This window comes from Rhodovulum marinum (assembly GCF_004343075.1).
Taxonomy (GTDB): domain Bacteria; phylum Pseudomonadota; class Alphaproteobacteria; order Rhodobacterales; family Rhodobacteraceae; genus Rhodovulum; species Rhodovulum marinum.
Map to the genome: position 1 here is coordinate 111,432 of NZ_SLXP01000006.1, position 55,148 is coordinate 166,579.

59 protein-coding genes and 1 pseudogene (2 of these 60 cut by a window edge) are annotated in these 55,148 nt (G+C 64.3%); 45 read left to right on the forward strand and 15 right to left on the reverse strand.

The window, feature by feature from the left end; genetic code table 11:
- The 6 genes in view from EV662_RS10770 to EV662_RS10795 are tightly spaced (at most 3 nt apart) and all read left to right on the forward strand, a layout consistent with a single transcriptional unit that may run on beyond the window.
- Positions 1–262 carry the end of a LysE family translocator gene (locus EV662_RS10770; RefSeq protein ID WP_132462170.1) on the forward strand. The gene continues 344 nt to the left of window position 1, outside the view, so the window shows 262 of its 606 coding nt (coding positions 345–606); its start codon lies off the left edge, out of view; it ends in the stop codon at positions 260–262.
- Positions 259–801, forward strand: coding sequence for a GNAT family N-acetyltransferase (locus EV662_RS10775; protein ID WP_132462171.1), 543 nt, complete (start codon positions 259–261; stop codon positions 799–801). The genes EV662_RS10770 and EV662_RS10775 overlap by 4 nt, the downstream gene beginning before the upstream one ends.
- A 3-nt stretch (positions 802–804) precedes the next feature.
- Complete coding sequence (locus EV662_RS10780; RefSeq protein ID WP_132462172.1) at positions 805–1,356, forward strand: GNAT family N-acetyltransferase; 552 nt, start codon at positions 805–807, stop codon at positions 1,354–1,356.
- Positions 1,343–2,380 carry a GTPase ObgE gene (obgE, locus tag EV662_RS10785; protein WP_132462173.1) on the forward strand — a complete coding sequence of 346 codons (1,038 nt, stop codon included), beginning with the start codon at positions 1,343–1,345 and terminating at the stop codon, positions 2,378–2,380. The genes EV662_RS10780 and obgE overlap by 14 nt, the downstream gene beginning before the upstream one ends.
- Positions 2,368–3,474 (forward strand): glutamate 5-kinase, encoded by a 1,107-nt coding sequence (gene proB, locus EV662_RS10790; RefSeq protein ID WP_132462174.1) that lies wholly within the window; start codon positions 2,368–2,370, stop codon positions 3,472–3,474. Before obgE ends, proB begins: the two co-directional genes overlap by 13 nt.
- Positions 3,471–4,736 carry a glutamate-5-semialdehyde dehydrogenase gene (locus EV662_RS10795; protein ID WP_132462175.1) on the forward strand — a complete coding sequence of 422 codons (1,266 nt, stop codon included), beginning with the start codon at positions 3,471–3,473 and terminating at the stop codon, positions 4,734–4,736. The genes proB and EV662_RS10795 overlap by 4 nt, the downstream gene beginning before the upstream one ends.
- A gap of 141 nt (positions 4,737–4,877) precedes the next feature.
- On the opposite strand, the gene EV662_RS10800 is transcribed toward EV662_RS10795, so the two are convergent.
- Complete coding sequence (locus EV662_RS10800; protein ID WP_132462176.1) at positions 4,878–5,471, reverse strand: histidine phosphotransferase family protein; 594 nt, start codon at positions 5,469–5,471, stop codon at positions 4,878–4,880.
- Positions 5,472–5,512: 41 nt separating this feature from the next.
- On the opposite strand from EV662_RS10800, the gene EV662_RS10805 reads away from it, so the two are divergent.
- The 3 genes from EV662_RS10805 (at position 5,513) to olsA (ending at position 7,451) form a co-directional block, all read left to right on the forward strand.
- Positions 5,513–5,695 carry a DUF3553 domain-containing protein gene (locus EV662_RS10805; protein ID WP_132462177.1) on the forward strand — a complete coding sequence of 61 codons (183 nt, stop codon included), beginning with the start codon at positions 5,513–5,515 and terminating at the stop codon, positions 5,693–5,695.
- A 149-nt stretch (positions 5,696–5,844) separates the two neighbouring features.
- Positions 5,845–6,621, forward strand: coding sequence for an L-ornithine N(alpha)-acyltransferase (gene olsB, locus EV662_RS10810; protein ID WP_132462320.1), 777 nt, complete (start codon positions 5,845–5,847; stop codon positions 6,619–6,621).
- A complete protein-coding gene (gene olsA, locus EV662_RS10815) occupies positions 6,618–7,451 on the forward strand; it encodes a lyso-ornithine lipid O-acyltransferase (RefSeq protein ID WP_132462178.1) in 834 nt (277 codons plus the stop codon). The genes olsB and olsA overlap by 4 nt, the downstream gene beginning before the upstream one ends.
- 41 nt (positions 7,452–7,492) lie before the next feature.
- Here the strand turns inward: olsA and EV662_RS10820 are convergent, their stop codons facing one another.
- Positions 7,493–8,113, reverse strand: a complete 621-nt coding sequence (locus EV662_RS10820) for a thiamine phosphate synthase (RefSeq protein WP_132462179.1) — start codon at positions 8,111–8,113, stop codon at positions 7,493–7,495.
- Between the two features lie 154 nt (positions 8,114–8,267).
- Here EV662_RS10820 and EV662_RS10825 point away from each other — a divergent pair, with 154 nt between their 5' ends.
- The 5 genes from EV662_RS10825 to EV662_RS19540 all read left to right on the forward strand — a co-directional run bounded on the left by EV662_RS10825 (position 8,268) and on the right by EV662_RS19540 (position 12,426).
- Positions 8,268–9,011 (forward strand): RNA methyltransferase, encoded by a 744-nt coding sequence (locus EV662_RS10825; RefSeq protein WP_132462180.1) that lies wholly within the window; start codon positions 8,268–8,270, stop codon positions 9,009–9,011.
- Positions 9,012–9,095: 84 nt separating this feature from the next.
- Complete coding sequence (locus tag EV662_RS10830; protein WP_132462181.1) at positions 9,096–10,244, forward strand: COX15/CtaA family protein; 1,149 nt, start codon at positions 9,096–9,098, stop codon at positions 10,242–10,244.
- Positions 10,245–10,248: 4 nt separating this feature from the next.
- A complete protein-coding gene (locus EV662_RS10835) occupies positions 10,249–11,727 on the forward strand; it encodes a carboxypeptidase M32 (protein WP_132462182.1) in 1,479 nt (492 codons plus the stop codon).
- Between the two features lie 51 nt (positions 11,728–11,778).
- Positions 11,779–12,036, forward strand: a complete 258-nt coding sequence (locus tag EV662_RS10840; protein ID WP_132462183.1) for a hypothetical protein — start codon at positions 11,779–11,781, stop codon at positions 12,034–12,036.
- Between the two features lie 225 nt (positions 12,037–12,261).
- Positions 12,262–12,426, forward strand: a complete 165-nt coding sequence (locus EV662_RS19540; RefSeq protein ID WP_165915580.1) for a hypothetical protein — start codon at positions 12,262–12,264, stop codon at positions 12,424–12,426.
- 54 nt (positions 12,427–12,480) lie between these two features.
- On the opposite strand, the gene EV662_RS10845 is transcribed toward EV662_RS19540, so the two are convergent.
- Positions 12,481–13,269: an enoyl-CoA hydratase gene (locus EV662_RS10845; RefSeq protein WP_132462184.1), complete on the reverse strand. Its 789-nt coding sequence runs from the start codon at positions 13,267–13,269 to the stop codon at positions 12,481–12,483.
- A 59-nt stretch (positions 13,270–13,328) separates the two neighbouring features.
- Here EV662_RS10845 and EV662_RS10850 point away from each other — a divergent pair, with 59 nt between their 5' ends.
- Together EV662_RS10850 and EV662_RS10855 are read left to right on the forward strand one after the other, a co-directional pair.
- Positions 13,329–13,748: a PaaI family thioesterase gene (locus tag EV662_RS10850; protein ID WP_132462185.1), complete on the forward strand. Its 420-nt coding sequence runs from the start codon at positions 13,329–13,331 to the stop codon at positions 13,746–13,748.
- A gap of 102 nt (positions 13,749–13,850) precedes the next feature.
- Entirely contained in the window at positions 13,851–14,330 is a 480-nt protein-coding gene (locus tag EV662_RS10855; RefSeq protein ID WP_132462186.1) for a tetratricopeptide repeat protein, read from the forward strand.
- A gap of 34 nt (positions 14,331–14,364) precedes the next feature.
- Here the strand turns inward: EV662_RS10855 and speE are convergent, their stop codons facing one another.
- Together speE and speD are read right to left on the reverse strand one after the other, a co-directional pair.
- Entirely contained in the window at positions 14,365–15,210 is an 846-nt protein-coding gene (gene speE / locus EV662_RS10860) for a polyamine aminopropyltransferase (protein ID WP_132462187.1), read from the reverse strand.
- Complete coding sequence (gene speD, locus EV662_RS10865) at positions 15,207–15,713, reverse strand: adenosylmethionine decarboxylase (protein ID WP_132462188.1); 507 nt, start codon at positions 15,711–15,713, stop codon at positions 15,207–15,209. The genes speE and speD overlap by 4 nt, the downstream gene beginning before the upstream one ends.
- Before the next feature lie 380 nt (positions 15,714–16,093).
- Between speD and rplM the strand changes: the two genes are divergently transcribed.
- Together rplM and rpsI are read left to right on the forward strand one after the other, a co-directional pair.
- On the forward strand, positions 16,094–16,558 hold the full coding sequence (gene rplM / locus EV662_RS10870; protein WP_132462189.1) for a 50S ribosomal protein L13: 465 nt from the start codon (positions 16,094–16,096) through the stop codon (positions 16,556–16,558).
- Positions 16,558–17,049 carry a 30S ribosomal protein S9 gene (gene rpsI / locus EV662_RS10875; protein WP_132462190.1) on the forward strand — a complete coding sequence of 164 codons (492 nt, stop codon included), beginning with the start codon at positions 16,558–16,560 and terminating at the stop codon, positions 17,047–17,049. The genes rplM and rpsI overlap by 1 nt, the downstream gene beginning before the upstream one ends.
- Positions 17,050–17,122: 73 nt before the next feature.
- Here rpsI and EV662_RS10880 read toward each other — a convergent pair whose 3' ends face one another.
- Complete coding sequence (locus tag EV662_RS10880) at positions 17,123–17,734, reverse strand: DUF7002 family protein (RefSeq protein ID WP_132462191.1); 612 nt, start codon at positions 17,732–17,734, stop codon at positions 17,123–17,125.
- Between the two features lie 16 nt (positions 17,735–17,750).
- Positions 17,751–18,290 carry a hypoxanthine phosphoribosyltransferase gene (gene hpt / locus EV662_RS10885; protein ID WP_132462192.1) on the reverse strand — a complete coding sequence of 180 codons (540 nt, stop codon included), beginning with the start codon at positions 18,288–18,290 and terminating at the stop codon, positions 17,751–17,753.
- A 69-nt stretch (positions 18,291–18,359) separates the two neighbouring features.
- Between hpt and EV662_RS10890 the strand changes: the two genes are divergently transcribed.
- Complete coding sequence (locus EV662_RS10890; protein ID WP_132462193.1) at positions 18,360–18,818, forward strand: type II toxin-antitoxin system RatA family toxin; 459 nt, start codon at positions 18,360–18,362, stop codon at positions 18,816–18,818.
- Between the two features lie 60 nt (positions 18,819–18,878).
- Positions 18,879–20,180, forward strand: coding sequence for an MmgE/PrpD family protein (locus EV662_RS10895; protein WP_132462194.1), 1,302 nt, complete (start codon positions 18,879–18,881; stop codon positions 20,178–20,180).
- Here EV662_RS10895 and EV662_RS10900 read toward each other — a convergent pair.
- The 4 genes from EV662_RS10900 to EV662_RS10915 form a co-directional block, all read right to left on the reverse strand.
- On the reverse strand, positions 20,162–21,340 hold the full coding sequence (locus EV662_RS10900; protein ID WP_132462195.1) for an ammonium transporter: 1,179 nt from the start codon (positions 21,338–21,340) through the stop codon (positions 20,162–20,164). The genes EV662_RS10895 and EV662_RS10900 overlap by 19 nt on opposite strands.
- Before the next feature lie 160 nt (positions 21,341–21,500).
- Positions 21,501–21,983 (reverse strand): CinA family protein, encoded by a 483-nt coding sequence (locus tag EV662_RS10905; RefSeq protein WP_132462196.1) that lies wholly within the window; start codon positions 21,981–21,983, stop codon positions 21,501–21,503.
- Positions 21,980–22,474 (reverse strand): phosphatidylglycerophosphatase A family protein, encoded by a 495-nt coding sequence (locus EV662_RS10910; RefSeq protein ID WP_132462197.1) that lies wholly within the window; start codon positions 22,472–22,474, stop codon positions 21,980–21,982. The genes EV662_RS10905 and EV662_RS10910 overlap by 4 nt, the downstream gene beginning before the upstream one ends.
- Positions 22,471–23,616 carry a bifunctional 2-C-methyl-D-erythritol 4-phosphate cytidylyltransferase/2-C-methyl-D-erythritol 2,4-cyclodiphosphate synthase gene (locus EV662_RS10915; RefSeq protein ID WP_132462198.1) on the reverse strand — a complete coding sequence of 382 codons (1,146 nt, stop codon included), beginning with the start codon at positions 23,614–23,616 and terminating at the stop codon, positions 22,471–22,473. The genes EV662_RS10910 and EV662_RS10915 overlap by 4 nt, the downstream gene beginning before the upstream one ends.
- Before the next feature lie 241 nt (positions 23,617–23,857).
- Here EV662_RS10915 and dusB point away from each other — a divergent pair, with 241 nt between their 5' ends.
- The 9 genes from dusB to hflX all read left to right on the forward strand — a co-directional run bounded on the left by dusB (position 23,858) and on the right by hflX (position 35,698).
- Positions 23,858–24,790 (forward strand): tRNA dihydrouridine synthase DusB, encoded by a 933-nt coding sequence (gene dusB, locus EV662_RS10920; protein WP_425057008.1) that lies wholly within the window; start codon positions 23,858–23,860, stop codon positions 24,788–24,790.
- Complete coding sequence (locus tag EV662_RS10925) at positions 24,787–25,866, forward strand: two-component system sensor histidine kinase NtrB (protein WP_132462200.1); 1,080 nt, start codon at positions 24,787–24,789, stop codon at positions 25,864–25,866. Before dusB ends, EV662_RS10925 begins: the two co-directional genes overlap by 4 nt.
- Complete coding sequence (locus EV662_RS10930) at positions 25,866–27,236, forward strand: response regulator (RefSeq protein WP_132462201.1); 1,371 nt, start codon at positions 25,866–25,868, stop codon at positions 27,234–27,236. Before EV662_RS10925 ends, EV662_RS10930 begins: the two co-directional genes overlap by 1 nt.
- 116 nt (positions 27,237–27,352) lie before the next feature.
- Positions 27,353–29,653 carry a sensor histidine kinase NtrY-like gene (locus EV662_RS10935; RefSeq protein ID WP_132462322.1) on the forward strand — a complete coding sequence of 767 codons (2,301 nt, stop codon included), beginning with the start codon at positions 27,353–27,355 and terminating at the stop codon, positions 29,651–29,653.
- Between the two features lie 3 nt (positions 29,654–29,656).
- On the forward strand, positions 29,657–31,078 hold the full coding sequence (ntrX, locus tag EV662_RS10940) for a nitrogen assimilation response regulator NtrX (RefSeq protein ID WP_132462202.1): 1,422 nt from the start codon (positions 29,657–29,659) through the stop codon (positions 31,076–31,078).
- Positions 31,079–31,136: 58 nt separating this feature from the next.
- Positions 31,137–32,513 (forward strand): Trk system potassium transporter TrkA, encoded by a 1,377-nt coding sequence (gene trkA / locus EV662_RS10945; protein WP_132462203.1) that lies wholly within the window; start codon positions 31,137–31,139, stop codon positions 32,511–32,513.
- A 4-nt stretch (positions 32,514–32,517) separates the two neighbouring features.
- Positions 32,518–34,035, forward strand: a complete 1,518-nt coding sequence (locus EV662_RS10950) for a TrkH family potassium uptake protein (RefSeq protein ID WP_132462204.1) — start codon at positions 32,518–32,520, stop codon at positions 34,033–34,035.
- A gap of 134 nt (positions 34,036–34,169) precedes the next feature.
- Positions 34,170–34,403 carry an RNA chaperone Hfq gene (gene hfq / locus EV662_RS10955; protein WP_081535796.1) on the forward strand — a complete coding sequence of 78 codons (234 nt, stop codon included), beginning with the start codon at positions 34,170–34,172 and terminating at the stop codon, positions 34,401–34,403.
- On the forward strand, positions 34,400–35,698 hold the full coding sequence (gene hflX, locus EV662_RS10960) for a GTPase HflX (RefSeq protein ID WP_243695825.1): 1,299 nt from the start codon (positions 34,400–34,402) through the stop codon (positions 35,696–35,698). Before hfq ends, hflX begins: the two co-directional genes overlap by 4 nt.
- Positions 35,699–35,879: 181 nt before the next feature.
- Here hflX and EV662_RS10965 read toward each other — a convergent pair.
- From EV662_RS10965 to miaA, 3 genes and pseudogenes are all read right to left on the reverse strand, one after another.
- A pseudogene (locus tag EV662_RS10965) lies at positions 35,880–36,385 on the reverse strand (IS5 family transposase); the annotation flags it as partial.
- Positions 36,386–36,472: 87 nt separating this feature from the next.
- Complete coding sequence (locus tag EV662_RS10970; protein ID WP_132462205.1) at positions 36,473–37,261, reverse strand: AraC family transcriptional regulator; 789 nt, start codon at positions 37,259–37,261, stop codon at positions 36,473–36,475.
- Between the two features lie 154 nt (positions 37,262–37,415).
- On the reverse strand, positions 37,416–38,288 hold the full coding sequence (gene miaA, locus EV662_RS10975; protein ID WP_132462326.1) for a tRNA (adenosine(37)-N6)-dimethylallyltransferase MiaA: 873 nt from the start codon (positions 38,286–38,288) through the stop codon (positions 37,416–37,418).
- A gap of 89 nt (positions 38,289–38,377) precedes the next feature.
- On the opposite strand from miaA, the gene pyrH reads away from it, so the two are divergent.
- The 13 genes from pyrH to lpxB all read left to right on the forward strand — a co-directional run bounded on the left by pyrH (position 38,378) and on the right by lpxB (position 50,531).
- A complete protein-coding gene (gene pyrH, locus EV662_RS10980) occupies positions 38,378–39,115 on the forward strand; it encodes a UMP kinase (protein ID WP_132462206.1) in 738 nt (245 codons plus the stop codon).
- Between the two features lie 55 nt (positions 39,116–39,170).
- The gene (gene frr, locus EV662_RS10985) at positions 39,171–39,737 is read left to right on the forward strand and encodes a ribosome recycling factor (protein WP_132462207.1); all 567 of its coding nucleotides are present in this window, start codon (positions 39,171–39,173) and stop codon (positions 39,735–39,737) included.
- A gap of 77 nt (positions 39,738–39,814) precedes the next feature.
- Positions 39,815–40,489, forward strand: a complete 675-nt coding sequence (uppS, locus tag EV662_RS10990; RefSeq protein ID WP_132462328.1) for a polyprenyl diphosphate synthase — start codon at positions 39,815–39,817, stop codon at positions 40,487–40,489.
- Positions 40,489–41,280 carry a phosphatidate cytidylyltransferase gene (locus EV662_RS10995; protein ID WP_132462208.1) on the forward strand — a complete coding sequence of 264 codons (792 nt, stop codon included), beginning with the start codon at positions 40,489–40,491 and terminating at the stop codon, positions 41,278–41,280. The genes uppS and EV662_RS10995 overlap by 1 nt, the downstream gene beginning before the upstream one ends.
- Positions 41,281–41,287: 7 nt before the next feature.
- Positions 41,288–42,472, forward strand: a complete 1,185-nt coding sequence (dxr, locus tag EV662_RS11000) for a 1-deoxy-D-xylulose-5-phosphate reductoisomerase (RefSeq protein WP_132462209.1) — start codon at positions 41,288–41,290, stop codon at positions 42,470–42,472.
- A 28-nt stretch (positions 42,473–42,500) separates the two neighbouring features.
- Positions 42,501–43,847, forward strand: coding sequence for an RIP metalloprotease RseP (rseP, locus tag EV662_RS11005; protein ID WP_132462210.1), 1,347 nt, complete (start codon positions 42,501–42,503; stop codon positions 43,845–43,847).
- A gap of 100 nt (positions 43,848–43,947) precedes the next feature.
- Positions 43,948–44,085, forward strand: a complete 138-nt coding sequence (locus tag EV662_RS19545; RefSeq protein ID WP_165915581.1) for a hypothetical protein — start codon at positions 43,948–43,950, stop codon at positions 44,083–44,085.
- Between the two features lie 165 nt (positions 44,086–44,250).
- Positions 44,251–46,572, forward strand: coding sequence for an outer membrane protein assembly factor BamA (gene bamA / locus EV662_RS11010; protein WP_132462211.1), 2,322 nt, complete (start codon positions 44,251–44,253; stop codon positions 46,570–46,572).
- A gap of 4 nt (positions 46,573–46,576) precedes the next feature.
- Complete coding sequence (locus EV662_RS11015) at positions 46,577–47,188, forward strand: OmpH/Skp family outer membrane protein (RefSeq protein WP_243695826.1); 612 nt, start codon at positions 46,577–46,579, stop codon at positions 47,186–47,188.
- Positions 47,189–47,277: 89 nt separating this feature from the next.
- Positions 47,278–47,739: a 3-hydroxyacyl-ACP dehydratase FabZ gene (fabZ, locus tag EV662_RS11020; protein ID WP_132462212.1), complete on the forward strand. Its 462-nt coding sequence runs from the start codon at positions 47,278–47,280 to the stop codon at positions 47,737–47,739.
- A gap of 4 nt (positions 47,740–47,743) precedes the next feature.
- On the forward strand, positions 47,744–48,541 hold the full coding sequence (lpxA, locus tag EV662_RS11025; RefSeq protein ID WP_132462213.1) for an acyl-ACP--UDP-N-acetylglucosamine O-acyltransferase: 798 nt from the start codon (positions 47,744–47,746) through the stop codon (positions 48,539–48,541).
- Complete coding sequence (locus tag EV662_RS11030) at positions 48,538–49,386, forward strand: LpxI family protein (protein ID WP_425057009.1); 849 nt, start codon at positions 48,538–48,540, stop codon at positions 49,384–49,386. The genes lpxA and EV662_RS11030 overlap by 4 nt, the downstream gene beginning before the upstream one ends.
- Positions 49,371–50,531 (forward strand): lipid-A-disaccharide synthase, encoded by a 1,161-nt coding sequence (gene lpxB, locus EV662_RS11035; protein ID WP_132462215.1) that lies wholly within the window; start codon positions 49,371–49,373, stop codon positions 50,529–50,531. The genes EV662_RS11030 and lpxB overlap by 16 nt, the downstream gene beginning before the upstream one ends.
- 67 nt (positions 50,532–50,598) lie before the next feature.
- Here lpxB and mnmA read toward each other — a convergent pair whose 3' ends face one another.
- Complete coding sequence (mnmA, locus tag EV662_RS11040) at positions 50,599–51,747, reverse strand: tRNA 2-thiouridine(34) synthase MnmA (RefSeq protein WP_132462216.1); 1,149 nt, start codon at positions 51,745–51,747, stop codon at positions 50,599–50,601.
- A 128-nt stretch (positions 51,748–51,875) separates the two neighbouring features.
- Here mnmA and sciP point away from each other — a divergent pair, with 128 nt between their 5' ends.
- The 3 genes from sciP to ligA form a co-directional block, all read left to right on the forward strand.
- Entirely contained in the window at positions 51,876–52,154 is a 279-nt protein-coding gene (sciP, locus tag EV662_RS11045) for a CtrA inhibitor SciP (protein WP_132462217.1), read from the forward strand.
- Between the two features lie 122 nt (positions 52,155–52,276).
- Positions 52,277–52,993: a response regulator transcription factor CtrA gene (gene ctrA, locus EV662_RS11050; RefSeq protein ID WP_132462218.1), complete on the forward strand. Its 717-nt coding sequence runs from the start codon at positions 52,277–52,279 to the stop codon at positions 52,991–52,993.
- Between the two features lie 80 nt (positions 52,994–53,073).
- On the forward strand, positions 53,074–55,148 hold the 5' portion of the coding sequence (gene ligA, locus EV662_RS11055; protein WP_132462219.1) for an NAD-dependent DNA ligase LigA. It continues 478 nt past the right edge of the window; only the first 2,075 of its 2,553 coding nucleotides appear in the window; its start codon is at positions 53,074–53,076; its stop codon lies beyond the right edge, outside the window.

Consider the following 55,148-nt stretch of genomic DNA (forward strand, 5'->3'; position numbering starts at 1 on the left):
GAACCCCAAGGCATGGGCTTTGATCGCGGCGGGTTTTGCGGGTTTCGTCGCGCCCGGCACCCCGGCCTTTCAGGCCACCGCCACGATCGCGATCTGCCTGCTTGTTTGCCAGGCCCTGCTGCACCCGGCTTGGACCTACGGGGGCGAACGGATTGCCCGGACGGTTGCGGGCCGTCCTGCCGAGAAATACCTGATGTGGGGCCTCGCAGGCATGACGGTTGCGAGCGTTGCCTACGCGCTTTTCGGAGGAGGACAGGCATGACCCTTGAGATGATCTCGCACCCGCAACCCATCATCCAGGCGACGCGCTTTGTTCTGCGTCCGGTGCGTGGTTCGGATGCGGGGCTCTTGCGGCTTTTCGCGGGTGACGAAAGGGTTGCGCGGTTCACCCGGTCGATTCCGCACCCGTTGCCGCCCGGCGCGACCGAAGCCTTCATCAAGCGCGCACAGGACCCCCAGCGAAGCGAAGATGTCTGGGTGATGGACGGGGCGGCCGACGGTCTGTCCGAGGTTCTGGGCGTTATTGCCCTGGACCGGATGGAGCGCGCTCAGTCCGAGGTCGGATATTGGGTTGCGCCGGCCTTCTGGAACACCGGCATTGCATCCGAAGCGGTGGCGGCATTGATCGAGGCGAACCCCCAGCGTTGCAAGACCATCTTCGCCGAGGTGTTCCAGGACAATCCCGGTTCGGCCCGGGTGCTGACCAACGCGGGCTTCGAATATCTCGGCGATGCCGAGGCTTACTCAGTGGCGCGCGGTGGCAAGGTCGCTACTTGGACCTACCTCAGAAAACTGGGCTAAATCATGGGGGCAGCGTCTGAGTTCCGGGTCGAGACGCCGCGCCTGGCACTTGGGCCGCTGAAGGCCGAGGATGGTCCCGCGCTGGGTCGGATCGCCACCGATCCTCGTGTGGCCCCGATGATGGGAACGATCCCGGTGCCGTGGCCCGATGCAGCGCGCGCGCTTTGGATCGCGAGGTCGCGTTTCCGTGGTGATGTCGGGTTTCGGCTTGGCATTGCAGGGCGGCATGACGGCCGGGTTATCGGGGTTTGCGGGCTGGGTGGTGCGCCCGCTGCGTTGGCCTATTTCCTGGATCCAGATGAATGGGGCAAGGGCTATGCGACCGAAGCCATGCATGCATTTGTTTCCGCCTGTTTTGCACGGTTCCGCTGGCTAGACGTGATTGCCGCGGACCATTTCGCAGACAACCCCGGGTCGGCCCGGGTGCTGGCCAAACTTGGCTTTGAACCGACCGGCCGGGGCATGGGCCGGTCGCTGGCGCGACTTGAGCCCGCGCCCAATATCCACTATCGCCTGTTCCGCGTTGCATTCGAGGCCAGCCATGAAATTCCTTGACCTCGCAAAGGTCCACATTCGTTCGGGTGCGGGAGGCAACGGCTGCATCAGTTTCCGGCGGGAAAAGTTCATCGAGTATGGCGGGCCTGACGGCGGCGATGGCGGGCGAGGCGGTGATGTCTGGGCCGAGGCCGTCGACGGGCTGAACACCCTGATCGATTTCCGCTACCAGCAGCATTTTTTTGCCAAGAACGGCAAGGCCGGGCAGGGCAGCCAGAAGACCGGCGCGTCGGGCGACGACATCGTGCTGCGCGTGCCGGTCGGCACCGAAATTCTGGAAGATGACGAAGAAACGCTGATCGCCGACATGACCGAGCTTGGTCAGCGGGTCTTGCTGGCCAAGGGCGGCAATGGCGGCTTCGGCAACCTGCATTTCAAGACTTCGACCAACCAGGCGCCACGCCACGCCAACCCCGGGCAGGATGGCGTCGAGCGGACCATTTGGCTGCGGCTCAAGTTGATCGCGGATGCCGGCCTTTTGGGCCTGCCGAACGCGGGCAAGTCCACGTTCCTGGCCGCAACCTCGAACGCGCGGCCCAAGATCGCCGATTACCCGTTCACCACTCTGCACCCGAACCTGGGCGTTGTCGGTGTCGACGGGGTGGAATTCGTGATCGCCGACATTCCGGGTCTGATCGCCGGGGCGCATGAGGGCAGGGGGATCGGTGACCGTTTCTTGGGCCATGTAGAACGCTGCGCGGTGCTGCTTCACCTGGTCGATGCGACATCGGACGATGTGGCCGAGGATTACGCCACGATCATTCATGAACTCGAGGCCTATGGTGGGCATCTCGCCGACAAGCCGCGGGTCACCGCCCTGAACAAGGTCGACGCGCTGGACAACGAGGAGCGGGCCGAAAAGAAGGCCGCACTGGAGCGGCTCGTGGGCAGTCCGGTGCTGATGATGTCGGGCGTGTCGCGCGAGGGCGTCACCGAGGTTCTGCGCGCCTTGCGCGCCGAGATCGACGAGGACCGGCTGCGCCACAAGGCGGCGGGTGAGGAGCGCGAACCTTGGCGTCCCTGACATCCGCGCGACGCATCGTCGTCAAGATCGGCTCGGCGCTGCTGGTCGATCGGGCAAGCGGCGATTTGCGCGCCGACTGGCTGCACGCGCTGGCCGAAGACGTGGCAATGCTGAAGGCGCGCGGCGCGGACGTGATCCTGGTCTCGTCCGGGTCGATTGCACTGGGGCGCGGCGCGCTGGGGCTGGGGCAGGGTACGCTGGCGCTGGAACAGTCCCAGGCGGCGGCCGCGGTCGGCCAGATCCGTCTGGCGCGCGCCTACGAGGATTGCCTTGCACCCCATGGGATCACCACCGGCCAGGTTCTGGTGACGCTGGAGGACTCGGCCGACCGGCGGCGCTATCTGAATTCCCGCGCGACGATGGAAACGCTTCTTTCCTTTGGCGTGGTGCCCATCGTGAACGAGAACGACACCATCGCGACCGATGAAATTCGCTATGGCGACAACGATCGCCTGGCGGCGCAGGTCGCCGTTACGGTCGGGGCGGATGTCGCGATCCTGTTGTCCGATGTCGACGGCTTCTATACGGCAAACCCCTCCAACGACTCGTCTGCACGCCGGTTCGACCTGATCGAGGAGATCTCTCCCGAGATCGAGGCGATGGCGGGTGATGCCGGATCCGGTCTGTCCAAGGGTGGCATGAAGACCAAGCTGATGGCTGCCAAGACCGCCACCGGGGCGGGCTGTGCGCTTGCGATCACCCAGGGTGCGGTGTTGCGGCCGATCAAGGCGCTTGAAGATGGGGCTGCTGCGACCTGGTTTCGGCCCAAGGGGGACCCGCAGGCCGCACGCAAGCGCTGGATCGCGGCGATGAAGCCGCGCGGAACGATTTCGGTCGATGCGGGCGCTGCCGCGGCGCTTGGCAAGGGCAAGTCGCTTTTGCCCGCTGGGGTGACGGCGGTGACGGGCGATTTCGGGCGCGGCGATCCGGTGGTGATTCTTGGCCCCAAGGGGCAGGGGCTGGGTACGGGTCTTGCGCGCTATACCGCGGCCGAGGCGCGGTTGATCCGGGGCTGCCGCTCGGGTGACATAGAGGCGATCCTGGGCTACCCCGGGCGGGCGGCGCTGATCCACAGGGACGACATGGCGACATGAAAGACGAGACCGACATTCCCGCGATGATGTCCGATCTGGGCACGCGTGCAAAGGCCGCGGCGGCGGAGCTTGCCTTTGCCGATCCGGTCGCCAAGACGCGCGCACTGGAGGCCGCCGCCGAAGCGGTGGCCGCGCGAGAGGCGGAAATTCTCGAGGCCAATGAGAAGGATATGGAGTTCGGCCGCGACAAGGGGCTGAGCCCGGCGATGCTGGACCGGCTGAAACTCGATCCGGCGCGGATTGGGGGCATCGTCGCTGGGTTGCGCACCGTCGCCGCACAGCCCGACCCGGTGGGTAAGGTGATGGTGGAGTGGGACACGCCGAGCGGCCTGCATATTCGCAGGGTGCGCACACCGTTGGGCGTGATCGGAGTGATCTACGAAAGCCGTCCGAACGTGACGGCCGATGCCGGCGCCCTGTGCCTGAAAGCCGGGAATGCCGTGATCCTGCGCGGTGGCTCCGAGACTTTCCATTCCTCGGGGGCTTTGCATGCCTGCCTGGTCGAAGGACTTCGCGTCGCGGGCTTGCCCGAGGACGCGATCCTGCGTGTACCCACCCGCGACCGTTCGGCGGTGGGCGAAATGTTGCGGATGACTGGCACCATCGACGTGATCGTACCGCGTGGAGGAAAGGGTCTGGTGGGGCTTGTCCAGCGCGAGGCCCGGGTGCCTGTCTTTGCCCATCTCGAAGGGATCGTGCATATCTATGTCGACAAGCACGCCGACCCGAAAAAGGCGCTCGACGTGGTGCTGAACGCCAAAACCCGGCGAACGGGGATCTGCGGCGCGGCGGAATGCCTGCTGGTGCACCGGGACGTGGTGAACACACTGGGCACCGATCTTGTGGCTGCGCTGGTGAGCGCGGGGGTTCGTGTGCATGCCGACGCGAGTCTGTCGCGGCTGCCGGGGACCATGTCCGCGACCGACGCAGACTGGGGCCATGAATATCTGGACATGGATATCGCCGCCCGGGTGGTGGACGACATCGATGCTGCGATTGCCCATATCCACCGTTTCGGGTCGGGGCATACCGACGCGATCCTGACCGAGGATGACTCGGCGGCGGCTCGATTCTTCGAGCGACTGGACAGCGCGATCCTCATGCGCAACGCGTCCACGCAATTCGCCGATGGGGGAGAATTCGGGATGGGTGCCGAGATCGGTATTGCCACGGGCAAGCTGCATGCACGTGGTCCGGTCGGGGCAGAACAGTTGACGAGCTTCAAGTACCTTGTCGACGGCAAGGGTACCGTTCGACCCTGAACGCACGGGGGCGCTCCAGCCCCCGGCCTGTGCACGGCTTTGCCGCGCTGGTCCGGCGTTGGGCGTGGCGCGGACGCTGACGCGTCCTCGGGCCGCCAATGGAAGTGGGAAGTTGCGGGGCCAGGAAAATCTAGGAAGGTCTCAGAGGGCGAGATCGAAGCGGGTTTCACCACGGGACAGGCTTAGGGTCCGGCCTGCCTGGTGCGCGGCGGCGGGCAGCAAGGCGAACTGGACCTCGGCTGGGCTGAGCCCGTCATCGGGCGCGCGCCCTTCGGCGATCGGGTCCCAGAGGCGTGGATCGAGCTGAAGTCGCGGCCCTTCTCCGGTCAGCGCGATCTCACCGGCCTGCCAGCTGAGTGCGATACGACCGCCCCGGACAAGCGCGGTTTCTGCACAAAGCACCGCAAGGAGTGCCACCTTGGCCAAGCCGCGCGGCATCGCGGCCGGCGGATCGGCGGCGATCTCGATCCGGCTGCCGCCATAGTAATCCTTCAGAATGCCGATCAGTTCGCCGCCCGCGACATCGACGCCTTCGCCCGCCGCGCCGAACGCGAGGCGGAAAAGCCGGATCCGGCCATTGGCACGTGCCACGCTGTCCGAAATCAAGGCGAGTTCATCGCGTCCGGCCACACCGGGGGACATCGCAAGGAGTTCCATCCCGTTGCCGATCGCGCCAATCGGGCTAATAAGATCGTGGCAGATACGCGAGCCAACGAGCGCGGTGAGGTCAGCCATGGGGCGTCCTCCCGTTTGGGCGGCAGATAAGGAGTGCGCCGATGAAGCCCCTGAACTCCGTTCTCGAGCCGGGAATGCTGGTGCGGCATCCGGGCCGGCCCGATTGGGGTACGGGCCAGGTGCAATCGGTGATCGGCGATCGGATCACGGTGAATTTCCGTGAAGCTGGCAAGCTGGTCATCGACGGGGAACGGGTCGAGCTCATGCCGGTTTACGAGTCCTGAACAGGCGTTTTCGGCAAGCTGCCGGAAGTTGGTTAACGCAGGCTTAACAGGACTGTCCTATACGCCCCATGCCGCCATTGTTGCGCTTCGTTCGCTGGGCCCCTAGAAGGCGCCGAGTGAACCGCGCCGGCATACGGGAGTTCCTGCCGATGCACCCGCCCGAGGACCATTTCGAACTGCGCCTTGCCGAGACAGAGGCGGACCTGCTTGCGGCGCAGCGGCTTCGCTATGCCGTCTTCGTCGAGGAGTTGGGCGGCGACGGGCCGCTCGTCGACCATGTGGCGCGCCTGGAACGCGATGCGTTCGATCCCCATTACGATCACCTGATCCTCGTGGATACCCGGCGCGATTGCGCCTCGCTGGACCACGTTGTCGGTGTGTACCGTCTGTTGACTTCGGAGCGGGCGGCGGCGTTGGGGCGGTTCTATTCCGAAGACGAATACGATCTGTCAGTGTTGAAGCAAAGCGGTCGGCGGCTGCTTGAACTGGGGCGGTCTTGTGTTCATCAAGACTATCGCGGGGGCACCGCCCTGTATCACCTGTGGAACGGGTTGGCCGGTTACGTGCTGGATCGCGGGATCGAGGTGCTGTTCGGCGTGGCGAGCTTTCACGGTACGGATGTCGATGCGCTGGCCGAACCGCTAGCCTATCTGCATCATCGGTTTCTGGCGCCGCCGCCGCTGCGGGTGCGGGCGGTCGAGGATCATTTCCAGCGCATGGACTTGGTACCGGCCGGGCAGATCGATCGCAAGGCCGCGATGCTGGCGATGCCCGCGCTGATCAAGGCGTATCTCAGGCTTGGCGGCTTTGTGGGTGAGGGGGCCTATGTCGATCGGGCGTTCAACACGGTGGATGTGTGTCTGGTGATGGACACCGCACAGATGAATGCCAAAAGCACCGCGCGCTATACGCGCGGCCGTGGATGAGTACTTGGCGCGGGGCCGCCCCGCCACCCTCGCCGCCGATCGGGCCCGGTGGATGGTGGCGGGTGGCCTGGCGGGGTTTGACGCTGGGTGGCGTGACCTTTGGCTGCTTGGGGGTGTTGCTCTTAGCACGGCTGGTGGAACGTCCTCTCTTCGGCTGGCATCGTCCGCTCACGCCCTTCATCACGCAATTCGTCTGCCGTATGGCATTCGTTATTCTGGGAATGCGCTACACGGTGCGCGGCCGGCAGATGCGCCAGCGCGGCGCGGTGGTGGCAAATCACGCGTCGTGGCTGGACATTTTTGCACTGAACGCGCGCAAGCGGATCTACTTCGTCTCAAAGGCCGAGGTGGCAGGCTGGCCGGGGATCGGCTGGCTGGCGCGGGCGACGGGCACGGTGTTCATCAATCGTGACCGTCGTGAGGCCCGCACACATAACGATCTTTTCGAGGAAAGGCTGAAAGCCGGTCACAAGCTCTTGTTCTTCCCCGAGGGCACCTCGACCGACGGGCGTCGGGTGCTGCCGTTCAAGACCACGCTTTTCGCGGCGTTCTTCACCGAGGGCCTGCATGACATCCTGCATGTGCAGCCCGTCACGGTGATCTATACCGCACCCCCGGGTCAACACCCCGCCTTTTACGCCTGGTGGGGAGACATGGGTTTTGGCGAACACCTGCTGAAGGTACTGGCGGCTCGCCCCCAAGGTGGTGTGGAAATCGTTTACCACGCTCCGGTCCGGGTGTCGGACCATTCCGACCGCAAGGCATTGGCCAAAGCCTGCGAAGACGCCGTGCGATGTGCAATGCCAGAGTCGCGAGCGCAAGGCGTTTAAAGGACGCTTTGTCCGGCAGTGGTGGAATCCAACCTTGCTGCCTAGCCCATCGCGGCGCGAAGTCGGGCAAGAGCGGCCGACGCATCTTTGTCGCGCCAGATTTCCTCGCCGATGCCGAAGAAATCCACAACGGGCGCAAGGCTTGCGATCAAGTTCTCGTCCAGCGCGCCTTCGGCGACGACAGGCAGTTCGATCATTTCAGACCACCATGCGAAAAGATCCTTCTCGGCCCGAGTGCCGTCGCCAAGTCCGGTTTCGCCCACCGGCCCGAACGCCACGTAATCGGCGCCCGCCTCTCCTGCTGTCATCCCGTCATGGCGCGAGTTCCCGCAAAAGGCGCCGACGATGGCATCGGCGCCCAGGGCCTTGCGCACCTTGCGGACGTTGCGCGACCCGTCGGTCAGGTGCACGCCGTCCAACCCCAGGCGTTCGACAAGGCCAAGATGTGCCTCGATCACCAGGGGAACATCGCGGGTATGGGCGATGTCGCGCAGGGCGTCGGCGGCACGCGCCACCGCGTCCTCGTCCCGCGTGGCCAGTGCCAGGCGAAGACAGGCCACGGGGTGGGTGTCCAGCACCGCCGCCAGCCGGTCGGGAAAGCTGTCGAGGTCGAAGGCGGGCGGGGTGATCAGGTAGATCTGGGGATGCTCGATCTCGGCCATTCGCGGGCTCCTCGCGGGTTTTCGCCCCTATAGCGGGCTTTGGCGGGCTTGGCTATGGCGATGCGGACGGACGTATGTGGCGGTTCCGGGCTTTGGCTTGCCAGCGTGCGGGGGGCGGCGTATCACACCGGCCGATCCAGTATAAGGCCCGTATATGTCCGACCCTGCACAACCCGTCTTTGTTCTGGTCCGCCCGCAGATGGGCGAGAATATCGGCGCCGCAGCGCGGGCAATGTGGAATTTCGGCCTGGACCGGATGCGGATGGTCGATCCGCGCGATGGCTGGCCGAACCCGCGGGCGGTGGCGTTGGCAAGTGGCGCGGGGCGGTTGCTGGACCGGGCCGCGATCCATGCCACCACCGCCGAGGCGGTCGCCGACTGCGACTTCGTTCTGGCCACCACGGCGCGGGGGCGGGGGCTGACCAAGCCGATCTTGACGCCCGAACGTGCGATGGCAGAGGCCCGTGCGATGTCAGGGCAAGGGCGGCGCGTTGCGGTGCTGTTCGGACCGGAACGTGCGGGACTGGAAAACGATGACATCGCGCGGGCGAATGCCATTGTCTCGGTGCCTGTGAACCCTGGCTTCCCATCGCTCAACCTAGCGCAATGCGTGTTGCTGACGGCCTATGAATGGCGTCGCCAGACAGCCGACATCCTGCCCGAACGGATGGAATTGGCCGGAACAGAACCGGCCAGTGCGCTGGAAGTCGAGAAACTGGCCGAGCATTACGAGGTGCGCCTGTCGGACGCGGGATTCTTTTTCCCCGACACCAAGGCGCCCGGCATGAAGCTTGCCCTGCGCAACCTATGGAGCCGAATGCCGCTGACCCGAGCCGATGTGCAGGTCTTCCACGGCATGCTGCGTCAATTGACGCGGGCCCGTGACCGCGGTGAGTGACTTGAAGGCTCACCGCGCGGGCCCTACTCTTCGCGTCACACCCGATACGGGGCGCTGCAAGCGCGCCCGACCGAGAGGGAACTCATGACAAAGAAGCGCAACATCTTCGAGGAGGTCGGCACCGAGGCCCCGCGCGAGCGACCCGTGGTGCAACCCGGTGTGATCGACCGTGCCGCCCGGCGCGGGGCGCGCGGAGCGGTGCGGCTGTGGCTGATGATGTTGTTCCTGATCGTCGCCGCGATGCTGGTTATCGGTGCTTTTGCCCGGCTGACCGAGATGCTGGTACCGATGCCGGACTGGAACCCGTTGTTCGGTGCGTTGCCGCCGTTGGATCCGGGCGACTGGCTGGCCGCCTTCCAGCGGTTCCGCGACAGCCCCGTGTATCGCGGCGAGGCGCACGGGATGGGGCTGGATGAATTCCAGCTTGCCTATTGGTGGGGCTGGGGCTCTCGCCAGTTGGCTCCCACGGCGCTTTTTCTTTGGGCGGTGGGGTTCGTCGGATTTCTTGCGGCCGGCAAGATGCCCAAGGGCTGGACGCCGAGGCTGTTCGGCCTTGGCGTGCTGATCCTGTTGCTGGGTGCGGCGGACTGGCTGATGGGGGGCGCCGGCATCGCGCCGCCGCCTTTCGATTTCCTGTCCTATCGAATGGCGCTGCATATCGGTTTCGGCTTTTCGCTGATAGGGGTAACGGCCTGGTTCATCTTCAAGCTGGCCCGTAGCGAAGCAGACCTGCTGCAGGCGCGCCGGGTGCGAGATCGGACGGGTTACAGGATGGCCACGGCACTGATGCTGCTGGTGTTTCTGCAGATACTGCTGGGCTCGCAGGTGGCGGGGCTGTATGCGGGCCGGGCCTATACCGACTGGCCGCTGATGGCCGGCGGGTTCTTCCCGCCGAGCCCGTTCTACATCGAGCCGCTTTGGCGGAACTTCTTCGAAAACCACGCGCTTGTGCAGTTCATCCACCGGATGAACGGTTACCTAGTGGTGATTGTGGGCCTTCTGACATGGTTCATCGGGCGCAAGAGTGCCTACCGCCGTACCCGCCGCGCCTTCGATCACGTGGCGTTGATGGCGTTGGCGCAGGCCACGTTGGGGATCGGGACGATCCTTTTCGCGGCACAATGGCCCATCGCGGTCGCGCACCAGATCGGGGCGATCACGCTTTGGACCCTCGTGCTGCGCGCGCGGTTCCTAGCGCAATACCCCGTACAGCAATCCACGATCCGGGGTTGATCGTATGAGCGCATTCGACGAGCTGATGGCCTTCCAGCGCGAGACCGAAGCGCTGGGGCAGGTGATGGGGCGGCTGGGTTGGGACCAGGAGACGGTGATGCCCAGGGGCGCAGCCCAGCAGCGCGCCGATGAGATGGGCGCGCTGGAATCGGTATTGCATGCCCGGCGCAGCGATCCCCGGATCGGTGACTGGCTTGCCGCGGTGGATGAGGGCGCGCTGGACGATGTGGCCCGTGCGCAGATCCGGCACATTCGACGCAGCTACACCCGCGCCCTGCGTCTGCCCGACCGGCTGTCGGCCGAGATCGCGCGGGTGACGAGCCGCGCCCAGGGCATATGGGCCGAAGCGCGGGCGGCCGACGACGTCTTGCATTTCCTGCCGGTGCTCACCGAAGTCGTGCGGCTGAAACGCGAAGAGGCCGCCGCGCTGGCCGGTGGTGGCGACGCCTATGATGCGCTTCTGGACGATTACGAACCGGGCGCGACTGCTGCCGGTGTCGGCACGATCTTCGACCGGATGCGGCCGCGCCTTGTGGAACTACGCGAGCGTATCATGGAGGCCGATCGGCACCCTGCTGTCCTTTCGGGACGCTTCCCTGCCGAAAGCCAGATGATCCTGGCGCGAGAGGTTGCCACGCATTTTGGCTATGACTGGCGGCACGGGCGGCTGGATCAGTCGGTGCATCCGTTCACCAGCGGGTCTGGTACGGATGTGCGCATCACCACCCGCGTGGACGAGGTCGAGCCGCTGGGTTGCCTTTATTCAACGCTGCACGAGGTCGGCCACGGCGCTTATGAGCAGGGGATCGATCCGGCCTATATGCTTACGCCGCTGGGCGCGGGCGTGTCGATGGGCGTTCACGAAAGCCAAAGCCGCATCTTCGAAAACCAGTTGGGCAGGTCACGCGCGTTCTGCGGCTGGCTATACCACCGGATGTCTGAACTTTTCGGCGGCTCGGGCGCGGCGGATGCCGACGCCTTTTATGCCGCCGTCAACCGCGTCCATTCCGGCTATATCCGCACCGAGGCGGACGAGGTACATTACAACCTGCACATCATGCTTCGCTTCGATCTGGAACGCGACCTGATCGCCGGTCGGCTGGAGGTGGCCGACTTGGAAGAAGCATGGAATGCGCGCTTCGAGGCCGATTTCGGGGTTGCGGTCGATAAGCCCTCGAACGGGGTGCTGCAAGATGTGCACTGGTCGGTGGGACTCTTCGGTTATTTCCCCACCTATGCCTTGGGCAACGTCTATGCCGGCTGCCTTTTCACTGCGCTTCGCACCGATGTTCCAACGCTGGACGACGATCTTGCCAGGGGCCACGCGGAACCCGCCACCGCTTGGCTGCGCGAGCATGTTCAGTGCCCCGGAGGGTTGTACACGCCAGCCGAGACCATCGAACGTGCTTGTGGGTTCGCGCCCCACGAAGGGCCCCTGCTCGAATATCTCGACGCGAAGTTCGGCGCGCTCTACGCTTTGTAAAGGTCCGGTCTCCGGACTGGAATCGGCGCGGATGCGCTGTTACAAGGCGACATGATGCGGCGCGACACACTCTTCGGCGAGCTGTGGCAGAGTGCCCGGCGGGTGGCCTTCGCCATTCTTGGCGGAGTGATACGCCGTTATACGCCCGAGGAAATCGAAGAACGCGTCTCGCGCAGGCCGGGCTATGAACAGGCGATCATCGTGGTGGCCGTTCTGGCGGCTCTTTTGTTTGGCAGTCTCCTGTTCGCCAATGCCGGGGTTATCGGCCTTCTCGTGTTTTTCCTGATCGTCATAATTCTGGTGAAATAGGGCCGTGCCGGGGCAGAGCGGTACTTTTTTCTCGAACTGGGCGGCGTTCACATTCGTTTGATCTCTGCGGCTGCGCGTCCAATTCACGTTCCCACTCAAGCCTTTAATCAATGGTATGCCCAAGTATGCACATGAAATTGCAAAATTTTCTCCACACCTGTGATCCGGTTTCAGAGACGACCCGTATTCCCTGCATAACCAGCTACAACAAAAGGGAACTGAAACATGGATATCATCGGCCCCCTCGCTCTTGGCACGATCGGCTTTGTCGTCGCCTTCGCCTACATCAACATGCGTCAGACCGAAGACCAACTGGCCGAAACGCGCAAGCGCAAGGCCGAGAAGGCCGCCGCCGAAGCGACGCCGGCAATGCAGATGGCTGCTGAATAATACACTCTCGCGATCAGGGCCGGGCGGGCAACCGCCTGGCCCCGATCCACGTTGTCACGCCTGCCAATCTGGCGGGCGTTTTTCGATGAATGCGGCGATTCCTTCGTCGGTATCACGCCACATCATGTTTTCCACCATGACCGCGCCGGAATGGGCATAGGCCGCATCTAGACCCAGCTCAAGCTGCTCATAGAAGGTGCGCTTGCCGATCCGGACCGCGGAATTCAACTTTTTCGCAAGCGTCTCCGCCAGAGCGTGGGTTTCACTGTCCAGTTCCTCGTGGGGCACGGCACGGTTGATAAGGCCAAGCGCTTCGGCCTTGTCCGTTTCGATGAACGCGCCCGTGGTCAGCATTTCGAAGGCCTGCTTTCGGGGTATGTTGCGTGACAAAGCAACCATGGGCGTGGAACAGAACAGCCCGATATTGACCCCGTTCACGCCAAAACGCGTGCCCTCCGCCGCCACCGCGAGATCGCAAGAGGCGACCAACTGACAGCCCGCAGCAGTCGCGATGCCATGGGGCGCGGCGATAACCGGTTGCGGCAGCCGAATGAGCCCCGTCATTACCCGCGCACATCGCGCGAAGAGATCGGCGAAATAGGCGCGGCCGCCATCCTCGGCCTGGCGGCCAGCCTGCATTTCCTTCAGGTCATGGCCGGCGCAGAATGCCTTGCCGTTGCCTTTGAGTATCACCACCCGGGTCTCGCGGTCGTCGCTCAGCGCGTCGATCTGCGCCTGAAGGGCCGCCAGCATCGCGTCGGACAGGGCGTTCAGCCGTTCCGGCGCATTCAGCGTTAGCGTGGCAATGCCGCCTGCATCCTCGCGTATCAGGATCTCGCTCATCTTGTTTCTCCTCACCTTTGCGGCAAAGACTATGCGGCAAAGGAAGAGGGGGGAAGGGGATGAACCTTGCGATGGACAAAGCCGCGCTCGAGGCCTTCCTTGCGCGTGACTTTCCACAGGTCGGTGATGATTTCGTGCTCGAGGAGGTGACACCGATGGTGGTGCGGGTGCGGATGCCGGTGGCCGAACGCCACCTGCGCCCCGGGGGAACGGTGTCGGGGCCGTCGATGTTCGCCTTGGCCGACGTCTCGATCTACCTGGCGATCCTCGCGATGATTGGCCCCAAGGCGCTGGCGGTCACGACGAACTGTTCCATCGACTTCATGCGCAAACCGGCGGCGGATCGCGACCTGATTTGCGACGCGCGACTGCTGAAGCTGGGTAGGGTGCTTGCCGTGGGCGATGCTATGATCTTCTCGGATGGGCTTGAGGGTGCGGTTGCGCGGGCTGGGCTGACCTATTCAATCCCGCCGACATGAGGGCAGGGGGCGGAGGGCCAATCGGGCTGGTCCCCGCGACTGCGTGTTCTACCTCTCGGGTGTCAGTTTCCCGCTGAGCTGCGCAATAGGAAGGTAAACTGGATGACCGCATGTAGGCTGGGCCTGGCGCTGGCTGCCGTGATGACCTGCACGGGCGCGTTCGCGGAAGAGTTCGGCAACGAGATCGAAGCGTGGACCCCGGCGGCCGAAGCCGGCGACCCGGTCGCCCAGGAATTGCTCGGCCTGATGTATCGCCGCAGCAAGGAGTACTCCGAGGCGGCAGATTGGTTCCGGCGGGCCGCAAAACAGGGCCGCACCAAGGCGCAGATCGGATTGGGCTGGATGTACGAGAGTGGCGAGGGCGTGCCGCTGGACCCTGCGCGGGCGCATATGTGGTACGACATTGCGGCTGAGAACCGTCAGGGCGTCGGCTCGGACTACCCTTGGATCGCAGCCGAAGTGCTGAACCGCGCCGCAGCCTATCGCCAGAGGGTCGCCGCCCGGATGACCGAGACCGAGATCGCCGAGGCGCGCCGAATGGCACGCATCTGCGCAACGTCGGACAACGCCGCCTGCGACTGAAGCAAGGCGCGCAGCGCGCTCCGTGGCCTGTTGCTTAGGGCATCAGCCGTTTGACATAGCCGGGCAGGGCAAAGGCGCCCTTGTGGACCTCGGGGGTGTAGTACGCGGTTTCGATACCAGCCGCCGCAAATCGGTCGGCCAGTACTTCGACCGAAACGGCCCCCGCGTCCCCGTCGGTCCCCCAGCCAAAGGCCATGGGACCGCCCGCATAGGTCGGAATCGTGGCCAGGTAACAACGCCAGTCGGCGAACAGCGCCTTGAAAGCGCGCATCGTGTTGGTCAGTTCATCGCCTTGCATGAACGGTACGCCGTTCTGCGTGACGAGGATACCGCTCGGGGTCAACGCCCGCTTGGCGTGGCCATAGAACGTATCGGTGAACAGGACTTCGCCGGGACCGATCGGGTCGGTGGAGTCGACGATGATGACATCGAACTTGTCCTGCGTGGCCCGCATGAAGGCCGCACCGTCATCGATCACCAGGGTCAGCCGCGTATCGTCGAAGGCGCCCTGGCTGAGCATCGGCAGATACCGCTTCGAGAAATCGACAACACCCGCGTCGATCTCGACCATGGTGACATGCTCGACCGATTTGTGCCGCAGCACCTCGCGCGCCATGCCGCCATCGCCGCCCCCGATGATCAGAACCCGTTTGGCGGCCCCATGTGCCAGGATCGGCACATGGGTCATCATCTCGTGATAGATGAAGTTGTCGCCCTCAGTGGTCTGCACCACGTCATCCAGCGTCAGAACACGACCGAAGGTGCCGTTCTCGAACACCTTCAGGCGCTGATGCTCTGTCTTGCTGTCATACAACATCTTTTCCACGCGCAGCGCCTGCGCGTAGTCACGGTGCAACGTTTCGCGAACCCAGTCGGTCATGCCGCCTGGGTTTCCGTGACCAAGCCGTCGCCGCGCAGCAATTCCTTGACGCGGACATCGTGGGTCGCGAAAGCGCGCTTTAGCACATCTACCGCGCGCCAGGGTTCGGCATCGCCGCACATGAACACGTCGAACGCGCCATAGCCGATCTCGGGCCACGTATGCACCGAAATGTGGCTTTCGGCCAAGACGGCTACCCCGCTCACGCCCTGGGGGCTGAACTTGTGTGTGTGGATGTGCAGCAGCGTCGCCCCGCATTCGTCAACACAGTCGCGGAACGCCTGCTGAATGCGCGCCTCGTCGTCCAAGCCATGTCCGCTCACCACCTCGATAATGAGGTGCGTGCCCGCAAAGACCCGGCCGTCGCGCCGGATGAAATGATCGTCGCGGGTGTCGTCGAACACGTCGCGGGTTACGGGTGCAGCCGAGTGGCTGCGGTTATCTTCCGCATGGGCGCCTGTCTCCAGACCGATCCCCAGTTGGAAGAGGTTGGCGTCTTTCATGGCGCTCCCCTTCTGACCAGCAGATTGAATCCAGTCGGTCCCTTAGCGCCCCCCCGGGTAGTCCGAAGTTGGGATCGGTTCCGATCGTGTGGACGGCCACCTAAGGCGTTTATCCGAGTCGATCAAGTGCCGATTTCCACGAAATCGAAGGTTTTTCGCGCGCCGCGTCCACGCTGCCGTTTTTGCGCCTCCATTATGCGGCGGGGTGTCGATAAGAGATGAGGTATTATTATACCGTTTTCGCAAGCCTTTGATACTGTGATACAAATTCCATCCAAACACGCTTGACTGGGCCTTTGAAATGCTTAGAACTGCGCCATCCCGAAAGGGCGGGGCCGAAGGTGCCCGTCCAGGACCACCCAGCCGAATAGGGCAGAGACATGAAAACCTACACCGCTACCCCGGCGGAGATCGAGAAGAAGTGGATCGTGATCGACGCCGAGGGCGTCGTTCTGGGCCGCCTCGCCTCGATCATCGCCATGCGTCTGCGCGGCAAGCACAAGCCGTCCTTCACCCCCCACATGGACATGGGCGACAACGTGATCGTCATCAATGCCGACAAGGTGCAGATGACCGGCAACAAGCGCGCCGACAAGAAATACTACTGGCACACCGGCCACCCGGGCGGGATCAAGCACCGTACCGCCAGCCAGATCCTCGAAGGCGCGCATCCCGAGCGCGTTGTGACTGCCGCCGTCAAGCGCATGCTGCCGGGCAACCGGCTGAGCCGCAAGCAGATGACCAATCTGCGCGTCTACGCGGGCGCCGAGCACCCGCATGAGGCGCAGAACCCCGAAGTCCTGGACGTCAAGTCCATGAACAAGAAAAACACCCGGAGCGCGTGATGGCCGACGAAATCAAATCCCTCGACCAGTTGAACGAGGCCGTCTCGGGCGAGGCGGCGGTTCTGGCCGATGCCGACGCTCCGCGTGAACCCGTCCGCGACGAGCTGGGCCGGGCTTATGCCACCGGCAAGCGGAAGGATGCGGTCGCCCGCGTCTGGATCAAGCCGGGATCGGGCAAGGTCTCGGTCAATGGCAAGGACATGGGCACGTATTTCGCCCGTCCGGTTCTGCAGATGATCCTGCGCCAACCCTTCACCGTCGCCGGTGTCGAGGACCAGTTCGACGTGCAGGCCACCGTCAAGGGTGGCGGGCTGTCGGGACAGGCGGGTGCGGTCAAGCATGGCATCTCGAAGGCGCTGCAACTCTACGACCCCAGCCTGCGCGGAGCGCTTAAGGCTGCTGGCTTCCTGACCCGCGACAGCCGTGTGGTGGAACGCAAGAAGTTCGGTCGCCGCAAGGCTCGCCGCAGCTTCCAGTTCTCCAAGCGCTGACCAGCGCTTGCATCGTGTTACGAAAAGGCCGTGCTCAAGGTGCGGCCTTTTCATTTCTGCGGCCTGGGGGCGGTCAGGCGAGTACATCTCGCAATGGCATGATTTCGTAGGTGTCGGGTAAAACGGTCTCTTGATGAAACACGCATTCGACCACTGTGCCCGCTGTTCCCTCGAAATCGCACGCCGGCAAGAAGGTCGATGGCCCGCGGGGGCTCTTGTGCCCCCCGCTGCTGCGCGGAGCCCCGCTATTGAAACGACAGAAAAGCGGGGATGCGTTCCGACGCAGGACCTCGAGGGTTGACAGCTTCAGGACGAGACCGCCCTCGTTTCGGTAGCGTGCAAAGTGATTGCGACCGGTGGAAACCGGTGCCTTTGCAGTCCCCGGCCAGAAGAAGACATGCGCATTCAATAGGCACAACACGTACTCGAACGTGGCTTGATCCTCGAATGCGATGTGTCCGGCGCGTAGTGTTTGTTGATCTCGCAGGGCTATCGCATGTCCGTCAACGACAAGTCTCTCTGATTGCGAGCGTTTTTCTGGGCGTGCGGCAACACCGGCGCGGAGACGGAGCTTTTCCGCTGAAAAAAGCCGACCGGACGCCTTGATCGCCGGGAGATTGGCTTCGTAGGTCAGGTGCCACAGGGTGGGGCGCAGCCAAGCGAAGTCTTTGAGAGAGAACGGCATTCCGTGTTCTTGAGATTTATTCCGCGAACCGCACTGCTCCGATATAGGGCAGGTTTCGGTTTCGCTGGGCGAAGTCGATGCCATAGCCGACCACGAAGTTGTCCGGGATTTCGAAGCCGACCCATGTGGCCGCGACGTCCACCTCTCGCCGCGAGGGTTTGTCCAGAAGCGCGCAGCACTCCAACCGGCGGGGTTTTCGAGCGTTAAGCAGGTGCAACACATGGGCAAGGGTGTGACCCGTGTCCACGATATCCTCGACCACCAGCACGTCGCGCCCTTCGATCTTTCCGCGCAAGTCCTTGAGAATGCGCACTTCACGCGAACTTTCCGTGGCATTTCCGTAAGACGAGGTCTCTATGAAATCGACCTCGACCGGCAGCCGCAGTTCCCGCACCAGATCGGCGATGAACACGAAGGAGCCGCGCAGAAGGCCCACCACCACCAGCTTGTCGGTATCCGAGAAATGCCGCGTGATCTCGGCCGCCAAGGCCTCGACCCGGGCCGCGATTGTCTTGGCCGACAGCATCTCGTCTATGACATAGGGTCGCTCGCCCATGCCTTCCCCCTTGATTTCTGGCGCTCACTAGCAGAAATGGCGGCCCACTGTCAGTAGCCAAACGGGATCATGCCCAGACATTCCGAAAACCGCGAGATGCCCTACACCGCCCAGCAGATGTACGATCTGGTGGCCGATGTGGCCGCCTATCCGAAATTCCTGCCCTGGACGGCAGCGGCGCGAATCCGCTCACGCACGGATTTCGGCGATCACGAGTTGATGGAGGCGGATCTGGTGATTTCGTTCAAGGTGTTCCGCGAACGGTTCGGCAGCCGGGTGACGCTGTGGCCCAGCCTGCACCGGATCGACACCGAATACCTGGACGGTCCGTTTCGTTACCTGAAATCCTACTGGCATTTCGAGGATATTGGCGAGGGTCGCTGCAAGGTCGAATTCTTCGTGGATTTCGAGTTCAAGAACCGCGTGTTGCAAAGCGTCATCGGCGCGGTGTTCAACGAGGCGATGCTGCGTATCGTCCGGGCCTTCGAGGCCCGCGCCGAAGCGCTTTACGGCACCTCCGCGGCCTGACCACTTGTGGTCCCGCCGCCCCCGCGGCAGTCTGCATTCGGCGCAAGTGGGGAGGCAACAGTGCGATTATCCAGCCGATTGGCCACGTTCGCGGCACAGGCCCGCCCGCCCGAGGCCGCACGGACGATGATGCGGCTGTCGGTGTTGGACTGGGCAGCTTGCGCCATGGCCGGGGCACAGGAGCCCGTGGCCCGGATCACCCGCGACATGGTGCTGGAGGAGGGCGGCGCGCCGCAGGCGGGTCTCGTGGGCAGCGTCACGCGGGTACCCGCGCGCGCGGCGGCACTGGCCAATGGCGCGGCGTCGCACGCGCTTGACTACGACGATACGCATTTTGCCCATATCGGGCACCCTTCGGTCGCCATTGTGCCCGCCGCTCTTGCGCTGGCGCAGAAAACCGGGGCCGGGGGCACCGACTTCCTCGATGCCGCACTGGTAGGCGTAGAGGCCTCTATCCGCGTGGGCGTCTGGTTGGGGCGCGAGCATTACCAGGTGGGTTTTCACCAGACTGGTACGGCAGGTGCTTTCGGATCGGCCCTGGCCGGTGCGCGTTTGTTGGGCGCCGACGCAGAGCAGGCGGTGGGGCTGGTCTCGACCCGCGCCTCGGGGCTGAAATCGCAGTTCGGCACCATGGGCAAACCGTTCAATGCCGGGATCGCAGCCGCTAACGGGGTCGAGGCGGCGCTGATGGCAGCACGGGGGTTCGTTTCCAATCCCGATGGTCTTGAAGGGGCGCAGGGCTTTGGCGAGACCCACGCGGGTACTGCCGACGTCGGCGCACTGGACGGTCTGGGCGAGCGCTGGCTGTTCGAGACCGTCAGCCACAAGTTCCACGCCTGTTGCCATGGCACACATGCCATGATCGAGGCGCTAAGCAGCCTAATGCCACTCGACCCTGCTGCCGTGACGAAGGTGAGTGTCATCACCCATCCACGCTGGCTGAAGGTCTGCAATCAACCCGCACCTGTAACAGGTCTGGGCGCCAAGTTCAGTTACCGGTTGATCGCGGCAATGGTATTGTCCGGGCGCGATACCGCGGCGCTCGCCACCTTCAGCGATGCCGCCTGCGTCGATCCCGCCCTTGTGGCATTACGCGACAAGGTAACGGTAAAGACCGACGGGGCGCTGCCTGAAACCGCTGCCCGTGTCATCGTGGAAACCGACACCGGCGCTGTCGAGGCCGCCCATGATCTTGATGCGCCGTTGCCCTTGGAAACCCGCACGGACAAGCTGAAAGCCAAGGCCCGTAGCCTGCTGGGCGATGTGCGCGCCGCACAGCTCTGGGATATCGTCAGCGCCCCGGGCGGGCCGGATCCGGCCGCGCTCGGGGCGCTGTTGTCAGGTCACGACGCCATGTCGTAGGCGCGTTCGCCGTGCACCGACAGGTCGAGACCGTTGGTTTCGGTCTCGGCGTCCACGCGCAACGCTGTGACCAGTGCGACGGCCTTTGCCAGCACCACGCTCACCACCAGCGTGAAGACGCCAACGATCGCCAGGCTGCCGAACTGTGCGACCCACGACCCGGCACCGAAGACCGCGATCATGATCGTGCCAAAGATGCCGCCGACGCCATGCACGGCAAAGACGTCCAACGTGTCGTCGATGGCCAGCTTGTTGCGGATCAGGTTTACCGCTTCCTGGCACAAGATGCCGGCGACCGCCCCGATGATCAGCGCCGCCACCGGACCGACAAAGCCGCTTGCGGGCGTGATCGAGGCCAGCCCCGCGATGGTGCCGGTCACGATGCCCACCAGGGACGGCGTGCCATACTTGATCTTCTCCCACAGCGCCCAGGTCAGCGAGGCCGTTGCCGCCGAGATATGCGTCACCAGCAAAGCCTTGGCCGCGCCCGCATCGGCCGCCAGCTGCGAGCCGCCGTTGAAGCCGAACCAACCGACCCACAGCATCGCCGCCCCGATGAACACGAAGCCCGGGGAATGCGGGGGCGTGGTGCGGTTGCGCCGCGCGCCCAGCATCACCGCCAGCACCAGCGCCGCAAGGCCCGCGGTCTCATGCACCACGATGCCGCCCGCGAAATCTCGCACTCCGGTCTCGCCGAAGATGCCGCCATCGGCCAGGAACCCGCCGCCCCAGACCCAGTGCGCCACCGGCGCATAGCAGAGCAGCATCCACAGCGCCGAGAACAGCAGCACGAAGCCGAATCCGATGCGTTCGACATAAGCGCCGACGATCAGCGCCGGCGTGATGATGGCGAATGTCATCTGGAAGGCGACGAACAGGTATTCCGGCAGGCTGCCCGACAGGCTCTCGTCGCCCACACCCGCCAGGAACGCCTTGGACAGCCCGCCCCAGAAGGCCCCTTCGCCCCCGAAGGCGATTGAATAGCCCGCCACCAGCCACAACACGCTCATCAGGCAGGCGATGGCATAGCATTGCATGAAGACACTCAGCACGTTGCGTGCACGCACCAACCCGCCATAGAAAAGCGCAAGCCCTGGCAGTGTCATGAACAGCACAAGTGCCGTCGCAACCAGCATCCAGGCGGTATCAGCCCCGTTCATCCCCTCGTTCCTTTCGATTTTTCGGTTGGCGAGGGTTGAAAAGCGCAGGTCCCGCAAAGAAAAGCGGCAAACGGCCAAATCGACGCTTATCTGTTGAGCGGTTTTTCAAGTGAACGGAAATCGGGCGGCTTGCGGCGCGTTTGCCCACAAAGGGGGCGGGTCATGACTCGCGGTCTAATGCCGAAATCAGAAGGTCCAAGGCATGGTCGCGGCTAGCCGCCCTGACCGTGTCACGCCCTAGCGCACCGAACTCAACCGTTTCGGTGCGCACCGGAGCACCGGTTTGCGCCAAGGCGAAACAGACGCGGCCCTCGGGCTTGTATTCGGAGCCGCCGGGCCCGGCTATACCGGTTACCGCAACGGCGACACCTGCCTCTGACCGGGCCAACGCACCGGCTGCCATCTCGGCCGCAACGGGTTCCGAGACCGCCCCATGGGCGGCCAGCGTTTCCGCCCTTACGCCCAGCATTTCCTGTTTCGCGACGTTCGAATAGGTCACGAATCCCCGGTCGAACATCCTTGACGAGCCCGGAACATCGGTAATCGCGGCCGCAACCATTCCGCCGGTACAGCTTTCGGCGGTGACAACCCGCACGCCCTGGGTGCGGCCCAGCCTGACGAGTGTTTCGGCCTTGGTGCTCACATCAGGAAGATATGCCAGAACGCGGCCAGTGCAATCACCAAGATCGCCGTCGCGATCCCGGCCAGCACATCGTCCAGCATCACGCCTAGCGGTGTCTTCTTGCGGTCGGCCCAACCGATCAGACCGGGTTTCCAGATGTCGAACAGGCGGAACCCGAAAAAGGCGACGATCCAGCCCGGGTAAAGCGCCAGCACGTCGACACCGGCGAAAGATGCCCCATAGGACAGAGGCATCAGCGCCAGCCACATTCCCGCGACCTCGTCGATGACGTATTCGCTGTGGTCGGGATCGCTGTGCCCGGCCGAATCCCGGGCAATCGCCCACCAGCCGCCCAGCGTTACCGCGACGACGGCAAGCGCGGCCAGAACCGGCCCACCCAGAACGTGCAGCGCCCAGAAGATCGGCAGCGCAGCCAGAGAACCCCAAGTGCCCGAGGCAGGCCGCAGATAGCCGACGCCGAACCAGGTCGCGACAAGGCGCGCAGGGGTCACGGACGCACCAGCGTCACGGTGGCAAGCGCCGCAATCCCTTCTTCTCGGCCGGTAAAGCCCAGCTGTTCGGATGTGGTGGCCTTGATGCTCATCCGGTCCAGGTCGACCCCCATCAGGCGTGCCATCTCTTCGCGCATCGTTCCCGCAACGGGGCCGATCTTGGGGCGTTCGCAGATCAGCGTCAGATCGGCATGTGCGATGCGATAGCCGCGCTCGGCCGCGCGGCCAACGGCATGTTTCAGGAAGATGTCCGAGGCCGCGCCCTTCCATTGCGGGTCCGACGGCGGAAAGTGTTGCCCAATATCACCATCGGCCAGCGCGCCATAGATTGCGTCGGTAACCGCATGCATCCCGACATCGGCATCGGAATGGCCCTTGAGCGCCTTGTCATGCGGTACCTTTACGCCGCACAAGATCACCCCGTCGCCCTCGCAGAACGCGTGCACGTCAAACCCGTTGCCGGTGCGAATGTCCATGTCCTTCTCCCGCAAGACCCGCTCGGCGCGGGCAAAATCCTGTTTGTGGGTGATCTTGAGATTGTCCTCGTCGCCTTCGACGATCGCCACGTCAAGCCCCGCGGCCAGCGCCACCTCCACATCGTCGGCGGCACCGCCCGGATGGGCCGCATGGGCCGCACGGATGGCATCGAGGTGAAACCCCTGGGGGGTCTGCGCGCGGAACAGCCCGTCCCGCGGATGGGGCGCCTGGACGCGGCCGTCCGCGCCGCGCCAGAGCGCGTCGGTGACAGGCAGGGCAGGGGCGGCCCCGGGGTTGGTTTCCAGCGCGTCGATCACCCGGTCGACCAGCGCAGAAGAGACCAGCGGGCGCGCCCCGTCATGGATCAACACCCGGGTGGTGCCGGGCGGAACCGCGGCAAGGCCGGCCTGGACCGAGGCGTCGCGCGTGGCGCCGCCGGCCACCGTCGTCACCGAAATGCCGAGCCCATCGATGGCCTCGGCAAAAAGATCCTCGTCCTCGGGGTGCAGTACCGCCACCAACCCAGCGATCCGCGGGTGGGCGGACAAGGCCCCAAGCGTGCGCCCCAGGACAGCGCGCCCGCCAAGTTCCTGATATTGTTTGGGTCGGTCGCCGCCCACCCTTGTGCCGCGCCCCGCGGCCACGATGATCGCTGTGACGGTCATTTTGCGCCCTCGCTTCATGCCGGGCCTCTTTAGGCGGGGGCGCGCTGCGGGGCAATGGGGCAATAAGGCGGCATTGGTCGCTTAAATTATGGGCAATCCCAGTTTCGGACGTCGCCAGTGCCACCCTCAGATTGTATTTCTCCGAACCTCAAGCTACATCCGTGGCAACTGCACAAGGTTTAATCACTTGTCCATTCAGGTGGCAAATATCCCGCTCGATCCTCCTGTCCTGCTGGCCCCGATGGCCGGTATCACGGATTTGCCGTTCCGCCGGCTGGTTGCTTCTTTCGGCGCCGGTCTCGTCGTGTCGGAAATGGTGGCCAGCCAGGAGATGGTTCAAGCCAAGCCGGGCGTTCGCGAACGCGCCGCGCTGGGCTTGGACGATGGCCGGACGGCGGTTCAGCTTGCCGGGCGCGAGCCCGAATGGATGGCGCGCGCAGCGCGTATGGTCGAGGATCAGGGCGCGCGGATCATCGATATCAACATGGGCTGTCCGGCCAAGAAGGTGACGGGCGGGGCGTCGGGCTCGGCGCTGATGCGCGACCCCGACCGGGCGCTGCGGCTGATCGAGGCGGTGGTTGCCGCCGTAAAGGTGCCGGTGACGCTGAAAACCCGGCTGGGCTGGGATGATGAGATGCGCAATGCGCCAGACCTTGCCGCCCGGGCCGAGGCGGCGGGGGTGCAAATGATCACGATTCATGGCCGAACCCGTTGCCAGTTCTACAAGGGCCGGGCCGATTGGGGCGCGATTCAGACCGTAAAAGATGCCGTTTCCGTGCCGGTGATCGCCAATGGCGACATCGTGGACGCCGAGACCGCCCAGGCGGCGCTCGCCGCCTCGGGCGCGGATGGCGTGATGGTGGGGCGTGGCGCGCTGGGCCGGCCGTGGCTTTTGGCCGGGATCGCCGCGCGGCTGGGCGGCCGCCCGGTGTCCGCCGCGCCCGAAGGCGCGGCCTTTGCCGATATGGTGGTCACCCATTACGAGGCAGCCCTCTCCTTCTATGGTCGCTCCCTCGGTGCGCGAGTGATCCGCAAGCACCTAGGCTGGTACATGGACGAGGCGGCTACCCCGGACACCCTTCGGCGTGCGGTGCTGACCGAACGCGATCCCTCGCGCGTGCTGGCGCTGCTTCCGCGCGCGCTGAACCGTCCCTGCGAAAGGTCCGCGGTATGACGCTGGACAGCGACCCGATCTGGACCGCCCTGCCGATCCCGGCCTTCCTGCTGGATGCCGAGGACCGGATCGCCGCGATCAACCCTGCGGCGGAACTGTTCATGAATGCCACGATCAAGACCCTTCGCGAGGTGCCCGTCTTCGACCGACTGGCCGTCGATGCCGCCCTTGACGAGGCGTTTTCCCGGGTGCGCAGCAACCATGCCGCGCTGTTCATCAACGATGTGGCCGTCAGCGCGGGCATGCGTGCCCCGGTTGAATGCAACATCCAGATCGCGCCGATGAACGACCAGGCGGGTCACGTGCTGTTGCTGGTCAGCCCGCGCGAGATCGCCGGGCGACTGGGGCGTGCGCATTCGGTCAAGACCGCGGCGAAGTCGGCGATCGGCATGGCCGAGATGCTGGCCCACGAAATCAAGAACCCGCTGGCGGGGATCACCGGCGCGGCGCAGCTTCTTTCCATGAACCTGCGCAACGGCGATCTGGAACTGACCGACCTGATCGTCGCCGAAAGCCGCCGGATCGTGAAACTGCTGGACCAGGTCGAACAGTTCGGCAATCTCAGCCCACCCAATTGCAAGGCGGTCAATATCCACGACATCCTGGACCGCGCGCGCAAGTCGGCGCTGGTCAGCTATGCCGCGAGCATGACGATCCAGGAAGAATACGATCCCTCGCTGCCGCCGACCTGGGCCGATGCCGACCAGTTGATGCAAGTCTTTAGCAACCTGATCCGCAACGCCGCCCAGGCCGCAGGGCCAGGGGGCGGCACGATCCGGCTGCGCACCTTCTACGACCTGTCGCTGCGGTTGCGGCATCCGGATGGTTCCGGCGTGCCGGTTCCCCTGCAGGTCGAGATCGTCGATGACGGGCCAGGCCTGCCGCCGGACATCGCCAACGACGTGTTCGAGCCTTTCGTGTCGGGGCGCGAGAACGGCACCGGGCTGGGACTAGCACTGGTGTCCAAGATCATCAACGACCATGGCGGCTGGATCGCGGTCGACTCGGTGCCCGGACGCACCGTGTTCCGCATCTCGCTGCCCGTCGCCCCCAAACCCCAAGAGGATGAGACCTGATGGACGGAACCGTTCTTGTCGCCGACGATGACCGCACAATCCGCACCGTTCTGACCCAGGCGCTGACGCGGGCGGGCTGCAAGGTGCACGCGACATCGTCGCTCACCACGCTCATGCGCTGGGTGGGGGAAGGCAAGGGCGACCTCGTGATTTCCGACGTCATCATGCCCGACGGCAACGGGCTGGAAATGCTGCCCAAGATCGGTCAGGAACGTCCCGGCCTGCCGGTGATCGTGATTTCGGCGCAGAACACCATCATGACGGCGATCCAGGCCGCCGAGGCCGAGGCCTATGATTACTTGCCGAAACCGTTCGACCTGCCCGACCTGATGAAGCGCGCGGCGCGCGCGCTGGAGACCAAACGGCGGGTGCGCCCGGCGCGCGAGACCGTGGAATTGCCAGGTGAACAGGACGACCTGCCGCTGGTGGGGCGTACGCCGCAGATGCAGGCGCTTTACCGTCTGGTGGCCCGGGTGATGAACGCGGATCTGCCGGTGCTGATTACTGGCGAGTCGGGAACCGGGAAATCGCTGATCGCCCGCGCCATCCACGATTTTTCCGACCGCCGCTCCTTGCCCTTCGTCATCGCTACGGCAAGTGATCTCGAGGGACTTGATGGCCCGTCTGCGCTGGTGGCCCGTGCCAAGGGCGGTTCTATCCTGTTCGACGAGGTGGCCGATCTAGACGAAGAGGCGCAGGCGCGCATCGTGCGCATGCTGGACAGTTTCGGCGACACAGCGCCACGTGTCATGGCCACCAGCCAGACCGACCTGATGGGGCGGATGGAGGCGGGCCAGTTCCGCCAGGACCTGTTCTATCGCCTTGGCGGCGTAACCATCGCTGTGCCGTCCTTGCGCGAACGGGTCGACGACATTCCGCTGTTGGCGGAGCATTTCCTTGGTCGGTGCGAGCGTGACGGGGCCGCGCGGCGGACGATCGCCCCCGAGGCGATGGAGCTGATCCGCGCCTACAGCTGGCCCGGCAACGTGCGGCAACTGGAACACACGGTCCGGCGGCTGGTCGTCACCAGCCCGGAAGAAGTCATCACCCGGATTGAGGTTGAAGCTGTTCTGGGCAACCAGCCCGAGATCGAACCCCTCGTTGGGGGTGGCGAGGGCGAAAAGCTGTCAGCGTCGGTGGCCAAGCATCTGCGCCGTTATTTCGACCTGCATGGCGGCGTGCTGCCGCCGCCGGGCCTGTACGCACGGATCCTTCGCGAAGTCGAGTTGCCACTGATCGAAATCGCGTTGGACGCAACCGGCGGCAACCAGGCCAAATGTGCCGATTTGCTGGGTATCAACCGCAATACCTTGAGGAAAAAGATAACCGACCTTGATATTCGCGTGACTCGCCGCCGCAAGTTGATGTAATTTCGCAACAGCGCGTTGCGCCGAATCCGCAGGTAAGCGGCGCGCAGGCGAAAGAACAGCCGTCGATCGCGCGGCGCAACGAGACGAGGCACGCAGTGGCCAGCGCCACCGGCCGAATGGCCATCGAGTGGTTATTTCGGAAACGCCCATCGCGGCGCGCCCGGAATGCGGCGACGCTGGGTCTGGTCGTTTTGGGGCCGGCCCTGGCGATTGCAACCTTTCTTTTGCTTGGGCCGCTGGATCAAGGCGCCACTTCCCACGGTCTTCGCGCCATCCTTTTGGCCGACCTTGTCTATGCCCTTGTAGTGGCGGCGCTGGTCTTCCGGCAAATCGCCCGGATGGTGGCCGCGCGGCGCAGTCATTCGGCCGGGTCTCGGCTGCATCTGCGCCTTACCGGTGTTTTTGCGACAATCGCGCTGGTGCCGACGGTGCTGGTTGCCGTCTTCGCTGGTTTGACGATCAATATCGGTCTCGAGGGCTGGTTCTCGGAACGGGTGCGCAACGTGGTCGGCGCATCGCTGTCCGCGGCCGAGGCCTACGAGGAAGAGCACCGCCGCGACCTGTCTGCCGATGCCGGGACGCTTGCGGGCTATCTCAACATCGCGCGTCAGGCCACCTTCTTCCTGTCGGATGGCGAGTTGCGGCAATTGCTGACCCAGGCGCAGGCCAAGGTGCAGCGCGGCCTGAAAGAGGCCTATGTCATCGACGGCAGCGGCGAGATCAAGGCTCGGGGCGAACGGTCGTACCTGTTCGATTACGAACAGCCGCGTCCAGCGGAATTGACCCGCGCCTCGCAGGGCGAGACGGTCATCATCGAGGACTGGGACAATAACGAGTTCCGGGCCCTGATCGCACTCGAGGCCTATGTCGACCGCTATCTTTACATCTCGCGCAGCGTGGATGGCGAGTTGCTCAGCCTCCTTGACGACACGCAGGCGACCTCGCGCCTTTACCAGCAACTTGAAAACGAACGCGGTCGTGTTCTGTTCGAATTCGGCCTGCTCTATCTCGGTTTCGCGGTGATCCTGATCCTGGCCGCAGTCTGGCTGGGCATGTGGTTTGCGGAACGGCTCTCGCGGCCCGTTGGCCGGCTGGCTGGCGCGGCGCAGCGTGTGGGGGCCGGCGATCTGGATGTACAGGTGCGCGAAGAATCCGGAGACGACGAGATCGCGATGCTGGGGCGGATGTTCAATCAGATGACCCGCCAATTGAAGGGACAGCGTGACGCGCTCTTGGAAAACAACCGCCAGACCGAACGCCGGCGGCGTTTGTTCGACTCGGTCCTGTCTTCTGTCACGGCGGGTGTGATGGGGGTCGATGCAAGGGGACGGGTGGAATTCATGAACCGTTCGGCGCTGACACTTCTGCAACTGGACGACGCGCGCGACAATGGGCATGAACTGCAGGTGGTCGTTCCGGAGTTCGCCGCGCTGTTCGACCGTTTGCGGAACGAGCATCGTACCACTGCGCAAGAGGAAATCCGGCTGATCCGTTCGGGCAAGATGGAAAACCTTTTGGTGCGGATGGCTACGCGCCGTGGCGTGGACGGGCGGCGCGAAGGCTACGTGGTGGCCTTCGACGACGTGACCGACCTGGTGACCGCGCAGCGCATGGCCGCCTGGGGCGACGTGGCCCGTCGCATCGCGCACGAGATCAAGAACCCGCTGACGCCGATCCAACTGTCGGCGGAACGGATCAAGCGCAAGTTCCGGGACCGTCTTGGCGAGGATGCCGATACACTGGATCAATATACTGACGTGATCGTGCGCCAGACCGGGGACTTGCGCCGGATCGTCGACGAGTTTTCCAAATTCGCCCGAATGCCCGAACCTGAACGCAAGTCAGTGGACCTGGCCGCCCTCGTCAAGGACGCTTTGGTTCTGCAGGAGAGCGGGCAGCCCGACGTGCGCTTCGTCTCGTCCCTGCCCGAGGGGGCGGTGCCCGCCGAACTGGATCCCACGATGATCAGTCAGGCCTTGACAAACCTTATAAAAAACGCAGGCGAAGCCATTGAAAGTTTGCGGGAAAAGGGTGCCCCGGAGGGCTTTGAACCCGAGATACGGATCCGTCTTGTGCGACAGCGCGGCTTCGGTGTGATCGAGATTGCCGATAACGGGATCGGTTTGCCCGAGGACCGGGCACGGCTGTTCGAACCCTATGTGACGACGCGCGACAGTGGCACCGGCCTTGGTCTTCCGATCGTTAAGAAGATCATCGAGGAACATGGCGGCACTCTGGAACTGATCGACGCCGAGCCCTTCGCGCCCAAGGCGCACCGTGGCGCCATGGCGGTGATCCGGTTACCGATAGCCGAGGTCGAACACCCCGGCATGACGGCCGTTGGTGCGCCCGAGGGCGGCGAATCCGCTGATACGGGTGTGCGACATGACACGAAACGAGCGGTATCTGGGGAGTAGGACATGGGCGATATCCTGATCGTCGACGACGAGCGTGACATTCGCGAATTGATCGCGGATATCCTTCAAGACGAAGGATATACCACGCGGCTGGCCGCCAATTCGGATGCCTGCATGGCCGAGATCAACGCCGATCCGCCCGCGCTGATGATCCTCGACATCTGGCTGAAGGACAGCAACATGGACGGGATCGACATCCTGTCCCGGGTCAAGCGCGACAATCCAGACATTCCCATCGTCATCATCTCGGGTCATGGCAACATCGAGATCGCGGTCGCGGCGATCAAGCAGGGCGCCTACGACTTCATCGAGAAGCCGTTCAACATCGACCAACTGTTGGTGGTGATCCGCCGCGCGATGGAGGCCTCGCGGCTCCGCCGCGAGAACCAGGACCTGCGCCGCAAGGATGTCACCCAAGCTGACATGATTGGATCAAGTCCGGCCTTCAAGGCATTGAAGTCCCATCTGGACAAGGTAACAAAGTCGAATGGACGGGTGATGCTTTCCGGGCCACCCGGATCAGGCAAGGAGGTGGCCGCGCGGTATGTTCACGCCCAGTCGAACCGGGCGAACGGTCCCTTCGTCGTGGTCAACTCCGCTTCGATCGAACCCGAACGGATGGAAGAGGTGCTGTTCGGGCGGGAAAGCACAGCCCGCGGCGTCGAGCCGGGTTTGCTTGAGCAGGCTCATGGCGGCATCCTCTATTTCGACGAGGTGGCAGACATGCCGCTGGGCACGCAGTCGAAGATCCTGCGCGTATTGGTGGACCAGCAATTCCAGCGTGCCGGCGGCACCGACAAGGTGCGCGTCGATATCCGCGTGATCTCTTCGACTACCCGCGACCTGCCCGCCGCGATCGCCGAGGGCAGCTTTCGCGAGGAACTCTATCACCGGCTGAACGTGGTTCCGATCGAGGTTCCCGCGCTTGACGAGCGCCGCGAGGATATTCCCGAACTTGCGCGCCACTTCATCACTGCGTTCAACCGAACGCAGGGCCTGCCGCTCAGGGCCCTGTCGGACGAGGCAGAGGCGTTGCTGCAGACGATGGCCTGGCCCGGGAACGTGCGCCAGTTGAAGAACGTGATCGAACGGGTTCTAATCCTTGGCGAAGGCACGGATCCTATTGCGGCGGACGAACTTCCGTTGCCTGCGGACAGCCCGTCGGAAGAAGGGCGTGTCGTGCTGTCTGCGGGCCTGGCCACCCTTCCGCTTCGCGAAGCGCGCGAGTTGTTCGAACGGGAATATCTGCTGACCCAGATCAACAGGTTCGGCGGCAACATCTCGCGGACCGCCAATTTCGTCGGCATGGAACGCTCGGCGCTGCACCGCAAGCTAAAGTCGCTGGGCGTCGTCACCTCGGCCAAGGCGGGCGCGCGCGTCGCCCATGTCGAGGAAGACGAGGAGATGGGGACCACGGCCGATTGACCGTCTCCCGGCCATCTGCAATGCATGAGGCGCGTGTTTCCCCAGCCGGGTGGCGTGAATGAAGGTCATCATCTGTGGCGCGGGCCAGGTCGGTTGGCAGATCGCTCGCCACCTCTCGGGCGAGAAGAACGACGTCACGATCGTCGACATGAACGCCGATCTGATCCGTCGGGCGACGGATGCGATGGACGTGCAGGGCATCACCGGGCATGCATCCTATCCGGATATCCTTGAACGTGCCGGCGCGCGCGATGCCGACATGATCATCGCGGCGACCCAGTCCGACGAGGTCAACATGGTCACCTGCCAGGTGGCTCATTCCGTTTTCGCCATCCCGCGAAAGATCGCGCGGCTCAGGTCGCAATCCTATCTGACGGCGATCTACTCCGACCTTTACCGCCGCGATCACATGCCGATCGACGTGGTCATCAGCCCCGAGCGCGAGGTCGCCGAGGCGGCACTGCAGCGGATCGCGGCGCCAGCGGCCTTTGACACCGAGAGTTTTCTTGGCGGCCAGGCGCAGCTTCTGGGGATCACGCTGGAAGAGGATTGCCCGGTGGTGAACACGCCGCTGAGGCAACTGACCGACCTGTTCTCGACCCTCCGGGCCATCGTGGTGGGCGTTCGGCGCGAGGGCACGCTGTTCGCGCCCGAACCCAACGATCAATTGTTCCCCGAGGATCAGGTCTATGTCTTTTCCCATGTCGAGGACGTGAACCGCACGCTGGAAATCTTCGGCAAATCGACCAAAAAGCAGGAACGCGTGGTCATCATCGGCGGTGGCAATGTCGGGCTGGCCGTGGCGCAGGCGCTGGAGAAACGCGAGGACCGCATCCGCGCCAAGGTGATCGAGATGGACCGCGCGCGTGCCGAGATCGCCGCGGACGCGCTGGAACGGACCATCGTGCTGAATGGCGACGGGCTGAACGTGACCTTGCTGGAAGAGGCCAATATCGACCGGGCCGACGCAGTTCTGGCGGTGACAGATGACGACAAGACGAATCTTCTGGCCGCGGTTCGCGCCAAGCTGGCGGGTTGTCCGATGGCGATCGTGCTGGTCAACGACCCCTCGCTGGTGCCGCTGATGGGGCCGCTGGACATCGACGCCTATATCAATCCGCGGGCAACGACCGTCAGTTCCATTCTGCGCCACATCCGCCACGGGCGCGTGCGCGGTGTTTATTCCATAGGCGACGCCGAGGCCGAAGTTCTCGAGGCGCAGGTCCTGTCGACCTCGCCCATGGCCGGCAAGAAGGTGCAGGACATCGACTTCCCCGAAGGTGCGCTTATCGGTGGCGTGATGAAGAGCGGCAAGGTGATCCGGCCCAGGGGCGACACCCGCATCGAAGAGGGCGACGTGGTGGCGATCTTTGCGCTCGCCGCAGACGTGCCCGAAGTGGAGCGCCTGTTGCAGGTCTCCATCGATTTCTTCTGATCCCATGCGCCGGTTTGCGGACCTTCCGTTCCTGGTGATCCTCATGGGGGTGGGGGCGCTGGCGATGTTTCTGCCGGTTGGCGTCGCGTTGGCGGAACGCGATTGGCAAACGGCGCGCAGCTTTTTCTATTCGGGGCTGATCTTTGGTGTCTTGGCCGCGCTGATCGGCCTCGCCACGATCAACAATGAAATCGAGAATCAGGGCCGCAGCCACCTTCTGGCAATGCTGGGGTTCTATACGCTTCTGCCGCTGATGCTGGCGGTGCCTTTCGTCGAGGCGGTGCCCGGCGCGGTGTTTCTGGACGGCTATTTCGAAATGGTGTCCAGCCTGACGACCACGGGCGCCACGCTATACGACCCGGGCTGGCTGTCATCGGGCGTGCATTTGTGGCGCGCGCTGGTGGGATGGTTTGGCGGGTTCTTCATCTGGGTGACCGCGATTTCGATACTCGCGCCGATGAATCTGGGCGGGTTCGAGGTGACGGCCGGGGCAGGAGGCGCCGGCGGGGTACGGGGCGAGGGGGCGGTGTCCAGCCAGGCTGCGAACCCACGGGGGCGGTTGGTGCGGTTCGCCGGACAGCTTGCGCCGGTCTACCTGGGCCTGACGGCCAGTCTTTGGGTGCTGATGCTCGTCGCCGGCGAAGGACCGCTGGTCGCCGCCTGCCACGCCATGTCGGTATTGGCGACCTCGGGGATTTCGCCGGTGGGCGGTGTGCCGGGGGGGGAAAGCGGGCTTGTGGGCGAATTGTTCCTCTGGGGGTTTTTCATCTTCGCCTTCACCCGGCAGACCTTCATGTTCGATTTTCGTGCCGAAAGCTGGCGCGCGCTGAAATCTGACATGGAACTTCGGATGGGTGTCGCGATCGCCTGGGCGGTAACGCTGTTTCTGTTCGCGCGCCACTGGCTGGGTGCTTATGAAATCCAGGCCGAAGAGGATTTCATCGCGGCGCTGCGCGCGCTGTGGGGGGCGGTGTTCACGGTGACCTCGTTCCTGACGACCACGGGATTCGTCTCGACAGACTGGGCAGATGCGCAAAGCTGGTCGGGTTTGGCCACGCCCGGGTTGATCCTGGTGGGGCTCGCGGTGTTCGGGGGCGGCGTGGCGACCACGGCGGGGGGCGTCAAGCTGCTGCGAATCTACGCGCTCTACAAACACGGGGTCCGCGAGATGGAAAAGCTTGTCCATCCGCATTCGGTGGGCGGCGCGGGCGCCTTCGCGCGGCGCATCCGGCGACAGGGGGCTCAGATCGCCTTTGTCTTCTTCATGCTGTTCGCGCTTTCGGTGGCGGTGACCATGACTGCGCTGGGCGCGGCGGGCCTGAGTTTCGACACGTCCATGGTGCTGACCGTGGCTGCGCTGACCACGACGGGCCCGCTGGCCGCCGCCGCGACCGAACCTGCGATCTCTTATGCCGCGCTTGGCGATCCGGCGCGGATGGTGCTGGCCGCGGCCATGGTGGTCGGCCGGCTCGAGACGCTGGCGATCATCGCGCTTCTGAATCCTGAATTCTGGCGCAACTGAAAGCGACCTGCGAAATTTCACTGTAAAGACCTGTTGAGAGGGGTGGAATCTATCAATTCCTCGCGACATACTCCAACGACGGAACGACGGCTGTCCGCCGACGGGCAGGACCAGAAAACAAGGGCAATAATCGAATGGCTGCCGACAAGCAGAATTTGCAGGACGCTTTCCTTAACCATGTTCGCAAGACCAAGGTTCCGGTCACGATCTTCCTGATCAACGGCGTCAAGCTGCAGGGGGTGATCACCTGGTTCGACAATTTCTGCGTGCTGTTGCGCCGCGATGGCCAATCTCAGCTGGTGTACAAGCACGCGATCTCGACCATCATGCCATCGCAGCCGATCAATCTGTACGACGGTGAGGATTGAGCCCTTCCGAGTTCGAGGACCACGGCCCGCGCATCACCCGCGCATGGGTGCTGCATCCCGACATCACGTCCAATCGTGGTCGGCGACCTGCCGGTCCGGCTCTGGATGAGGCCGTAGCCCTCGCCGCCGCGCTTCCCGACCTCGAGGTGGTCGGGTCCGATATCGTGCCGCTACCGAAGGCGCGGCCCGGGCTGTTGTTCGGCACCGGCAAGATCCAGGAACTGGGCGCGCAGCTCAAGGCCGCCGAGGTGGAACTCGTATTGATCGACGGACCCGTGACGCCCGTTCAGCAACGCAACTTGGAACGGGAATGGGAGGTCAAGATCCTCGACCGCACCGGTCTGATTCTGGAAATCTTCGCCGACCGCGCGCGTACCCGCGAAGGTGTACTTCAGGTGGAACTGGCCGCGCTGTCCTATCAGCGCACGCGGCTGGTGCGTGCCTGGACGCACCTTGAACGCCAGCGCGGCGGCCTTGGGTTCGTGGGCGGGCCCGGCGAAACCCAGATCGAGGCCGACAGGCGGGCCATTGACGAGGCGATCACCCGGCTGCGCCGGCAACTGTCCAAGGTCGCCAAGACGCGCGATCTGCACCGGGCCGCGCGGCGCAAGGTTCCGTTCCCGGTCGTGGCGCTGGTGGGCTATACCAACGCGGGCAAATCCACGCTGTTCAACCGGCTGACCGGTGCCGAGGTCTTGGCCAAGGATATGCTGTTCGCCACCTTGGATCCGACGATGCGTGCGGTGACTCTTCCCACGGGTCTAAAGGTGATCCTGTCCGACACGGTGGGTTTCATTTCGGACCTGCCGACGCAGCTGGTCGCGGCCTTCCGCGCGACACTGGAAGAGGTTCTCGAGGCCGATCTGATCTTGCACGTGCGCGACATCGCCCATCCCGACACCGAAGCCCAGGCCGAGGATGTGCGCACGATCCTTGCCGAACTCGGTGTGGCCCAGGCGACACCGCTGATCGAGGTGTGGAACAAGACCGACCTGTTGGAACCACCGGCAAAAGCGGCGCTTGAGGCGGTCGCGGCACGCCACGAGACGGTGATGACACTGTCGGCCTGGACGGGCGATGGGCTGGACGCCCTGCTGGACGGCGTCACCCGGGCACTCGATGAAACGCGCACACGCCGCGAGGTGCGGCTTGGACATGACGAGGGCAGAAAACGCGCCTGGCTTTATGCCCAAGGCGTGGTCGAGGCGGAAGAGCAGGGCGAAGACGGTCCGGTTCTGACCGTGAACTGGACCGCTCGGCAGGAACAGCGTTTCCGCATGATCGGCCAGGGATAGGCGCCTCATTCGGCCGCGACCTGAATCACCGGCTCCATCGGTAGCGCATTGCGTTCGCAAAGGTTCGCCGGAACGCTGTCCTTCCAACGGCATCGCGTCAGAAACGGGCAACCGGACTGTGGGTCCAGGCCGAAGTTCCGCAAGAGCCTGCGCAATGACATCTCGAGCGCGATGAGCAGCACAGTGCCCGCGCGCCGATGTACTCACTTACCTGACCGGCGGTGACGAAGAGACGGATCGGACGCCAGACGCTGTCCGTGACGGCATGCAGCTTGGTGTTCATGCTGCCCTTGGTCCGTCCGATCAGACGTCCACGCCCCCTTTTCACCTGCAGGCACGTCCCCGTGCGGAGCGTCTTGAGATACTTGCGCGGGCGCGCTCGAACCAGTGGCGCCTGCGCCCGCTCACGTCGATCATCGCCGTTTTCTCTTCGGGCTGATCCCCGGTTAGTGCCGCGAGTAGCCGGGCGAAGACGCCCCGCTCGCTCCAACGCTTCCAGCGGTTGTACAGGGTTTTGTGCGGGCCTTACTCTCTTGGCGCATCACGCCATCGCAACCCATTGCGATTGAAGGAGATTATGCCGGAAAGGACGCGCCGGTCGGCGACACGGGGTTTGCCGTGGGTCTTTGGGAAGTAGGGCTCCAGACGCGCCATCTGGTCGTCTGTCAGCCAGAAGAGATGGCTGATGACACCGCTCGCTTTTCGAGCAATGAATCAGAAGCTTACGGACTGCTCAATGGGTCCTGAACCTAAGGCTTGCTGGTCGAACACCACTCAGTCGGCCTTGCGGAATTCCTTGGGCGTGGCGCCTGTACGGGCCTGGAAGGCGCGGGTGAAATAGGCGGGCGATGCATAGCCAAGCGCCTGGGCGATCTCCTTGACCGGGGCGCGGGTGTCGGCCAGCAGGCGGCGCGCTTCACTGATCTTGCGCTCTGCCAGCAGGTCAGATGCGGTGCGCCCGCAGGTCTGGTTGCAGACCCGGGTCAGATGCGTCGAGGTGACGCCCAGATCGGCGGCATAGTCGGATACCGATTTCGGGCTTCGGAATTCCTTTTCCACCAGCGCAGCGAACCCCGCGGCCAGCCTACGCGCCGAATCCGGTGCCGTCGCTACGTCTTCGGCCAGCAGAACCTGCCGCTCCAGCCAGACCGAGATGAGCCCCGCGTAATGTCGGATCGCACGGCGCGACCCCGTCCGTCGGCCCGCCAATTCGCGTTCCAGGCTGTCCAGAAGGGTCGTGATCTCGACCTGGACCTGGCCATCGCGAATCCGCAGGTGATGCGGTGTATCGGGTAGATCGAGGTCGGGAATGCCGGAAAACATCACCGCCGAGCCGTAGACCTGTCCGGTCATCTCGAAGCCATGCATCGTATGCGGCGGAATGAAGATCGCGTTGTGCGCACCATAGCCTCGGGTGGCGCCCGCCACGGTGATCCGGCCCTGGCCCTTCGTGATCCACAGAAGTTGGGGCGCGGAATAGCTGCGCATCGCTTCGGCACGCCAACGGCTGCCCTGCGTAAGCCGCGAGAACGGCACGACACGAATCTCGGGAAACAAAGTCATGGCGGTGAAAACCCATGTAGGAGGCACAAGGAGATTGCGCCCCGCAGGGGGACCCAGGTCCGAACCCGGCAAGAATTCACCGATTCGCTCCCTTCGGTAAACCCGATCGCGTTGAAATTGTGCAGTTCTGTCTTTTCTGTGCCTACGCGGGCGGTCAATCCGTGCGAATCAACCGCCACGCACCGAACCGGGCGCGGAACCAGCTGCGCTGGCGCTTTGCATATTGCCGGGAGGCGATCTGGGCCGCCGCGATCGCGTGGTCCAGCGTCAATTCCCCCCTGAGATGGGCGATCAGTTCAGGCGCGCCTATCGCGCGCACCGACAGTAAAGCAGGGTCCCAGCGAGCCATGTTGGCGCGGGCCTCTTCCAGCGCGCCGTCCTCGACCATCCGTTCGAAGCGCCTGTCGATCCGGGCGTTCAGCCAGTCGCGTTCCGCTTCGATCACCAGCGGTTGGGCGGCAGACAGCGGCAGCAGGGGCGGCGGCGTGTCGTCCTGCCAACTCGCAAGGCCGCGGCCCGTGGCTTGCAGCACCTCCCAGGCGCGCTGGATGCGTGCCGGGTTTCGGGTGTCGATCCGCGCCGCGGTGGGCGCATCCAGTTCAGCCAGCAATGCGTTTCCCCCCTCGGATGCGATGCGGGCATCGGCCTTTGCGCGGATTGCGGGCGGGGTGGGCGGGATCTCGGCCAGCCCTTCGGTCAATGCCGTGAAGTAAAGCCCCGTGCCGCCGACGATGATCGGCCTATTGGGCCCGTGCAGGATCGGCGCGAGGTCACGCAGCCAATGGCCGACGGAATAGGCCGCGTCCCATGCGACATGACCATACAGCGCATGTGGCACGCGCGACTCGTCCCGGACGGTGGGCCGCGCGGTCAGGACTCGCCAGCCTTCGAACACCTGCAATGCATCGGCGTTGACGATCACGCCGCCCTGCGCCTCGGCAATGGCCAGTGCCAGCGCCGATTTGCCGCTGGCCGTCGGTCCTGCGATAAGAACCGGGCGGGCGGGATCGAGATCGGGCAGCTCCATGCGTGTCATGGCCTCGTTCGCCGTTGAACCTTTCGGGCTTTTCCGACATTTTGCCCGAAATGCAAGAACACGGAACTGGGGCAGAGCGTATGGACGACGGCGGTGCCAATAAACCGAAACCCACCTACAAGCGGGTCCTTCTGAAAATCTCGGGCGAGGCGCTGATGGGCGACCAGGGCTATGGGTTGCACCCTCCGACGGTCGAGCGCATCGCCCGCGAGGTCAAGGCTGTCCGCGATCTAGGCGTCGAGATCTGCATGGTGATCGGCGGAGGAAACATCTTTCGCGGACTCGCGGGCAGCGCCCAGGGGATGGAACGGACGACCGCCGACTACATGGGAATGCTCGCCACCGTCATGAACGCGCTGGCGATGCAGTCCGCGCTGGAAGGGATGGGCGTTTTCACCCGCGTGATCAGTGCGATCCGTATGGACGAGGTGGCCGAGCCCTACATCCGCCGCCGCGCCGTGCGGCACCTTGAGAAAAAGCGCGTGATCATCTTTGCCGCCGGGACGGGCAACCCGTATTTCACCACCGACACCGCGGCGACCCTGCGCGCGAACGAAATGGCCTGCGAGGCGATCTTCAAGGGGACCAAGGTCGATGGCGTCTACGATAAGGACCCGATGAAAAATACCGATGCCAAGCGGTATTCGGACATCACCTATGACGACGTCTTGGTGAAGAACCTCAAGGTCATGGACGCCTCGGCGATTGCGCTGGCACGTGACAACGATCTGCCGATCATCGTTTTCAGCCTTGATGAACCGGGGGGGTTCCGCGGCATCCTCTCGGGGCAAGGCACCTATACAATCGTGCACGGATAGCGCTATAGCAATCGCGACACGTGACACCGAACCGGACCAGCAAGAGTTCAGACATATGGCCGACGACGACCTTGAAATCGACCTCGACGATCTGCAACGCCGCATGGACGGCGCCATGACCGCCCTGCGCCACGAATTCGCCTCGCTCCGGACCGGTCGGGCATCGGCCAGCATGCTTGACCCCATCATGGTCGATGCCTATGGCGCCGCGACCCCGATCAACCAGGTCGGTACTGTCAACGTGCCCGAACCCCGCATGGTCACGATCAACGTCTGGGACAAGTCGCTGGTAAACAAGGTCGAAAAGGCGATCATGGAATCAGGCCTGGGGATCAACCCGCAGACCAACGGCACGATCATCATGCTGCCGATCCCCGAGTTGAACGAGGAACGGCGTAAGGAATTGACAAAGGTTGCCGCGCAATATGCCGAACAGGCCCGCGTGGCCGTGCGCAACGTCCGCCGTGACGGGATGGAGCAGTTGAAGAAGGCCAAGGGCGCGGGGATGAGCGAGGACGATCAGAAGGTCTGGCACGACGAAATCCAGGAGCTGACCGACAAGCACATCGCCGAGATCGACAAGGCGCTGGACAACAAGCAGCACGAGATCATGCAGGTCTGATCCCTGCGGGTCGGAAAGGGGGCGGCGTGGCCGCGAAGGACAATAACGGGACCGGCCCGACCCATGTGGCGGTGATCATGGACGGCAATGGCCGCTGGGCGCAGATGCGCGGGCGGCCCCGTCTGTTCGGGCACCAGGCCGGTGCACGCCGTGTGCGCGAGATCGTCGAGGCCTGCCCTGACCTGGGGATCCGCTACCTGACGATCTTTGCCTTCTCGACCGAGAACTGGAAACGCACCCAGGCCGAGGTCACCGGCCTGATGACCCTGTTCCGCCGCTATATCCAGAAAGAGGCGCAGGCGCTTCTGAACGAGGGCGTGCGGGTGCGCTTCATCGGCGATCGAGACCGGCTTGACCCCAAGCTTGTGCGGATGATGCGCGGACTTGAGGAATTGACCGAGGGCAATGATGTCGTCCACCTGACGATCGCCATAAACTATGGCGGCCGCGACGAGGTGGCCCGCGCTACCAAACGGCTTGCACGCGAGGTCGCTGCCGGTCGGCTCGATCCCGAGGACGTGGATGCCGAGACGCTGGCCCATTTCCTGGACACCTGCCTGCTGCCCGATCCCGACCTGGTGATCCGCACCTCTGGCGAGGCGCGCATCTCGAATTTCCTTCTCTGGCAGTCGGCCTATGCCGAGTACGAGTTCACACCGGTTCTTTGGCCCGATTTCACCCGAGAGCATTTCGCCGAGATCCTGGCGAATTATGGCACCCGCGAACGCCGGTTCGGAGCGGTCAAGGCGTAATGGCAGTCCGAGGCTCTTGGGAGGATTTGTCGGCAAGACTGGCCTCGGGCGCGGCGATGGCTGTGATCGGCGTCGTTTTGATCGCGCTCGGCGGCATCTGGTTCGCAGGGCTGGCGGCGATCGTCTCGGGAATCATGATCTGGGAGCTGGGCCGGATGATGGCGCCCGAAACCGGCCGCCTGCCGGTGGCGCTTGGTCTGCTGTCGGGCGCGGCTGTGCTGGCCGCCTGGGCACTGCCGGGCCTTTACGCCTTGCCGCTTCTGATCGCGCCGGCTCTGGTGGGCGCGGGGCGGATTGCGAAGGACCGGCTGCTTTACGTTGCCTACGCGGGCGCCATCCTGGTCGCTGGCTATGGGCTTGCCAGTTTCCGGGTGGAATATGGCATGGTCTGGCTGATCTGGCTTGTGCTGGTCGTGATCGCCACCGACGTGGCGGGGTATTTCGCCGGCCGTTTCATCGGCGGTCCCAAGTTCTGGCCAAGGATCAGCCCGAAAAAGACCTGGTCGGGCACCGTGGCGGGCTGGGTATCGGCTGCACTGATCGGGGCATTTTTCCTGACCTTCACGAATGCCGGGCGCGACCTGCCGTGGATTTCGGTCGCGCTGTCCTTTGCCAGTCAACTGGGCGACATCGCCGAAAGCGCGATCAAACGCCGCACGGGGGTCAAGGACAGCTCTTCGCTCTTGCCCGGCCATGGCGGTCTGTTCGACAGGTTCGACGGGTTGCTGGGGGCGGCGTTGCTGATGCTGCTGGTGGCCCAGCTTGTCTATGTTCCCGAAGTGAGGTTCTGAAAAACGCATGGCACGGCGGCGGATCACGATCTTTGGGGCGACAGGATCTATCGGCGAGAACACGGTCGACCTTCTGACCCGGCAGGGCGGGGCCGACGCCTATGATGTGGTTGCATTGTCCGGCGGGCGCAACGTCGCGCGCCTGGCGGAACAGGCCCGTGCCTTGAAGGCTGACCTGGCGGTGACGGCCTATCCCGAATGCTACGACGATCTGAAGGCCGCTTTGGCGGGGTCGAGTGTCGAGGCCGCGGCCGGAACCGATGCACTGGCCGAGGCGGCAGACCGTCCTGCCGACTGGATCATGTCTGCCATTGTGGGGGCCGCGGGCCTGCCGCCCGGAATGCGCGCGCTGAAGCACGGAACGACCCTGGCGCTGGCGAACAAGGAAAGCCTGGTGACGGCGGGGCCGCTGTTGCTGGCGACGGCCAAGGCGCATGGCGCCCGCATCCTGCCGGTGGACAGCGAACATTCGGCGATCTTCCAGGCGCTTGTCGGTGAAGAGATCGACGCGGTGGAGCGCATCATCATCACCGCTTCGGGCGGGGCGTTCCGCGACTGGCCGCTGGACGCACTTGCCAACGCCACGCCGGAGCAGGCGTCGTCGCACCCGAACTGGGACATGGGACAGCGGATCACGGTCGACAGCGCCTCCATGTTCAACAAGGCGCTGGAACTGATTGAGACCAAGGAATATTTCGGGGTTGATCCCGCCCGCATCGAAGCCGTGGTTCATCCCGAATCGTTGATCCATGCGCTGGTCGGGTTCCGCGACGGTGCAATCATGGCCCATGTCGGGCCGCCGGACATGCGCCACGCCATCGGATACGCGCTGAACTGGCCCGATCGGCGCGACCTGCCGGTTGCCCGCCTGGACCTTGCCCAGATCGGTCAGCTGAATTTCCGGCCCGCCTGCGAGAAACGATGGCCCGCCCTGCGTCTTGCCCGTGAGGTGATGCAGGCGGGTGGCCTGACCGGCGCCGCCTTCAACGCCGCCAAGGAAGCGGCGCTTGACGCCTTCCTCGCCCGCCGCATCGGGTTCACGCAGATGGCCGAGGTGGTCGAGGACGTGCTGGGGCGGCTTTCGCGCGACAGCACGCTGACAAAATCCCCGCTCAGCCTTGAGAAAGTGCTGGAAGTGGACCATCTGGCACGAGAGGCGGCGGCCGAGGCGGTCAGCGCCCTCGCGTCATAAAGCAGTCACAAGCCCGGGCTCTGAGCATTTGGATTTCGTTTCTCTGATTCCCTCCGCTGGGAACCTCGTGTTCACCGTTGGCGCCTTCATCCTGGCGCTGTCGATCATCGTTACAGTTCACGAATACGGCCACTACATCGTCGGCCGCTGGTCGGGGATCAAGGCCGAGGTATTCTCGCTGGGCTTCGGCCCCGTTCTCGCCAAGCGCACCGACCGGCACGGCACGCAATGGCAGATCGCGGCGCTGCCGCTTGGCGGGTACGTGCGGTTCCTGGGCGATGCCAATGCCGCCAGTGCCAAGGCCGCCCCCGAGGTTGCCGGGATGGATGCCGAAACACGGCGCCACACGATGCATGGCGCACCGCTTTGGGCACGCACGGCAACGGTGGCCGCTGGGCCGCTGTTCAATTTCGCCCTATCGATTCTGGTTTTCGCGGTGTTGGCGCTTGGCCGCGGTGTCGCGATCGAGCCGCCGACCGTGGCCGATTTGGCCCCGCTCCCCGCCACCGTGACCGACCGAAGCGACTTGCTGCCTGGCGACACTATCCTCGCGCTGAACGGTACATCGACGCCCGATTACACCACGTTCTACGCGGTGGTCGACACGCTGCCCACCGATGAACCGCCCACCTACACGGTGCGCCGCGACGGTACCGAACGCGAGGTGACCGGGCCGTATCCGTTCCCGCCCATCGTGGCCTCGGTGCAACCGAATACCGCGGCCTCCGAGGTAGGGATGAGGCCCGGCGACGTGGTCCTGTCGATCGACGGCACCCCGATCCGCGCGTTCCGCGAATTGCAGTCCCGCGTGGCCGAAACCGGCGGCAAGCCGGTCGATGTTGCCGTCTGGCGCGACGGCGAGACCTTGGAATTCCGCCTGACGCCGAAATCCATGGACCTGCCCATGCCCGACGGCACGTTCGAGACGCGCTGGCTGATCGGCATGACCGGCGGGTTGGCCTTCGAAAGTGCGACCCGCACGCCCGGCCCGGTCGAGGCGCTGGCCTATGGTACCGATCAACTGGTGTTCATTCTGCAATCCAGCTTGTCGGGCCTGTACCACATGGTCACTGGCGCGATCAGTTCCTGCAACCTGTCCGGCCCCATCGGCATCGCCGAAAGCTCGGGTGCGGCGGCCAGCCAGGGCCTGGAAACCTTCGTGTGGTTCATCGCGATGCTGTCGGCCGCAGTGGGGCTGTTGAACCTGTTCCCGATCCCGGTACTCGATGGCGGTCACCTGGTGTTCTATCTCTACGAGGGGATCACCGGACGGCCGCCCAGCGACCAGGCGATGCGATTCCTCATGGCGCTTGGGCTTGCGCTGCTGATCGGGCTTATGAGTTTCGCCCTGACAAACGATATCTTCTGTCCCTGATCGGCGCGGGCCGGCCCGGTGCGGCGGCCCAAATCCTGCCACATTGCTCGGCTACGCTGCTGCGCATAGCGCAACGACAGGGCCATTCGACGGATTAGCCATGACCCAGGCCATCCAGACACTCCGGGACGGATACCAGGGGCTGATGCTGCTTATGCAGATCAGCCTTGATCGCCTGCTGTTTCCAACCGCCATCGGCCTTTCGCTAAGCTTCTGCGCCTATATCATGACCCTTTGACGGCGCTGCCGGAGGCAGCGACCATGGCCGATGCACCGCCAGAGCCGCGCTTCTTCTGCGGAGCCGGGGCAACGGTCGCGATTTCCCCGTCCTTAGGCTTTTGACATCGGCAGGCGTTCCCGGTAGCAAAAGTCGAAGAAAATAACGTCAGGGCGGAACGGCGACATGTCGAGAATCGGACGCGGGGAAATCGGCCGGCGCGGGCGGGCGCACCTTGTTGCAGCATCGGTATTCCTTGGCGTGGCGGGGGCATCCGCTGTGGCGCCCCAGGCCGTGCTGGCGCAAACCTATCGCTTTTCCAGCGTCGAGGTGAACGGCAACCAGCGCGTCGATGCCTCGACGATCCTGTCCTATGCCGGGATTGGCCGGGGCGAAGCGGTTTCGGCGGCGCGCCTGAACGACGCCTATCAGGCAATCGTCGATACCGGTCTTTTCGAGAATGTCGAACTCGTGCCGCGTGGCGGCACCTTGGTGATCAACGTCACGGAATATCCGACGATCAACGTCATCAACTTCGAAGGCAATTCGCGCATCAAGGATGAGGACCTGGCTGAAATCGTTCAGTCCCGCTCGCGCCGGGTCTATTCGCCCAGCGCGGCCGAGGCGGACGCTGCCGCAATCGTGGCCGCTTACGAACAGCAGGGCCGGCTGGCTGCCAGCGTGATGCCCAAGATCATCCGCCGGACGGACAACCGCGTGGATCTCGTCTTCGAGATCACCGAAGGCGCCGTTGTCGAGATCGAGCGCATCTCTTTCGTCGGCAACCGGGCTTATTCCGAACGCCGCCTGCGCCGGGCACTGGCGACCAAGCAGGCCGGCATCCTGCGCCGTTTTGTGCGCTCGGACACGTTCATCGCCGACCGGATCGAGTTCGATAAACAGGTGCTGGCGGATTTCTATTCGTCGCGCGGCTATGTCGATTTCCAGGTCCTTTCGGTGACGCCGGAACTGACGCGCAACCGCGACGCCTACCTTTTGACGTTCAACATCCGCGAAGGGCAGCAGTTCCGCTTTGGCGAGATCACGACCGTGTCCGATCTGGCCGAGGTCGACCCCGAGGAATTCCAGCGCGCCGCCAATATCGACGCAGGCCAGGTCTACACCCCTGTCGCGGTCGAGAACGTGATCGCGCGCATGGAACGGCTGGCGATACGGCAGGGTCTGAATTTCGTCCGGGTCGAACCGCGCATCGTGCGCAACGACCGCGATCTGACCCTGGATGTCGAATTCGCCGTGACGCGTGGCCCGCGCATGTTCGTCGAACGGATCGACATCGAGGGCAATGCCACCACGCTTGACCGCGTGATCCGACGCCAGTTCAAGACCGTCGAGGGCGACCCGTTCAACCCCCGCGAAATCCGCGAGGCCGCGGACCGGATCCGCGCCTTGGGTTTCTTTTCCGAAACCGAGGTGAGCGCGCGCGAAGGCACCGCATCCGACCAGATGATCGTCGATGTCAATGTCGAGGAACAGCCCACGGGATCGCTTTCTTTCGGGCTGAGTTACTCTGAACTCGACGGGCCCGGGGCGGCTGTTTCCTTCACCGAGTCCAACTTCCTCGGGCGGGGTCAATATCTCAGCTTGCGGCTGGACTCGAGCGCGGATGACAACACCTCGCGCCTGGTCTTCGCAGAGCCTGCCTTCCTGGGGCGGGACGTGCGGTTCAAGTTCTCGGCGCTTTATGCCGAAACCGACGAGGCCTACAATTCGCTGTACGACACCCGGATGATCGAGGTCTCGCCGGCGCTTGAATTCCCGCTTTCCGAAGCCAGCCGGTTGGAACTGCGGTACACCTTCGGCGAGTCGAACGTGCGAAATTATTCCGGCGAGTCGCCGATCATTCAGGCCGATTCAGATCGCGGGGCGCTGACCTATTCCAAGATCGGCTATACCTATAGCTATGACAGCCGGCAGACCGGGCTTGATCCCAACCGCGGCGTCCGGCTGGAGTTCAGTCAGGATTTTGCCGGTCTGGGCGGCGATCTTGAATATATCGAAACCACTGCGCTGATGGCGGCGCAAACCACGGCCTGGAACGAGGAAATCACCCTGCGTGCGGAACTCGAAGGCGGCGTTCTGTCGATGTTGGGGGGCGATGATAGCCGGGTCACGGATCGCTACTTCCTGAACGGAAAGATCCGTGGATTCGAGGGCAACGGCTTGGGACCGCGTGACCTCACGACGACCGAGGATGAAGCGCTGGGCGGCAACATGTTCGCGGTGGCCCGCTTCGAGGCGCAGTTCCCGTTGGGTCTGCCCGAGGAATACGGCGTCAGTGGCGGGCTGTTCGCCGATTTCGGCTCCGTCTGGGGGCTGGATAGCGCCGGCACGGTGGATGATGGGTTCAACCTTCGCTCCGCGGTCGGGTTCTCGGTCTTCTGGGACACGCCGATCGGCCCGCTGCGCTTCAACTTCTCGAAGGCGGTGATCAAGGAAGATTACGACGAAGAGCAGAATTTCGACCTGACGATCTCCACCCGGTTCTAGGTCGATGCGCAACATGCGCACGGTGATACTGAACCTGTTCCTTGGTTGTACCATGGTGGCAGGACCGCTCGCGGCTCAGGAAACCGGCGGAGGCGTTCTGCTGCGTAGCCCGATCCTGACCATTGATCAGGACCGACTGTTCACCGATAGCCGCTTTGGGCAGGCCCTGGTCGAGTCGCTGGAAGCCGAAAGCGCAGCGCTTGCTGCCGAGAACCGCCGGATCGAGGCCGAGCTGATTGCCGAGGAACGCGCACTGACCGAACGCCGGACCGGCTTGCCAGCCGAGGAATTCCGCGCGCTCGCCGAGGCCTTCGATGCGAAGGTTGTGGAAATCCGCCGCGCGCAGGACACCAAGTCGCGCGCGCTCAATCAGCGTAGCGAGGCCGACCGCCAGGCCTTCTACCGTCAGGCATTGCCGCTGGTCGCCGAGATCGTGCGCGAACGCGGCGCCGTTGTGGTGCTGGAACGCGGTGCGGTGATCCTCTCGGCCGAGCAGGTGGACATTACCGACGAGGCGATTCAAGCAATTGACAGGACCCTCGGCACCGAGGCGATCCGCGACATGCCCGCCCCGCCGCCGGCGAACCCGGATGACCCGCCCGCCCGTGCCGAGTAGCGCGGCTTGCCCCGGGCGTGGGGAGTTGCTAGGCCTCTGCCGGACCCGGGCCGCCGAGCCCGGCCCCGGACTGCAAGGAGCCCGTTGAGATGACCAGTGCCGCCGTGACCGAAGCCGATATCCAGCTGATCCAGCGGATCATCCCGCATCGTTACCCGTTCCTGCTGATCGACAAGGTGCGCGACATCGTGCCGAACCAAAGTGCCGTGGGCATCAAGAACGTGACGATGAACGAGCCACATTTCCAGGGTCATTTCCCGGGCACTCCGATCATGCCCGGTGTCACCATCATCGAGGCGATGGCGCAGACCGCGGCGGTGATGACCGGCATCTCGATGGACATGGTCGACAAGGAGCTGCTGGTCTACTTCATGGCCATCGACAAATGTAAATTCCGCCGCAAGGTGGTTCCCGGCGATGTGCTGGAGTTGTACATCACCGTCAAGCGCGGCGGCTCCAAGGTGTGGAAATTCGAAGGCGTGGCCAAGGTCGAGGGCGAGATGGCGGCCGAGGCGGAGTTCACCGCCATGATGGACTTGCCGCAGGAGTAGGTCTATGGGCGTCGATCCCAGCGCGCGCATCCATCCCTCTGCGGTGGTCGAGAACGGGGCCGAGATCGGCCCCGGTTGCATCGTCGGCCCGTTCTCGGTGATCGGACCCGGTGTTCGGCTAGGGCCGGATGTCGAGGTTAAAAGCCATGCCATCGTCACAGGGCTGACCGAAATCGGCGCGGGCACCGTCATCTTTTCCTTCGCCAACATCGGCGACGTGCCCCAAGACCTAAAGTATCGCGGTGAGGAAACGCACCTGATCGTCGGCGCGCGCAACCGCATCCGCGAGGGCGTGACGATGAACACCGGCACCGCGGGTGGCGGCGGTGTGACGCGGGTGGGCGACGATTGCCTGTTCATGACAGGCGCCCATGTCGGCCACGATGCACAGGTGGGCAACGGCGTCATCATGGCCAACCATGCCGCACTGGCGGGGCATTGCGTTATCGGCGACGGGGTGATCATCGGCGGTCTGTCGGGCATTCACCAGTGGGTGCGCGTGGGCAAGGGCGCGATCATTGGCGCGGTGACGATGGTCACGAATGACGTGATCCCCTACGGGCTGGTGCAGGGGCCACGCGGCACGCTGGATGGGCTGAACCTGGTCGGGCTCAAACGGCGCGGTGTCGCGCGCGAGGATATCGCCGCGCTCAGGGCGGCGTTCCAGGCACTGGCGCAGGGCGAGGGCTCGTTTCAGGAACGCGCGCGGCGGCTCTCGGACGAGGCCACCAGCGCCTATGTGCGCGAGATGGTAGGGTTCGTTCTGGCCGAATCCGACCGGTCCTTCCTGACGCCGGGCTGATGGCAGGACGGACCGCCCTCATCGCCGGCCGTGGCGCGTTGCCCGCGCATCTGGCACGCGCGCTCGCCGCTGGCAACGAACCTTTCGTGATCGCCCAGGTCGAAGGCTTCGAGATGGAGAACCCCGACGGGCTGCCGGTCGAGACCTTCGCGCTGGAACGGCTGGCGCTTCTGTTCGACCATCTGCACGACCGCGGCGTTGAACGGGTGGTGATGGCAGGTGCCGTCACACGCCCGCGTCTGGACCCCGAGCGGATCGATCCGAAAACCGCGCAACTTCTGCCCAGGATCCTCCCGCTGCTGGCCCAGGGCGACGACGCGGCGTTGCGGGCTGTCCTGGCCCTGTTCGAGGAAGACGGGTTCACGGTTGCCGGCGCGGACGCGATCGCGCCTGACCTGCTGCCCGATCCCGGCGTTCCGACCCGCGCCCGGCCCGGTTCCGCGGACAAGGCCGATGCCGCGCGCGCCGCCGGGATCGTCGCCGCGCTGGGGGCGGCCGATGTGGGGCAGGGGGCGGTGGTGGCGCAGGGGCTTTGCCTTGCTGTGGAAACACTGCCCGGCACCGATGCGATGCTCGACTGGGTGGTCGCGACCGCCGGGGCGTGCCGGCCGGACCCCGGCGGCGCCAGGGGTGTCTTCCTGAAGGCGCCGAAGCCCGACCAGGACCGGCGTATCGACCTTCCGACCATCGGCCCGGCCACGATCGAGGCCGCGGCCCGCGCTGGTCTTGCCGGGGTCGCGGTCGAGGCAGGCGGCGTGCTGGTGCTCGATCCCGATGCAACGATCGCGCGCGCCGACGCGCTGGGTCTTTTCCTTTGGATTCGTCCGCCATGCGGTTCTTCCTGATCGCGGGCGAGCCTTCGGGGGATGCGCTGGGGGCCGCCCTGATGGCCGGTCTGAAACAGCTTTCGCCCGGTGTGACATTCCATGGTGTCGGCGGCCCTCTGATGCAGGGTAAAGGATTGGCCAGCCTGTTCCCGATGGACGAACTCAGCGTCATGGGCATCGCCGAGGTATTGCCCCGCTACCGGGCGCTTATGCGCCGGATCGGCCAATGCGCGGATGAGGTGGTGCGCCTCTCGCCCGACGCGCTGATCACCATCGACAGTCCTGATTTCAACCTGCGCGTCGCCCGCCGCGTCAAGGCGCGCTCGCGCATTCACACAGTGCATTACGTCGCCCCCACGGTCTGGGCCTGGCGCCCGCGCCGCGCCGCGCGCATGGCCGAGGTCATCGACCAGGTACTGGCGCTGTTCCCGTTCGAACCGCCCTACATGCAGGCCGAGGGGATGCGCTGTGATTTCGTGGGCCATCCCGTCGTGGCGCAACCGCGCGCCACCCCCGACCAGGTCGCAGCCTTCCGCGCCACCCATGGCATCCCCGCCGATGCGCGTCTCTTGCTGGTGCTTCCGGGGTCGCGCCAGGGAGAAGTTTCCCGACTGGCCCCGATCTTCGGAGAGGCGCTCAGGCCCGTTCTTGCCCGTCACCCCTCGATGCGGGTGATCCTGCCCGCTGCTGCCCCGGTGGCGGATGCTGTGGCCAGCCTTGCCGCCAACTGGCCGGGCAGGCCGGTGATCCTCGATCCACGGGGCCGGTCCGAACCGGCGACCGAGAAACGCGCGGCATTCGCGGCCGCCGATCTCGCGCTTGCGGCCTCGGGCACCGTTTCCCTTGAACTGGCGGCCGCGGCAACGCCCATGGTCATTGCCTATGACATGAACTGGCTCAGCCGTCGTATCATCGGCCGGATGCTGCGGCTCGACACCGTTACCCTCGTCAACATCGTCAGCGATACGCGCGCCGTGCCGGAATACCTCGGCGAGGACTGCAAGCCCGCCCCCATCGCCGCGGCTCTTCTACGGCTGCTTGACGATCCGGCTGCCCGCGCCGCCCAGGCCGAGGCCGCGCGCCTGACCATGGCGCGCCTGGGGCAGGGGGGTACACCGCCGGGCCTCCGCGCCGCCCGTGCTGTCCTTGACGGGCTCGCATGATCGCAGTTCTTTTCCCTGGCAATAACAGCCATTAGTGTGCCGCCGATCACGCGGCCCATCCGGTGGCTTACGCGCCGCGCCAGATCCAGCCGCCGCCCAGAACCCGTGTTCCCCCAGTCTCGTAGAATACACAGGCCTGGCCGGGGCTGACGCCTTCCTCTGGCGTCAGCAGTTCCACCTCGGCCTCGGTGTCCGACAGCGGCCGCAGGATGGCCGGGCGCGGCGGGCGGGTGGACCGCACCTTGACCGAGATTTCCCACTCGGTTCGCGTCGTAATCGCCGCGTCGCCCAGCCAGTTCACCTCGCGCACCGGTACGCGTCGGGTGGCCAGCATCTCCTTCGGGCCGACCACCACGCGCCGTGAATCCACGTCCAGCCGCACAACGTAAAGCGGTTCGGACAGCCCGCCGATGCCCAACCCCCGGCGCTGACCGATCGTGTAGTGGATCACGCCGTCATGGCGGCCCAGCACGCGCCCGTCCGCATGGACGATCTCGCCCGGCTCTGCCGCGCCGGGGCGCAGTTTCTCGATCACGCTGGCATAATTGCCTTCGGGCACGAAACAGATGTCCTGACTGTCGGGCTTGTCGGCCACCGGCAAGCCGTATTTCGCCGCCAGCGCCCGCGTGGCCGCCTTGTCGGGCAGGTGCCCCAAGGGAAAGCGCAGGTAATCCAGCTGTTCGCGCGTGGTCGAGAACAGGAAATAGGACTGGTCGCGCACCGGGTCCGCCGCGCAATGCAATTCCGGTCCGGTCACGCCGCTCATGCGCCGGATGTAATGCCCGGTCGCCATGCAGTCGGCGTCCAGGTCCTTCGCGGTTTCCAACAGGTCGCGAAACTTCACCCGCTCGTTGCAGCGGATGCAAGGCACCGGTGTTGCGCCGGCCAGGTAGGAATCGGCGAATTCCTCGATCACCGCCTCGCGGAACGCGTTCTCGTAGTCCAGCACGTAATGGGGAAAGCCCACGCGTTCGGCCACCCTGCGGGCGTCATGTATATCGCGTCCCGCACAGCACGCCCCCTTTTTCGCCAGTGCCGCGCCATGGTCGTAAAGCTGCAGCGTGATCCCGACCACGTCATAGCCTTCCTCGGCCAGTTGCGCTGCCACGACCGAACTGTCGACGCCGCCGGACATCGCCACCAGAACACGGGTTTCCGCCTCGGGCTTCGCAAAGCCCAGCGAGTTCAGCGGGCGGATCGCGCCATCGAGCGCCATGGGTCGGATCTCCTCGGGAAGGTTCGTGGGCAATATAGGAAAATGCGAAATACTCTCAACCCTCCGCTTCACCCGCTCTTAAGCATGCCGGGCCAGTTTCGGGACATCCGCAAGAGGGACGAGAGCCGATGTTTCTGAAACGTATCGACGGGCCGCGGACCGTCACGCTGCCCGACGGAACAACCATGACGCGCGCCGATCTGCCGCCGGTCGATACCCGCCGCTGGGTCGCCAGTCGAAAGGCCGCCGTGGTCAAGGCCGTCGCGGCTGGCCTGATCTCCGAGGCCGAGGCGAGAGAGCGATATTCGTTGTCCGAGGAAGAGCTTGAAAGCTGGAAACGGGCGGTGCGCGAGCACGGCGTTCGCGGGCTGAAGGTCACCGCGCTGAAGGAGTTCAGACAACCTTGACGAGAAATTAATGGACAACCTTAAATTGTAAATGCTAGGATTATTGTTAAGGTAAGGTGAAATTAACCATTGTTCGTCAGGACTGGTAAACGTTCCACGACGACAAAGCGGAGACCTTAGCAATGCGCGTGCTTCTGGTGGAAGACGATCCGACCACGGCCAAAAGCATCGAGCTGATGCTGACCCATGCCAATTTGAACGTCTATACGACCGATCTTGGCGAAGAAGGCATCGATCTGGCGAAGCTCTACGATTACGACCTGATCCTGCTCGATCTGAACCTGCCCGACATGAATGGTCACGAAGTCCTGCGCCAGCTTCGTCTTGCGCGGATCGAGACCCCAATTCTCATTCTTTCGGGCGCCGCCGATACCGAGAACAAGATCAAGGGCTTCGGCTTCGGCGCCGACGACTACATGACGAAACCTTTCCACCGCGAGGAACTGGTCGCCCGGATTCACGCGATCATCCGCCGGTCCAAGGGGCATGCGCAATCGGTGATCCGCACCGGCCGGATTGAGGTGAACCTTGACGCCAAGACTGTCGATGTCGAGGGCAAGCCGGTGCACCTGACCGGTAAGGAATACCAGATGCTCGAGCTTCTTTCCCTGCGCAAGGGCACCACGCTGACCAAGGAGATGTTCCTGAACCATCTCTACGGCGGCATGGATGAACCAGAACTCAAGATCATCGACGTGTTCATCTGCAAGCTGCGGAAAAAACTTGCCCAGGCGACCGGCGGCGAAACTTATATCGAAACGGTCTGGGGCCGCGGCTATGTTCTGCGTGATCCCGAACCCTCCCGGGGCGAACTGCCCGGCGTCGCGCTCGGCGCCTGAACGCAAGGCGGCCAACGGGCCGCTGGAAATCCTCCCGCCGCCCCCCTATCAAATGGCCCAGGGGAGCCGCGGGGGATGAGATGACCGCCGATCATACAGCCGACACACCGGTCGAAACCCTGACCGAGGGACAGGCGCGGGCCGAACTCGAACGGCTGGCGCTCGTGCTCGCGCAGGCCGACAGGGCCTATCATCGCGAGGATGCCCCCGAGATATCGGATGCGGCCTATGATGCGCTCAAGCGGCGCAATGCCGATATCGAGGCACGGTTCCCGTCACTCAAGCGTGCCGACAGCCCCTCTGACCGGGTCGGGGCCGCCCCGTCGGAAGGATTCGCCAAGGTTCGGCACGAACGGCGGATGCTGTCGCTGGGTAATGCCTTTGAAGCCGAGGAAATCACCGAGTTCGACGCGCGTATCCGCCGCTATCTTGGCCTGGGTCCAGAGGCGGAACTGCTCTACACCGCCGAACCCAAGATCGACGGCCTGTCGCTCAGCCTTCGGTACGAACGCGGGCGGCTGGTGCAGGCCGCCACGCGCGGCGATGGCGAAACCGGGGAAAACGTTACCGCGAACGCCCGCACCATTGCCGACATTCCCCACCGGCTGGTTGGCGCGCCCGACATCCTGGAGGTGCGTGGCGAGGTCTATATGGCCCACGCCGACTTCGAGGCGCTGAATGCGCGCCACGAGGCATCGGGGCAAAAGACCTTTGCCAACCCGCGCAACGCTGCGGCAGGTTCCTTGCGGCAACTCGACCCGACGATCACCGCCGCCCGCCCGCTGAAATTCTTTGCCTATGGCTGGGGCGTGCTGTCGGCGCCGCTCGCCACCACCCAGAAAGGCGCGATCGACCGGCTGGCGGAACTGGGTTTCGCAACCAACCCACTGACGCGCCTTTGCGACGGCCCCGCTGAAATGCTGTCCCATTACGCCGGGATCGAGCAGGACCGCGCGACGCTGGGCTATGATATCGACGGGGTGGTCTACAAGGTCAACGACCTCGCCCTGCAGGACCGGCTGGGCTTTCGCTCGACCACGCCCCGCTGGGCCATCGCACACAAGTTCCCCGCCGAACTGGCCTGGACCCGGCTGGAGAAGATCGAGATCCAGGTGGGCCGTACCGGTGCGCTGTCGCCGGTGGCGCGGCTGCATCCCGTGACCGTGGGCGGCGTCGTCGTGTCGAATGCGACGCTGCACAACGAGGACTACATCGCCGGCCGGGATGCCAGCGGCAACCCGATCCGCGAGGGCAAGGATATCCGCGAAGGTGACTGGGTGCAGGTCTATCGCGCGGGCGACGTGATCCCAAAGGTGGCCGATGTCGACCTGTCGAAACGCCCCACCGACGCCAACCCCTATGTATTTCCCACGTCCTGTCCCGAATGCGGCTCCGAGGCGATCCGCGAGGCGGGCGATTCCGTGCGCCGCTGCACCGGCGGCCTGATCTGCCCAGCACAAGCCGTCGAACGGCTGAAGCATTTCGTGAGCCGTGGCGCCTTCGACATCGAGGGGTTGGGCGCGAAACAGGTCGAAATGTTCTACCGCGACGACGCGCTGCCGATCCGCGAACCCGCGGATATCTTCACGCTGGAAGAACGCGACGGTCGCAACCTCAGCAAGTTGAAAAATCGCGAGGGCTGGGGCGAGAAATCCGCCGCAAACCTCTTCGCCGCCATCAGGGCGCGGCGCACGATCCCGCTCGACCGGTTGATCTTCGCGCTTGGCATCCGTCATGTTGGAGCCGATCAGGCGGATCGACTAGCAAAATACTGGCTGAATATTGAGAGCTTGCTTCAAGCTGCAGAGGACCTGTTCGCTGAGCGTCAAAGACTCTGGATCGGATTTACATGCCAGTTTGCGCAAGACTCGCACGTTGAGGGGCGTCCTTGGGAGATTCCGCTTAGGATACGGGAGCGCGAACTCGCGGTATGGCCCGAAGCCCAAGAATTTCCGGGTCTTGGCGGGCAACTCCTTCTATTGGCCATGTATGATTTGATTCACGGGAAGAGTGCGTCTGAAGTATTCAGTAAAGCCCTGCGAAACTCACGAAAATACCCAGATAAGGTGGAACGTGCGAGATTACGTTTTGGCACAGATGAGGCTTTCTGTTCCGCATTAAGATCGCATATTCAGAGCCTTATCCAAATCTGGTC

What these genes read in the sequence shown, in the direction of transcription:
- EV662_RS10775 (WP_132462171.1), top strand. Translation starts at nt 259, where the DNA reads ATGACCCTTGAGATGATCTCGCACCCGCAACCCATCATCCAGGCGACG.
- EV662_RS10780 (WP_132462172.1), top strand. Translation starts at nt 805, where the DNA reads ATGGGGGCAGCGTCTGAGTTCCGGGTCGAGACGCCGCGCCTGGCACTT.
- obgE (WP_132462173.1), top strand. Translation starts at nt 1,343, where the DNA reads ATGAAATTCCTTGACCTCGCAAAGGTCCACATTCGTTCGGGTGCGGGA.
- EV662_RS10795 (WP_132462175.1), top strand. Translation starts at nt 3,471, where the DNA reads ATGAAAGACGAGACCGACATTCCCGCGATGATGTCCGATCTGGGCACG.
- EV662_RS10800 (WP_132462176.1), bottom strand. Translation starts at nt 5,471, where the DNA reads ATGGCTGACCTCACCGCGCTCGTTGGCTCGCGTATCTGCCACGATCTT.
- EV662_RS10805 (WP_132462177.1), top strand. Translation starts at nt 5,513, where the DNA reads ATGAAGCCCCTGAACTCCGTTCTCGAGCCGGGAATGCTGGTGCGGCAT.
- olsB (WP_132462320.1), top strand. Translation starts at nt 5,845, where the DNA reads ATGCACCCGCCCGAGGACCATTTCGAACTGCGCCTTGCCGAGACAGAG.
- olsA (WP_132462178.1), top strand. Translation starts at nt 6,618, where the DNA reads ATGAGTACTTGGCGCGGGGCCGCCCCGCCACCCTCGCCGCCGATCGGG.
- EV662_RS10820 (WP_132462179.1), bottom strand. Translation starts at nt 8,113, where the DNA reads ATGGCCGAGATCGAGCATCCCCAGATCTACCTGATCACCCCGCCCGCC.
- EV662_RS10825 (WP_132462180.1), top strand. Translation starts at nt 8,268, where the DNA reads ATGTCCGACCCTGCACAACCCGTCTTTGTTCTGGTCCGCCCGCAGATG.
- EV662_RS10830 (WP_132462181.1), top strand. Translation starts at nt 9,096, where the DNA reads ATGACAAAGAAGCGCAACATCTTCGAGGAGGTCGGCACCGAGGCCCCG.
- EV662_RS10835 (WP_132462182.1), top strand. Translation starts at nt 10,249, where the DNA reads ATGAGCGCATTCGACGAGCTGATGGCCTTCCAGCGCGAGACCGAAGCG.
- EV662_RS10840 (WP_132462183.1), top strand. Translation starts at nt 11,779, where the DNA reads ATGATGCGGCGCGACACACTCTTCGGCGAGCTGTGGCAGAGTGCCCGG.
- EV662_RS19540 (WP_165915580.1), top strand. Translation starts at nt 12,262, where the DNA reads ATGGATATCATCGGCCCCCTCGCTCTTGGCACGATCGGCTTTGTCGTC.
- EV662_RS10845 (WP_132462184.1), bottom strand. Translation starts at nt 13,269, where the DNA reads ATGAGCGAGATCCTGATACGCGAGGATGCAGGCGGCATTGCCACGCTA.
- EV662_RS10850 (WP_132462185.1), top strand. Translation starts at nt 13,329, where the DNA reads ATGAACCTTGCGATGGACAAAGCCGCGCTCGAGGCCTTCCTTGCGCGT.
- EV662_RS10855 (WP_132462186.1), top strand. Translation starts at nt 13,851, where the DNA reads ATGACCGCATGTAGGCTGGGCCTGGCGCTGGCTGCCGTGATGACCTGC.
- speE (WP_132462187.1), bottom strand. Translation starts at nt 15,210, where the DNA reads ATGACCGACTGGGTTCGCGAAACGTTGCACCGTGACTACGCGCAGGCG.
- speD (WP_132462188.1), bottom strand. Translation starts at nt 15,713, where the DNA reads ATGAAAGACGCCAACCTCTTCCAACTGGGGATCGGTCTGGAGACAGGC.
- rplM (WP_132462189.1), top strand. Translation starts at nt 16,094, where the DNA reads ATGAAAACCTACACCGCTACCCCGGCGGAGATCGAGAAGAAGTGGATC.
- rpsI (WP_132462190.1), top strand. Translation starts at nt 16,558, where the DNA reads ATGGCCGACGAAATCAAATCCCTCGACCAGTTGAACGAGGCCGTCTCG.
- EV662_RS10880 (WP_132462191.1), bottom strand. Translation starts at nt 17,734, where the DNA reads ATGCCGTTCTCTCTCAAAGACTTCGCTTGGCTGCGCCCCACCCTGTGG.
- hpt (WP_132462192.1), bottom strand. Translation starts at nt 18,290, where the DNA reads ATGGGCGAGCGACCCTATGTCATAGACGAGATGCTGTCGGCCAAGACA.
- EV662_RS10890 (WP_132462193.1), top strand. Translation starts at nt 18,360, where the DNA reads ATGCCCAGACATTCCGAAAACCGCGAGATGCCCTACACCGCCCAGCAG.
- EV662_RS10900 (WP_132462195.1), bottom strand. Translation starts at nt 21,340, where the DNA reads ATGAACGGGGCTGATACCGCCTGGATGCTGGTTGCGACGGCACTTGTG.
- EV662_RS10915 (WP_132462198.1), bottom strand. Translation starts at nt 23,616, where the DNA reads ATGACCGTCACAGCGATCATCGTGGCCGCGGGGCGCGGCACAAGGGTG.
- dusB (WP_425057008.1), top strand. Translation starts at nt 23,858, where the DNA reads ATGGCCGGTATCACGGATTTGCCGTTCCGCCGGCTGGTTGCTTCTTTC.
- EV662_RS10925 (WP_132462200.1), top strand. Translation starts at nt 24,787, where the DNA reads ATGACGCTGGACAGCGACCCGATCTGGACCGCCCTGCCGATCCCGGCC.
- EV662_RS10930 (WP_132462201.1), top strand. Translation starts at nt 25,866, where the DNA reads ATGGACGGAACCGTTCTTGTCGCCGACGATGACCGCACAATCCGCACC.
- EV662_RS10935 (WP_132462322.1), top strand. Translation starts at nt 27,353, where the DNA reads ATGGCCATCGAGTGGTTATTTCGGAAACGCCCATCGCGGCGCGCCCGG.
- ntrX (WP_132462202.1), top strand. Translation starts at nt 29,657, where the DNA reads ATGGGCGATATCCTGATCGTCGACGACGAGCGTGACATTCGCGAATTG.
- trkA (WP_132462203.1), top strand. Translation starts at nt 31,137, where the DNA reads ATGAAGGTCATCATCTGTGGCGCGGGCCAGGTCGGTTGGCAGATCGCT.
- EV662_RS10950 (WP_132462204.1), top strand. Translation starts at nt 32,518, where the DNA reads ATGCGCCGGTTTGCGGACCTTCCGTTCCTGGTGATCCTCATGGGGGTG.
- hfq (WP_081535796.1), top strand. Translation starts at nt 34,170, where the DNA reads ATGGCTGCCGACAAGCAGAATTTGCAGGACGCTTTCCTTAACCATGTT.
- EV662_RS10970 (WP_132462205.1), bottom strand. Translation starts at nt 37,261, where the DNA reads ATGACTTTGTTTCCCGAGATTCGTGTCGTGCCGTTCTCGCGGCTTACG.
- miaA (WP_132462326.1), bottom strand. Translation starts at nt 38,288, where the DNA reads ATGGAGCTGCCCGATCTCGATCCCGCCCGCCCGGTTCTTATCGCAGGA.
- pyrH (WP_132462206.1), top strand. Translation starts at nt 38,378, where the DNA reads ATGGACGACGGCGGTGCCAATAAACCGAAACCCACCTACAAGCGGGTC.
- frr (WP_132462207.1), top strand. Translation starts at nt 39,171, where the DNA reads ATGGCCGACGACGACCTTGAAATCGACCTCGACGATCTGCAACGCCGC.
- uppS (WP_132462328.1), top strand. Translation starts at nt 39,815, where the DNA reads ATGGACGGCAATGGCCGCTGGGCGCAGATGCGCGGGCGGCCCCGTCTG.
- EV662_RS10995 (WP_132462208.1), top strand. Translation starts at nt 40,489, where the DNA reads ATGGCAGTCCGAGGCTCTTGGGAGGATTTGTCGGCAAGACTGGCCTCG.
- dxr (WP_132462209.1), top strand. Translation starts at nt 41,288, where the DNA reads ATGGCACGGCGGCGGATCACGATCTTTGGGGCGACAGGATCTATCGGC.
- EV662_RS19545 (WP_165915581.1), top strand. Translation starts at nt 43,948, where the DNA reads ATGACCCAGGCCATCCAGACACTCCGGGACGGATACCAGGGGCTGATG.
- bamA (WP_132462211.1), top strand. Translation starts at nt 44,251, where the DNA reads ATGTCGAGAATCGGACGCGGGGAAATCGGCCGGCGCGGGCGGGCGCAC.
- EV662_RS11015 (WP_243695826.1), top strand. Translation starts at nt 46,577, where the DNA reads ATGCGCAACATGCGCACGGTGATACTGAACCTGTTCCTTGGTTGTACC.
- fabZ (WP_132462212.1), top strand. Translation starts at nt 47,278, where the DNA reads ATGACCAGTGCCGCCGTGACCGAAGCCGATATCCAGCTGATCCAGCGG.
- lpxA (WP_132462213.1), top strand. Translation starts at nt 47,744, where the DNA reads ATGGGCGTCGATCCCAGCGCGCGCATCCATCCCTCTGCGGTGGTCGAG.
- lpxB (WP_132462215.1), top strand. Translation starts at nt 49,371, where the DNA reads ATGCGGTTCTTCCTGATCGCGGGCGAGCCTTCGGGGGATGCGCTGGGG.
- mnmA (WP_132462216.1), bottom strand. Translation starts at nt 51,747, where the DNA reads ATGGCGCTCGATGGCGCGATCCGCCCGCTGAACTCGCTGGGCTTTGCG.
- sciP (WP_132462217.1), top strand. Translation starts at nt 51,876, where the DNA reads ATGTTTCTGAAACGTATCGACGGGCCGCGGACCGTCACGCTGCCCGAC.
- ctrA (WP_132462218.1), top strand. Translation starts at nt 52,277, where the DNA reads ATGCGCGTGCTTCTGGTGGAAGACGATCCGACCACGGCCAAAAGCATC.